Here is a 57,671-nt window from a genome sequence, read left to right on the forward strand (position 1 = left end):
ACCCAAGCCTTCGGTCTCGCCGAGTTTTTGATATACCCGCCAAGTGCCACTCTCGTCGTGCAAGCGCGACAACCGCTGGAAGGACGTCCTGAGCGTTCCGGCGCCGTTTTTCCGGGCCAGCGACTCGATGTATCGGGACATGAGAATCAGCACCAACTTCTCTGTGTCCGATGCCGGGAATCCACGGAGCTGGAAGATTGTCCCTGAAAGTTCCATGATAATGTCTGGCGGATCGACATTTTCTAAGGGTTCGGTTCCCGTCCGGTAGAAATCTCCGTTAACCATCAACAGCCCGTCTTTGAGATCCTCGAGCGGGGAGGTCTCGACAACCTCGCCGTCGCGTAACAGTAGTACAATATCGTCGTCGGTGCCTGAGAGCTGCTTCTCGCTCATGTCCGTCGAGAGTCCGTCGAACAGGTTCTGAAGCATATTACGCATCGGTTCTGGGTCGGTTCGGTTGACGACCTGAACCGACCAGCCAGAATCTGCCCGCCCCTCAAAGAATCGTGTCAGCGGTGTTACTGGCTCAGACATACTGTTTTTAATAGGCTCGGAGTCATTTATAATTCCGGTAGCGTCGATCGGTGCACCGTGTTCCGTCTGTACTGATCCGAGGGTCTCGTCCACATAATCTGTTACTACATCTGATAATTGGTGGAGGTGTTTCTTATGTTAGTCTATCTTTAACAAGGTATGGCTAATCGACAACCATCGGACGAATTCAAGGTTAACGATCAAAATAGACGGACGGTAGACGGGGGCCGGCTTACAGAGCAGATCGGCATCGACAGTCGGGAAATTGAGTGGCGGAAAGACTTTACGCGGTTCGACTCAGATGACGTTGAGCGGCTGAACAGGCTTGAACCGCTGCTCAACGACATCGCGGACGACCTCGTCGAGGACTTTTACGCACACCTCCAGAACTACTCCGAGTCGATGGCGATTATTGACTCGTCGACGAAGTCAGTCGAGGCGTTAAAACGGAGTCAAGCCGAGTATCTCAAAGACCTCGGACGCGGGCAGTACGATCAGTCGTACTTCGACAGCCGCGCTCGGATCGGAAAGATCCACGATATGCTCGATTTGGGTCCGAGAGTGTACTTCGGGGCGTATTCGATCTACTACGAAGGCATTTTTGAGGCTATCGCCGAGGACATCAAGGACCGAGCTGTCCAGACTGATGGGGGTGCTGTTGCCCGCGATGGGTCGGCAGCCCGCCCGGCTGAGGGGTCACCCTCTGAGAGTTCAGACGACGGTGCGCCGATAACGTCTGTAGAGGCGGCCGTCGACGAGACCATCGAGCAGGCGCTATCGGCACTCAAGATCATTAACCTCGACCAGCAGGTCGCGATGGATACGTACATCCAGTCGTACAGCTCGCAAATTGAGTCGGAACTGGAGCGGCAGCGATCGGTCGCTGGGAACGTGGATTCATCCGTCGAGGAACTGCGCAACTCGACGAATCAGGTCGCGGAGAGTACTCAAGAGATCACCGACATCGCGACCGAACAGGTCGAAAATATGGAACAGGTCGCAAGTGAGGTGTCTAATCTAAGTGCGACTGTCGAAGAGGTCGCCTCAACCGCCGACGAAGTGGCATCTACGAGTGCCGAAGCTGAATCCCATGCCATCGATGGGCGAGACTCGGCTGAGGAGGCGATGGATACCATGGAGGATGTCGCCGCCGCTACCAAGGCCGTCGCCGACGATGTCGACCAGCTCCAGGAGCGGATCGACGAGATCGACAACATCGTCGAGATCATCGACGATATCGCCGATCAAACCAACTTACTTGCGCTGAACGCATCTATTGAAGCCGCCCGGGCGGGCGACGCCGGATCTGGGTTCGCCGTCGTTGCCGATGAAGTAAAGTCTCTAGCAGAAGAATCGCAGGAGCAGGCCGGCCAGATCGAAAACACGGTGAGCACTATCCAAGCCGATACGAAGGAAACGGTGTCGAGCCTGAATGAGGTAACCGATCAGGTGGACGACGGCGTTGAGAGCGTTGACTCTGCGATGAACAACCTCGAAGAAATTGCCGACGCTGTCACAGATGCCGCCCAAGGAATCGATGAGGTCGCCAGAGCAACCGATGACCAAGCGGCCAGTACCGAAGAGGTTTCACAGATGGTCGATGACACACTCGTGCAGTCCCGTGAAGTCAGTACTGAGATTGCGGATGTCGCAGCAGCCAACGAACGTCAGGCAGAGCGGGTCGAAGAGATCTCTGTCACTGTGGAAGACCTCGTTGAAAACGGAATGGAAACGCGAACAGGTGCGGACCGATGAGCGGTCATCCACTGCGTGGCGAGCTCGCAGCTGCTTTTGACCGGGCGTCCTATCCACTCGTGTCTCCATTCGACCTAATTCCTGCGCTGCCAGACGGCCCAGAAACAGTGTTCGAAGCCGACGGTATCCGGGTTCCGGCGGTTGACATCGGACTTGTCCACGGCCACCACCTCGCCTTTCCTTACCGGTCAGCGGATGCACTGGTTGACGATGTCATGGCGGCGCTGCGTGCGGATAACGTTCTTCCTTCCAGGGCCTGAATACGTCTCCTATCGGCTATTTTGTGAGAAGTCGCGTGCCTATTTGAAGTAACATCTTCGCTGCGATCGATGTTTGAGCCCCCAATATCTCACTCACGTCAGCGATCCTTTGGACTGGAGGTCCAACCGGGTATATTATCAGATTGCATATTTGGGCCTATGGTTATATATATACTCGTCTATAATTATGAATGTCTACCACGTAATGTGGGACCATTTATGAATAGACTTCCTCCGACAAGGCGTAATTCGGAAGCATCCATAGCGTCTCAGTCGGATTCCGTGCAGATTGGGCTACTTCTCGCTCAGCAAGCCAATAATGCGCGCTTGACCGACTGGTTATCTTCAGTATATGATGTCGTTCAAGTAGATAGCCAGTCCCTCGTTCAGTCGAACTGTGACCTTTATATTGTAGATGAACTAATGCTGGAAAGACATTACTCCCGGCTCCGTCAACTCAAAGACAAATCGAACTCGGTCTTTCTCCCTTACCTTTTGCTTTCGACTACCTCGGATTCTCATCCGAATAATCAAGCGGTGTGGGATCTTGTGGATGAGATTATTTCTATGCCGACTCAAAAGCGGGCACTCTCCCATCGGCTTGTTAATCTCCTCCAACGACGCGACCTCTCGGTGGACCTTTCAACGGAGGCGGAACAGCAGCGTGATTTGTTCCGCAATATGTTTGAGTCTTCGAATGACGCAGTTTTTATTATTGATCCTGAATCCGAAGAGATCCGCGAATGTAATCCTCAAGCCTGTGAACTGCTTGGATATTCCAAAGACGAACTCCGTTCGTCTTCTCCGGATCTCATTCACCCTGACGTGAAATCAGAATTTTGGACGTTCGTCGACAGTGTTATTGAAAATGGTCGTGGGTATACCACAGAATTAACTTGCCGAACCAAAGGCGATAAGCAAATCAGGGCTGAAATCTCTGCCTCTGCGCTCCATGTCGATGGGCAGCCTCATTTCCTCGCCAGTGTTCGCGACGTCACGACCCGCTACGAGCAGCGACAGGTGCTCAAGCGGCTCCCTACCGTGACAGCTGACATGATGGAGGCTCCGACAAAACATGAGGTTGCGGAGGTAGCGGTAGCCGCCGCAAAACACGTCTTCGGATACAATATCGCAGGTGTCCGGCTTTTAAATACGGAGTCGACGCCAGAAACCCTCGATCTCGTGGCTGCAACCTCCGAAACATTCGAACTCTTAGAGGCCACACCAACCGTCTATGAACGTGGTGAGAGCGTAGTTGGGGGGGTCTTCGAGAGGCAAGAATCGATTTCTCTCAGTAATATTCAATCGAGTGAGACGCCATTCGGATACAAGCCTATACGGAGCGTGATGTGTTTTCCTCTCGGTGCTCACGGCGTGGTGAGTATCGGAGCAACAGAGTCTGCTGCATTCCGCGATGCGGATGTCGAATTGATGGGACTCTTGGCTGCGACCACGACCGCCGCACTCACACGAGCCGAGCGTGAAGAATCACTGAGCGAACAGACAGAGTATTTCAGGGCCCTCTTTGAGAACGCGACTGATGCTATTGCGGATGTCAAATTTGAGAATGGTGGTCCCTATATTCAAGATGTTAATCCGGAATTTGAACGGGTATTCGGCTGTGAGAGGGCTACTGTCCGTGGAAACTCACTCACTGAGCTCGTTGCCCCACCAAATGAGGAGGGGGCATCTCAGTCGCTTATCGCTCGCGCGTTTGTAGACGGGCGTACTACTGTCGACACTGAAGGGCGTCGTGAGACAGCAACCGGCCAGCGAGACTTCCTCATCCGTGTCGTTCCGATTCAACAGAACGACGAACACCTTGGTGCCTACGTCGTATATACGGATATCACTGAGCAGAAACGGCGTGACCAGCAGCTCCAGGTCCTCAATCGTGTTCTTCGACACAACATTCGGAACAAACTGAATATTGTCCGTGGAGCCGTTGAGTGGTCACTTGATCATGAGCGCAATGTGCCAACGCCTCTCGCAGAGAGCGGGTTGGACGCTATAAACGAACTCCTTGATTTAAGCGAATCAGCTCGGACCCTTTTGAGCAAGACCAATTCGGAACAGAATCTCAAACCCGTCCCGATTGTCGATCTGATCGAGCGACCGGTGAGGTCACTTCGAGAACAGTATCCAGATGCAGACATCTCGACGGCGATTGAGACCGACGAGTGGCTGTCCGGCTCCGTTCAATTAGACCGTGCGCTGAAGGAGCTATGTGAAAACGCTATCACACATTCCACTCAGGCGTCACCTGTAGTGGCCATTACAGCAGAACCAATAAAAAACAGAACAGATTGGGTGGAAATTACTGTCGAAGATAACGGTCCAGGGATCCCTGACGCACAGCAAGCTGTGCTCCAGAAAGGAGAAGAGACTCAACTCCAGCACGGAAACGGACTGGGCCTCTGGACTGTTCACTGGATCGTCACCACCGCCGGTGGGGATCTCACGCTCTCGAACCGTGACGGTCCAGGAGCAACTGTAACGCTCAGGCTGCCTACTGTCGGCCCAGACTACTGTCTACAAGACGATCATTCGGAGACACCAGTATGACAGAACTGAGTCAGACGCCGGAACGCGAACCGCCCACAATCCTTGTCGTTGAGGACGAGCGAGGATTGGCTGACCTATTTGCTCTCTATCTCGAAGATGAGTATACCACCCGAGTTGCATACGGTGGTGAAGAGGCCCTTGACCTCATCGACGGCGACGTAGATGCTGTGTTACTTGACCGGCGGATGCCGGGACTTTCTGGTGATGAGACACTCGCTACACTTCGTGAGCGTGGACATGACCAACCCATTTCGATGCTTACCGCCGTTGATCCAGAAGAGGATATCATCGGGCTAGATATTGACGAATATTTAATAAAACCGATTTCCGAGGTACAGCTTCAAGAGGCCGCCGAAGCACTCCTTGCGCGAAGACGGTACGATAAAGAGTTCCGCGAATACTTCGCCGCGATCTCAAAGAAGGCTGCTCTGGATGCCTCTATGAGCGAACAGGAACGCGCATCAAGTGACGCATATAACACATTAGAGGAGGAGGTGACGGAGGCAACAGATACAGCCGATTCTACGCTCACGGAGATGATGGCGACAGACGCGTTCGCCGGATCCCGATTCGCTGATATTTCAGACCAACACTTATGACAACTAACGCTACAACTCAGCCGAGAGCGAGCAACTCTGGGCGTACTCGACAGTGGACGACACAGTGGGACAGCGCCGTATGAACGACAGTCTCTCTATTCTTAGTAGTGATTTTGGTCCGGATTCGACGATTGACGTGCCACAGGGGAAAATTAAATACGACTCGTCACTGGAGGCGTATCGGCTCAAACACGACTGGTCGACGCACGATTCGCTCAGTGTCTCGGTATTTGCGGTCATAGAAGCCGCATCGACGGGTTCGACAGACGAACTGCCGCCGTTGCTCGAACGTATCGACCCGGATGCACTGGACTGCCTTTTTGCCCCGACCACGTCGGGGGCGTCGAGAGTGCACGGACAGATAGCATTCCCATACGCAGGCTTCCATGTGACTATTGCTGCGGACGGAACGATCACAGTCCAACAGAGTACCACAGCGGATGACACTTCATGACAGACAATTCAGAACCAGACTCAATACCAGAGACCGTACAGACCTTTGACCGTATTTCAACCGGTATTCGTGGCCTCGATACCATTCTGAATGGTGGGCTTATTCCCGAACGAAGTTATCTCGTTCGAGGGCGGCCAGGCACCGGCAAGACAATTCTGGGATTGCATTATCTCACGCAAGGAACAGAACAGAGCGAAACATCGTTGTTCATCAATCTTGAGGAAACAACGGCGGATATCGAACAGAATGCAGCCGCCCTTGGCTTCGATGTCGAGAACGTTCATTTTCTCGATCTGAGCCCAAAGTCGGAGTTTTTCGCCGCCGATCAGGGTTACGATATCTTCGAATCTAGCGAGGTCGAACGCGATCCGCTCGTGGAAAAAATCACCGAACAGGTATCGACAATTGAACCGGATCGCGTGTTTGTCGATCCGATCAGCCAGCTCCGATACCTCTCGACCGATCAGTACCAGTTCCGCAAGCAGGCACTCTCCTTTATGCGACTACTGGGCGAGGCAGGTGCGACCGTCCTGTTCACGACGCAGGCCACCGAGGATGCTCCGGACGACGATCTGCAGTTTATGAGTGACGGAATGATAGAACTCGGATACGCGTCGACTGGTCGATCGATCAGCGTACCGAAATTCCGCGGTTCAGCGACTCGGAGCGGGGACCACGCGGTGAAGATCACTGATACCGGACTCGCCGTGTATCCAGAACTCGCTCCAGGAGACTACGAACAGGAATTCGTGGATGAACCCATCTCCGCAGGTGTTCCAGAAGTCGACCAACTACTTAATGGTGGGCTGGATCGGGGTACAGTGACCGTTATCTCCGGGCCAACTGGGGTCGGGAAGACGACGACCGGCACGCAGTTCATGAAAGAAGCAGCGGGCCGAGGCGAACGTTCAGTGATGTATCTCTTCGAGGAAACGACGGGCACCTTTATGCGGCGATCTGAGGCAGTCAATATCCCCGTCGCGGAGATGCGGGACCGAGGGACACTCACTGTCGAAGAGATCGAGGCTTTAGAGATCTCACCCCAGGAGTTCGCCAATATGGTCCGCCAGGAAGTCGAAGAACAAGGGGCTGAAATTGTGATGATCGATGGGATCGCGGGCTACAAGCTTGCCTTAGAAGGCGAAGAAGGCGAGCTTGTTTCTCATCTCCACTCTCTCGGTCGGTATCTTAAAAATATGGGTGTGACTGTTATTATGATCGAAGAGATTACTAATATCACAGGAGAATTTCAGGCGACTGATGTTGGGATAAGCTACCTCGCAGACAATATTGTCTTTCTTCGGCATCTCGAAGTTCAGGGTGAGATGCGAAAAGTTATTGGCGTCCTGAAAATGCGTACCAGCGACTTCGAACGGACATTACGGGGGTTCAAAATCACCGAGCACGGAATTACAGTCGGCGAACCACTAACACAGCTCCGAGGGATTCTCAGTGGCACGCCGGAATGGACTGATGAGTCAGACACGACTGACCAATAATTCCCACCGTGATGGAATCTTCGAACAAAGACCACGATCACCGACCGACACTCCTCCTGCTGATCCAAAGCGACCGGAATCGCGAATTACTTGCTGAGCAGCTTGAGCCGGAATACACCGTTCAGACTCACACCGATACACCGTTTGCAGATTCCGACTTCGATCTGTGTCTGGTCGATACTCGCTCGTTCGAGAGATTTGAGGACGAGCTTCAAAAAGTGCAAACTGTAACTGCACCGACGTTCTTACCGGTGCTTTTGCTTACTGGTGACAGGTCACCGGATCAGTTCACCGGTACCACTTGGGATATTGTTGATGAACTGATTCAACGACCGGTCAGTAGGGCCGAATTAAACGCACGGATCGATAACCTTCTGCAACGCCGCCAGTTGTCGCTCGAACTCACACGGCAGAAAGAGCAGAGTGACAGGCGATTTGAATCGCTATTCCAGTCCACCCCGGATCCAGTTGTGGTAGTGAAACCGGATGGAACAGTCACCGAGGCAAACGATGCTTTTGTCGAGGCGTTCGGCTTCGACACCGAATCATTAGCAGATCGACCAATCTCTGACTTCGAATTCACGCCATCAGAGCTACTGGAGCGGGTTCTCGTAAAAATCGATGACGATGATACGACGACAACAGTTCAGTGGCAACGCGATGGGGAGAACCCCCAAGTGATGGAATTAAACACAGAAGCTATTTCCGGGCTTGGTAAAGCTGCCGAGCGAATCGGGATATTCAGAGACGTCACGGAGAGGGCGAAACGCGAAGAGGAACTCGCAGGACAGAACGAACGGCTTCAGGAATTCGCCGGCACGGTTGCTCACGACCTACGGAACCCGCTCAACGTCGCGACTGGCCGGCTTGAACTGGCACGAAAGACAGGGGATGTCGAACATTTCGAAGCGATCGACCAGTCTCACGAGCGCATGAAAGAAATGATCGATGAACTCCTGTCGCTCGCGAAACAAGGGCAAGCAGTTCTTGATCCGAACGCAGTCACGCTCTCTGAGATTACCACACAAGCGTGGGAGCACGTTGAAACAGCAGATGCCACGCTCGAAATTGATGTCGACACGTCGGTTGTCATACTAGCGGACGAAGGACGATTGTGTGAACTCTTCGAGAATCTCTTTCGAAATGCGATTGAACATAGTAAGGAGCGTGTCACCGTTACTTTCGGTACTCTTGACGATGACACGGGGTTCTACGTGGAAGACGACGGGCCCGGGATAGCTGCTAACGAACGTGACGAGGTGTTTGAAGTGGGATACACTGATGCCGAGGAGGGTACCGGATTCGGACTCTCGATTGTCCAACAGATTGTTGATGGACACGAATGGGAAATCGCTATCACAGAGGGGACTAGGGACGGAGCACGATTTGAGATTCGCAACGTTGATATCGACCGCATCCCGCAAGAATAGAAGTCAGCTCGACACTATATTGTGCTGATCCTTGAGAAGAGACAGTAACTGTAGTCCGCATATTTTTGAGACACCGATCAATACGCATCGGGTTCCGCTCCCCTACGTGGCAGCCGAACCTCGATAATTCTGGTCCCGAATGTTAGGTTGTCGAATCGGGGCACTACGGAAACTCAAAAAAGGCCTACGCCTTTGGAGAGGACCTTTTTGACTCTTCGTAAAATTGCCTCCACCCTTCACCATCCTTATTTGTATGCTATACCTCCACATGGGTATGTCTGTTACAGATGCCGACGGTCTCTTTCGTCGGATTCAGGATATCGCTGATATCGGTATCTGGGAGTATAATCCACAGTCTGACTCTCTCCGTTGGTCTGATGGTCTGTATCAAATACACAACGTTGAGAAAGGGTACGAGCCGACCTTGGAGGACGCAATCGGATTTTACCATCCGGATGACCGCGATGAACTCAAAAATATTGTGAATCGAGCGATTGAGCAGGGAGAACCCTATGATCGTGAACTTCAGATCGTTCGCTCAGACGGCACCGTTCGAGATGTCCGTGCCCAAGGAGAAGTTACTACCGACGAAACCGGGGAAACCACACTTCTTCGCGGCGTGTTGCGTGATATTACTGAGCGCAAACAGCGGGACCGAGAACTCCGCCAATTCAAAGAAGCAGTTGAGCAGGCCGCTCACGCCATCTATATTACTGATACCGACGGGACAATTGAATACGTCAATCCAGCATTTGAGAAGATCACGGGATACACTGCCGAAGAAACACTCGGTGAAACTCCTGCTATTCTTAATTCAGGGGCATACGACGAGAGCTTCTATGCGAACCTTTGGGAGACCATTCTTGCAGGAAACGATTGGGAACACGAAATGATAGACGAACGGAAGAACGGCGAGAAGATCATTCTTGCTCAGACAATTGCACCAATCGAGACTGACGATGGCAACGTAGAGGGATTCGTCGCAATCAATCGGGACATCACCGAGCGGAAAGAGCAGGAAAAACAACTGCAGATCTATGAGTATGCCTGTAACTCAGCATTTAGTGGGATTGCGATTGCCAGTCTGGAGGGCGAACTACGGTCGGTGAATCCTGCATTCTGTGAGATGTGGGGCTATGCCGATCGTGAGACCGTGCGTGGGAGATCAGTTACCGAGTTTTGGAATGATCCGGGAGCCGCCGCAGAGGTCGTTGCCGCGATTCGAGAAACCGGTAGCTGGGAAGGGGAACTCGAGGCCGTTCGCCAAGACGGGTCGACGTTTCTCGCTTACTGTTCGGCTAGCTATGTGAAAACTGATGGTGGCGAACCGACCGCATTAATGTCCTCGTTCGTCGACATCACCGAGCGGAAGAAACACGAACGGCAATTGAAACAGGCGAATGAAGAACTCGAGATGTTGAATCGCGTCGTTCGCCACGATATTCGCAACGACATGGCAGTGATTCTCGGGTGGGCCGAATTTCTTGAGGAGCACGTCGACGAGACTGGAACGGATCATCTCAAAAAAATTCTCAGCAGTGGTGAGCATATCGTTGAACTCACAGAAATTGCTCGTGATTATGTCGAGACAGTTACGAGTGAGGAAACGGTTGAACTCAAACCGACACCGTTACGCTCTGTTCTGGACACAGAACTCACCCTCCGACAAGAGTCCTATCCAGATGCAGATATTAGCACTATTGGCTCGATCCCGGATGTTGAACTGCAGGCCAACGAGATGCTGTCATCCGTATTCCGAAACCTGTTGAACAACGCTGTCCAGCACAACGACAAAGACCGGCCTGTTGTCGAGATAATGGCTGAAGAATACGCCGACAACGTGGAAATTACAATTAGAGACAACGGTCCGGGCGTCCCTGAGAGTCAGCAAGAGACAATTTTCGGGAAAGGAGCGCAAAGTCTTGAGAGTAGTGGGACAGGGATCGGACTCTATCTCGTTCAGATGATCGTTGCACAATATGGTGGCGACGTCGCGGTACGGAATACCGATACAGGAGGAGCAGTATTTACTCTGCGGCTCCCCAAAGTGAGTTGACCGCATAGCCTGCTGTGTGAACTACCCTACTCGCTCACGGCTGACGCCGTTCGCTCCTTGAGGGTAGGGCTTCCTGTTTCCACGACGCGCTTTACAGACACCGAATCGGTGTCCGTAGGGAGCGCAGTCTCCACAGGCGTTGATTCGGAGTGTCCCACTCCTATGTCTTCGAGACCGCGAGAAAGGATGTTCCACGCCGCGTTCGCGTCCCTGTCCGCCTCAAACCCGCAGGCGGGACAGGAGTGTTCACAGACCCACAACGGCTTCTCCGTCAAAACACCACACGACGCGCACTCTTTCGTCGTACCGCGCGGATCCACGGCGACGAAGTACGTTCCCTCTCGCTTGCACTTGTACTCGAGCAACGAGAGGAACGTCCGCCATGCTGCCGACGCGGTGTTGCGGCTGTTCGACGGCGACTCCATCATCCCCTTCACGTTCAGGTCTTCGACCGCCACGAGGTCGTACTCCCGAGCGTAGTAGTTCGAGAGTTTATGGAGAAAATCACGGCGCTTCCGTCGGAGATCGGCGTGACACTCTGCGACGCGACGCCGTTGCTTCTCGTAGTTGTTCGACCCGTGTTGCTTCCGCGAGAGTTTCCGTTGCTCACGCTCCAAGCGTTCACGCTCGTCGGAGAGATCGAGCGACTCGACCGCCGTGCCGTCGGTGTCGTGGGCGTACTTGAGAATCCCCACGTCAATTCCGACGCACTTCTCGGGATTTTCGGTGGGTTCGGACGGTTCACGGTCGATTTGGACGCCGAACGTGGCGAACCACTCGCCCGTCGGCTCCTTCTTGACCGTGACCTGCTTGAGGTTGGCGTCGTCGGGGATGTTGCGGTGGAGTCGCATCGGAATGTCCGCGAGTTTCGAGAGTGACAGCACAGTCTGACCGCCCTTCTTGTCGAGCTTGAAGCCAGACTGGTTGTACGTGAAACTCCGGAACTCCCGTGGCGGCTTCCACTTGAGTTGACCGACGCCGTAGCCGTTCTCCTTGAGCGTGGAGAGGCTGTTGAGGTTGTCGAACAGCCGTTCCACGACGGTTTGGAGCACCTTCGAGTACACGTCGGAGAGGTCGTCCCACCACTCCTTGAGGGTGGGGAGTTCTGACCGAAGCGTGGTCATGGACGGCAGTTCGGCGTGTTCATCTTGGTACTCGTTAAGCCGATAGAGCGTGTGATTGTACAGTTGCCGACAAATATCGCGGTGGCGGTCCAACTCCTCACGGTGGGCGTCGGACGGCTTGAGGCGATACTTGTAGGCGTAGTACATCAGCTCTCCCGCTGGTCTTCGACATACTGTTTCAGCACATCCAGCGACACCTGCCCCGTCGAAATGAGGCAGTAGGAGTCGTTCCAGAACGAGTCGCCCCACAGTTCGGTCTTCAGCTCATCCTCGTACTCGTTGCGGATACGGCGAGCAGTCGCGCCCTTGACTGTATTAATGAACTTCACGAGGTCCGTGGTTGGTTTCGCTCGGAACAGGATGTGTACGTGGTCGTCCTCTCCGTCGAGGTTCGTCAGTTCGACGCCGTAGTTGTCCGTGAACCCGCTGATGACCTCGTGAATGAATTGGGTTCGCTCCTCGGTTAGCACTCCGCGCCGATACTTCGTGGTGAGTATCAGGTGGTAGTGTAGGGAATACGTCGAGTGCGCTCCCGAATCGAGGTCGTACTCCATTAGGTTCATACTGTAATACAATATCCAAATGTAAAATCATTACGACGGCGTTGGCCTGCGGGCCTGTAACCGTATCGCCATATGAACAGGTGATGACGGCGTTGACGAGACGCTCCGCGTCTCGTTCGCACACCAGAAATCTTCGATTTCTGGGGACGCTGTATCCCCACCCTACTCCGCTCCCTTCAGTCGCTCCGTTGAGGGTGGGGGCTTAGCGCCTATATCAAGCTAACCGTGCGTAGTTGTGCGTAATCGTCGACAGCAAACAGCCGGTGGCGCAGCTGCGCTTTGTCGCCTACACTCCACCACTAGGATATTCACGCTGTTAGCCTTCGGATACTCAGACAGAAAAACTAGCTCTCAGGAAGCCGAATAATTACGTCCGCTCCCCCCGAGTCATTTGTGTCCAACGACAGCGTCCCATTCGAACGACGAACAACTTGCTTGACGAACCAGAGGCCGAGTCCTGTTCCGTGACTTAATGGATTGATTTCGCTGTCCGCCATCAGCACGCTCCATTCCTGCTCGGGAATTCCTGGGCCATCGTCTCGTACCGTCAGTTCTGCCATCCCATCCACGACGTGGAGTTCGATATCAACGATCGGGTGTTCTCGATCGGAATGAATGATCGCATTCACCACTAATTCTCGAATCGCTTTGTCGATCCCACGAGGGGCACTCACCCAACATTCAGCAGCCAGATCTGTCTGTACTGTTGCCGCAGGGTACTCCGCTTGGACGTCCGAGATAATCTGTTGAATTCTCTGAAATAAATTTGTATCGACAATTTCAGTACTGCCGGTGAGAAGGTCGATAATTCGCTGGTTATTCTTCGACATCTCAACGAATTTTTCACTTCTTTTGAGTATTTTTCGGGTACTTGACAATACTGTATCTGGCCCTTGCTGTTCGATGAGTTCGGCATGCCCTTGGATAATATTCATATCATTCTTTACATTATGTCGGAATACACGGCTGAGAACTTGCAGTTGCTCGTGGTTTGCTTGCTCCTCAGAAACATCAATTATGTGTACCACATATCCACCGGTGTCGCCGTTCTGGGTTGGAAGCGGCAAAACCCCTGTCTCACCGGGGAAGATTTGTCCCGACTTTTTTTGATAATCGAGAAGTAATGCTTCTTGAGAACTCTCCGTTATCTTAAACAACTGCTCCACATCTGTACTCTCGTCTGTAATCGTGCTGAGATTATTTCCCTCAATTTCGCCGCTCTCGTACCCGAACATATCGACAAAGCCCGGATTACAGGTTGTAATCGTGCCACCGAGATCTGTGACTACCACCGCACCGCGGACGTTTTCAAATAACGACTCGTACCGCTCTTTCTGTGCGCGTATCTCGCGGGTTTGCTGGACCTGTTCTGTAATGTCTCGGACGACGCCGATACCGCTCTTTGGTTCTCCGTCACACCCGAATTCAACCTCGGCCGTTTCCTGCACCCATCGTGTCTTACCATCTACCACGATCCGATGCTCGATGTCATAGCCACCTTCTTTTAATGCTTCACTCCATGCTTCATCAACTTTCTCACGATCTTCGGGATGAACCATCTCTAGGAACCATTTATACGTCATCGGCGTTCCCGGGTCCAGGCCGAATATCCGATAACATTCGTCCGACCACTGCAGGTCGTTGGTATCGATATTCAGATGCCAGCTCCCGACGTGCCCGACCTTCTGAGCTTGCTCCAGATGCGTCTGGATTTCTTCCTCTTTCTGCCTGCGCGTGGTAACGTCCCTCGAAATGACCGCGACGCCCCGTTCACCACCGTAGAGTTTCACCGGGACAAGTCGTTGCTCGACACAAACCTCCCCGACCGATTCCAAGAAGAGGTCGAATTCGAGGCTTAACGTCTCTGACCCGTCGGGCTCTTGAACCCACTCGCCGACATCAGGTTCCTCATTTTCTAAGACCGCGGTGATCGCGTCTACAAACCGTTGAGGATCTTCATCAGGGGCAGCCATTTCTTCGGTGACCGACTCAATTGGGATGCCCTTGATTGCCTCCAGAGACACATCTGCATAATCGAGTGCCGCGTCGTTGGCAAACTGGATTCGCTTGTCCTCGTTGACCAAGAATGCGACTTCATTCATCGCCTGCACAATGAGTTCGTGCGTTTGCAGGCGTCGTTCGCGTTCCTTCTGGTCGGTGATATCATCGTAGATTGCGACGAAGTGGGTCACGTCTCCAGAGTCGTCCATCACCGGCGCAATCGTATGGTTGGCGACGAACCGTGTTCCATCCTTGCGTTCGTTCACGATCTCACCGGTCCAGACGTCCCCGTCCAAAACAGTCTCCCACAGGGCGGCGAAAAACGAATCGTCGTGTTCGCCGGAACTAAGCAACTGGGGCGTTTCTCCGAGTGCATCAGCAGCGGCATATCCGGTCAACTCCTCGAATGCTGGATTCACGTACTCGATCTGCCCACTCACATCAGTAAAGAAGACAGCGTGCCCGGTGTGCTCAATCATCTGTTCGAATTTCTGTAGACGTTGTTCGCGCTCTTTTCGTTCTGTGATGTTTCGCGTTGAGCCGACGATTTGCGTCACCTCGTCATCGACGAGTACCGGTGCGAGTCTCGTTTCCCACCACGACCCACTGTCGAATGCTGAGAGGTATTCTTCGTACTCAATAGACGTTCGTCTCTGTACACACTCTTTGTATTTCTCGCGGATCGCATCACCGTCCGTTTTGTTAGTGATTTCGCGGATCGTTTTTCCCTGGAGTTCGCCAGCTGGAGTGTCTGAAAATGTCTCGTATGCCGGGTTGACCTGATTGACGCGAAACGTCTCTCCACCGTCTTCGACGTTGATAACGAACAATCCTTCCTGCGCGTTCTGGAACAACGTATCTGCACGCTCTAGGTCGTACAGTCGTTCCTTTTTTTTAGTGATATCGTTGAAGCAAACAGTAGCACCCGTGTCGTCGGGATGGACCCTGACTTCCCACCACGTTTCGAAGTTCTCGTTATACCGCTCGAAAGACGTCGTTTGTCCGGTTTCGATAGCTCGCTCGATCGCGTCCTGTGCTTTGGTTCCCTCAGTATTGGGAAAGCGATCCCAAATGTGCTCGCCGAGAAGTGACTCAGCGTCGGTATCGAGGAACTCCGTCGCTTGTCTATTAACATACGTGTACCGGAGTTCGTGGTTGAGAGACACTACGCCATCTGAGACGCGTTCTAGTGCGTTGCTTCGTGCCTGTTTTTGCTCTGGAAACCCGGTATTGGAGCGGTCTAAGGAGCTTATATCGATTTTCTTCATTTTATCACCCGGACCGTGTTGTTGATCTGTTTCACGCCCTCTGCCTGTTTTTCCTTAGCGGAATGAACATCTTTGATTTTGTCGACGACGGTGTTCGCCTGTTCGACTGACTCATCAATCATCCTGGCAACTTCTTTTCTACTGGCGGGCTGACCATCAGTCACGTCCGAAACTTCACGAATTCCCCATGATGTTTCTTGGACGGATTGAGCAATATCTTGCAGTGTGTTCTTCGCTTCGATACCCTGTGTGATACTCTTCGACTTCCTCGATAGTTTGCTCAATACTGGAGACAGTCTCTCCAGTGTCTTCTTTGACACCTGTCGCTGCTGTTCGAGCTGGGTTTCGAATTGCCGGCAGTAGCAACGGATGGCGGTGACCATAGCCACCTGCTGGTCAGGGTTCATCACCTTCAGCATCGATCGAGTGCGGTCGACAAGCGTATCCAGCGCTTCATCGGGGTCAAGGTGTCGTTGTGCCGTATTTCCACACTGCCGTCTGACTGTGCCGAGTCCGATTTTAGGTCTTCGTCTACTGGGTCAATAAGGTGCTCGTAGAAGACGCCGGAGGCACTAGGATGGATTTTTAACCCGAGATCAAGCATATTGTGGAATTTGATTACTGTTTGACTGAGACATACGTCTATGACAGCATACGAATATATAATAATAACCCTCAGCCGAGAGGACGGCTATCAAAAGTAGAGCGTAGTCTTGTGGAGAGCGCCAAAAGCTGTGAGCCACGATCCGGTTGAGCTGGCAGTGCTGTGAAAGGGAAATCGGTGGTAAAAGCGTCTGGTTCGATATTCGAAGATCCCAAACTGGGCTTCGATGAGTGACCGATTTCTCAACGTCTCACGCTCACACTCGCAGTCTAAGAATTCAAGTGGCCAGTCGTACTAGGGCTCGCGGTCAACCTGCATCAGCGGGCGACCGCTGTCATACAATCGTGCTGCTGGCTCAGCAGCGCTTCACGCGGCGACGCCGGCTGCAAAATCGCGGATTTGGTCACGGGGATGGATCGAGGGAATGGTCTGTTAGCCGCTCGCGGCCCTCGTTGTCATAGCAGGTGGTCACTATCCATCCCGCGTCTAACAGTTTGTTCCTGGGGGTCCATCTCCTCACGCTCTCACTAGTGAATCGGATTGGGTGTTTGAAATTTCGAATCGGGCTCCACCGTCAGTGCCTTCGATGATTTTAATTTCCCACCCGTGGGCCTCGACGATCCGTTTGACGATCGCGAGCCCGAACCCAGTCCCGTCTGGATTGGTCGTGTACCCGCTCTCAAAAACCTCATCGCGTTCGTCTGCCGGAATACCCGGTCCGGTATCTTCGACGTAAAACCCGCCATCGAGAGCGCCCACGCGAATCATGATCTCGTCGCCACCATGTTCGATTGCATTCCGATATAAATTTTCGAACACCTGGATGAGCCGACTTTGGTCTGCATCGATCTGGACGCTCGACTCGATTTTGAGTGAGGCAGGTTCTGTTGAGACGTTGTTCCAGGCCTGGTTAGCGACTGCACGAACCGCGACCAGCTGCGTCTCGCCGACGGCATCGCCCTCACGAGCCAGTGTCAACATATCTTCGATGAGCCGGTCTATCCGATTCAGCGACCGATCGATGGGCTCGACGTGCTCTAGTTCGCCAGTCCTCTGGATGAGCTCTAACCGACCCTGGGCGACGCTCAAAGGGTTCCGGAGGTCGTGCGAGAGGATGTTAGCGAACTCCTCGAATCGGTCGCGTTCACGTCGAATAGTCGATTCGGCCTCGACACGCTGGAGGGCTGTCGTGACGTGTGTCACGAGCATCTCGGCGACCTCTTCATCGCGGTCGGAGAACGCCGCTGGTTCGTGTGCAACCGCCTGCACCACTCCGTACTTCCCGAGCGGGATGCTCAACAGCGCTCGTGGTTCAGCTTGGTCCACGTCTGGCTGTGACCTGTCGTCTTGGAGTGGAGACTGTGTTGCCGAGCGCGTATCAGTTAGGTCATCCAATCGGAGTACGTTACCCGACTGGAAGCTCCGCCCCACACAGCCGAGAGTTGCGGATACGGGCTGACACCCCTCGAGGGAGTGGTGGTCCGAACTGGCGGTTGGGACGAGCTGGTCGCCATCCGCGATCGCGACAAGGGCCACATCTGCTGGGAAAACGTCTACAACCCCGTTCGCAGTACGTTGATACACCTGCTCGCTGGAATCTGCGCCCGTAATTTTGGTTGCGACTGCGTGTAACTGAGTGACTTTCGAGGTGTGGGAGCGGAGCTGCTCCTCTGCGGCTTTTCGGTCCGAGATGTCCTGAATGACGCCCGTAAAAAGATGGTCATCGCCAACGACATATTCGCCAAAACTGACCTCCACAGGGAATTCATCTCCGTCGGCGTGCATACCGGCCAATTCGAGGGCATCCCAGTCGACAGTTTGGCGGCCGTCGGTGAGGTTGTGCGACAGCGTCTCCCGAAATCGAGGGGGCATCAGCATGGTAAGCGGCTTGCCCACAAGTTCGGTTGTGGAATAGCCGAAGAGGTCCTCAGTCGCATCGTTCGCGTACCGAATCGTACTCGTGTCATCAATTGAAATGACCGCGAACGACGAGTTCTCTGTGAGCGCCCGGAAGCGGTTTTCCGAGAGTTCGAGCTGGTGTTCCCGTGCTTGTAGCCCCGTTGCATAGTAGCCGAGAAGCACGCCAGCGGCCATGAAGATGGCAGCGCGATTGAGATTCAACACGACCAGTTCGCCGGCTGGGAGCTGTTCCAGCGAAATAAGGAACAGAAACCAGACGTTGACGGCGACGCCGACGATGGCCCCACCCAGCGACCACATCGAAAGCTGTCTGATACGGGTTGGTGGAACCGTTCTGGCGAGCCAGAGGCCACCGAGAATGAGTCCGATGCTGACGACGAACGGGAGGATGACTTCGATGAAGTTGATAAGGTGGTCGTCAGGGTCCATAGCGGCTCGGGCAAGTGTGGTCAAAAGAAGTGCAACTCCGAGGAGTGCTACCGACCATTGATTTACCGCCCGAGACCAATCCCTCATTCACAGGAGATAGCAGGTTCTAGGCTCATAATGTTCCTGATTGAGATATGCTGTGGCTGCCTGCTCGTCGTCGTCGGGTTTTGTTCTGCAAACTAGTTTGGAAGCTGTACGTCCGACCGCCGTCGATATCCCGAACATGATCCGGGGTTCCCGGGCTTACAACTCGTAGTTACCTCACCAACGCGTTTTTTTTATCAGCGACCAGCGTATCGTTCGCGTGTCGTATACGCTCTTTGACTCTTTTTAAAAATACTCGATAGATGTGGCAAATTATTAGACTCGCAGAAATTACTTGTCGCTCCCGGATTCCAAGTCGGTAGATTCAGACACAGCGATCAGCAACCTCCCATCGTCCATCGCAGTCACCATCTTGGATTCAATAAACGTCGTATTGTCTTCCCGAAGCCCTTTACTCCGACCGGTCCACTCTCCACCACTCCGGACGACAGGGAGTACATGTGTCCGGATGTGTTTCACTTCTTCTTCGGGGTGTAGTTCGGTCCAGTGTTTCCCCTCGATCTCCTCTGCAGTATACCCATATAATGAGGCATAGGTTTCGTCAGCCTCCTTGAAGTGTTCGTCTGCTCCAACAACACCGACTCCATCAAGCTCAGTCTCTGCTTCAGGGTCAAATTGACCATCTGATTCGATAGCGTGACTGACGCGGCGAATCAACATCGTGTACTGGTCGGTTCCAAAACCCTTTCGTAAATAGTCCGTAACCCCTGCTTGGATGATCTCTGCGGCTATATCTGCGGTTTCCTCGCCAAAAAAAGGAGAACTGGCAGTTTGGGGCAAGATGAACGAACTGCACTGAGAAACTCGATGCCGTTCATTTGCGGCATATTGTAGTCGCTGATAATACAATCAAACGCAGACTCAGCGGAGGCGAGAAGTTCTAATGCCTTCTCGGGGTCGCGTTCAGCTGTAACTGAACAGTCGATACCGCTAGATTCACGCTCTAAGTATGTTTTCACGAGCGCCCCTAATTCAGGATCGTCATCGACGTGAAGGATTGATAGACGATTGAGCTCTTCCATTATTCTTGAGAAGGATATTGACGGTTATGAATATGGCGGCAGGAGTGTTTGTCGCGCATGATTTTTGCTTACAATACAAAACCGCAGAAGTAACTGGACCGGACGCGACTCAGGACCCACTCCCGGAAACTGTCCGGTCGTCTCCACCCGTATTGCCCGTGCTGTCGACTGCGGTCACGACGATCCGGTATTCGTCGACGCGGTCGCCACCGGCTGCGGTGAGTCGCTCAGCCGCGCTGTCGGACCCGCCACCCACGCTCGCTGTTACCGAATCGATGACTGTTCCTGTGTCCGGGTCCCGAAGTGCAAACTCGATGCGATCGAGGTCGTCGTCTGGGTCGATCGCGTCGACGCTTACCTGGAAGCGATCCTGTGCGCCCGCCGTGTTCGCGTCGACGTTCGTGATCGTCACCGTTGGAGCCGTCCCGTTTCCGCTGCCGTTACTTCCGGACCCATCGATATCCATCACGCGAACTGAGAAGGTGACTTCCTGTCGTGGTTGTCCCCCGCCGCCGAAGGCAAGCGTCGCGGTCACGTCTTGGCTCTCGTCGACAGTTTCGGGAGCCTCGTACACGAAGGTTGCCTGACCGCCGGTGCCGGTGGTGGCGTCAACGGGGCGAAGACTGCCATCACCGTCCACGCTTCCAGTGACCGTGACCCCGCTGACGGGGTTATCGAAGCGATCGCGAGCTTGGACGACGAGTTTCTGACTCCCGGTTTCGGGGATCGCAGTCGCGTTCCCTGCGATGTCGGTGAGATACGTCGCGGGGGGTTCGGGAACCCCGCCGGCAACAGCGACGGCAGCAAGCTGGAGTTCGTACGTCGCGCCCGGCTCGAGCGTGAGTGTGAGCCGGCCACACGGCGCCGGCGGTGCCTGTGTGCAGTCGATGCTCGTCACGTACCGATCGTTGTCCGGGTCGCCGGCCGGATCGAGTTCCGCGGCGAGGAGGTCCTCCCACTCGTCTTCGGTGAGTTCCGTCGGAATCGTTATGCGCATCGGGTCGCCGTCGGCTCGAACGGTTACCGTGCGGGCCGGCGCACTCGTCGGTTCGATCCCAATCGAGAGGCGGTCCGTTCGGGACGTGGTGCGTTCTCCACGAAGCGTCGTCAGCGTGAGGCGGCGACCATCGACGAGATCTTGCTCGGTGACTGCCAGTCGAGCGTCCTCGAAGCGGTTGTACACGACCCACGGTTCGACGACCGTGTCCGGGGCGTTGGCGTACTCGTTGTAGCTCGGCGCGTACACGACCGCCCGCGTCTCAAACGACGTCCCCGACCCGTCCCAGTAGTCGGCCGTCTCACCCGTCGCGCGGGCGTTGTCGATCTCGATGGTCGCGGTGTCGGTCGTCCGGACGGTCCCGCTGGCAGGCGGCGGATTGATGAAGAACATTCGCGGCGGGTAGCGGAGCCCGGCGCTGACCGACGCCGTTTCATCGGACCCCGTCGCCGCGACCCCCTCGATGACCGTGGCGAGGTCGGCCATCTCGTCTTGAGCCTGCTCGTTGTGCTGGAATTCGAGCTGTTCGTTGAGTGCGGGCACCGCCGTCGTCTGGAGGATGGCCAGCAACGCGAGCACTAAAGCGAACATCAGGATTGCGCCGATAACCGGTGAGACGGCACGGTCGGCAGCCCGGAGTGTCCGACGGTCGGTGCGACAATTCGTAGACCGTGGTGGCTGCGAGCGCCGAGGTGAAGTGGATGAGTCAGACATGGTTACACCAGGAGGAAGAACACCACGATCGTGAGCAGGACAAGTGCCAATCCGTATTTTAGCCCGCTAAGAGCGTCATTTTCGGCGAGTTTCCCCGCGATGAGCCCGCTCCCGAAGCCCTGGATCAGTGCCGAATGCAGGAACAACAGTCGATAGGTCTCGACCGGAATTGCCCCCAGCGACACCGCTCCCTGCCCGCCACTGCCCTCGGAGCTGGCTGCGATCTCGGCGATCGGCGCGAGGTAACTCGCACTCACCATGACGATGACCAGCAGGTAGACGAGAAACCCGACGACGACGATGGCGACGTACGAGCCGACTTCACGGCGGCGGGCCCGGGCCAACTTCTCTCGGGATCGCGTATCGGTGGCCGCGATCTCAACCAGGCCGGCGATATCGCCGCTCGACCGACTCCCCTCGGCAATCAGCGTCATCGTCCGGCTCAGCTGTGGCACGTTCAGTCGGTCGGCGAAATCCAGGAGTGCCCGTGTCAGATCGTGGTTCCAGGCGATGTCGTTTCGAACCTTCTCGAGTTCGGTGGCGAGCGTCCCGCTGGCCCACCGTGTCACCAACTCGAAGGCGTCGACGATGTCGACGCCCATCTGGTTCGCACTCGCAAGGATGTTCAACACATCGGGGAACCGCTCGGTGATTGTCTGTGTTCGGCGGCGTTCGCGCTCGTGGAGTACCATCACCGGTGCCGTCGTTGCGATCAGCGGTCCGACGACGAGCCCGACCGTCGTCCGAAGCGGCGTGGCGAGGAATCCCGAGACACTGGGTGACACAATTCCCGTCCAGATGGCGACCCCCACGACTGCGCCACCGAGCGGGATCGTGATCCCAAGCGAGAGCGAGGGTCGCCGCCGGATCGCCCGGAAGGGATCGGCCAGAAACGCCCGGAAGGGATCGGCCAGAAACGCCCGGAGTCCGGTCTCCCGTTTCGTCCGCTGGTAGGCCGGGAAGCGGGGATCGTCCGCGACTTGCTCGGTGGCAATCATCCGCTCGTCCTCGATCGATAGGTTCGCAGTCGGTTCCTCGTAGGGGCGCGAGAGCAGGTCGACGACGAGTAGGAAGCCGCCCATCGCCAGCGGGAAGACGAGATACACGAGCGCGGCGATGATGTCGACGGTGTCGGCGCCGAGAAAGCTCACGACCATCAACACGACGATGAGAAACAGCGGTGCGGCGACGAACCCGATGACGAACACCTCGCTCAGCCCGCCGAGCGTGTCGATGAACGACTCCTGTTCTTCGAGTGCGCTGTCGAGGTATTCCTCGGCTTCCTCCTCGAGGAACGTCTCGAGATCACCGCCGGATTCGAGCACCCCGAGGAGGTCGTCGAGGAACCGCCGCAGGTCGTCGCTCGGCGTCAGCTGTCGGAGGTTACTGAGCGCCTGCAAGAGGTCGTTGCCGAACAGGTCGATTTCTCGGACAACGACATCGAACTCGTTGGCAACCTCGCCGTACACTTGGTCGTTGTCGCCGAGCCGTCGACAGATCTCGTCAAAGGTCATCCCACCGCTGGAGAGGGCGTACATAAACGTGATCGCATACGGCAGGTTCAGCGAGATACTTCGCCGGCGAGCGGCGACGACGCTCCGTGGATAGTAGTAGTTGCGTCCCGCCCAGACAACTCCGGCGGTGGTGAGGGAAAACAACAATGGCACGAGGAGCGCGGCACCAATCAGCGGGTTGGCAACAACAACGCCCCGAAGCGGTCCTGTGGCACCCAAGAGTGGTTCGAGGACGTCGAGTCCCGTTGTCAGCGCGATCCCTGCCACGAGGGCGTTAGCGACGATCCCTGCGACGAACCCAGCGACCACCGCAGCTTTGATGCTATCTGTCAGGTACTCGTCGTAGGTGTCCCTGACACGCGCCTGTTTGAGGCGTCGCTGGAGGCCTCGATAGCGGGTGGGCCGGGCTTTGAAAAACGCCCTGACGTATCCGTAGGCCTCACGGAGCGTCGCCTGTTCAGCCTCGCCGAGCTCGCGCTCTTCGGTGAGTGGGTCGCTGATCGCTTCTTCCGGCTCCGGTTCTGGTTCGGACTCTGCAGTGTCATCTGTCTCCTCTTGGGCGGTGTCGGTCGCGGGTTTGGCGGCGTCGTGGCTTCCGTCGTCGAAGGCATCGTCGATAACGGCTTCAGCGGTCGCCTCGTCGAGTCCAGGCTCACGGAAGGCTGGGTCGGTGGCCTCGGGCGAGGAGTCAGTCTCCGAACGGTCGTGTCCGGTCACGGCTCAATCGTCGTCCTCCATAACCGCGATATCGTCAGGATCGAGTTCCCCAGCCCGCACCTCGTCAAGAATATACTGTCGATCTCGAATGAATCCCTGTATCACCTGGGCGACGTCCTCGTAGGCGGTGATCTCCTCTGTGAGAAGATAGTCGAGTACCTCTTCGCGTCGGTCCAGCGCGGTTTCGATTCGCCCCGGCGTCCAGCCCCGCTCGTCGGCAATCTGCCCGAGGACGTTCGAGCTGTTCTCCTGGCTGAACGTGTCCGTGCTCGGGTCTCGACGGAACACGTCGTGTGTTTTGACGCTGGTCGGGTCGTCGGGATCACGGGCTAACTCAACGAGTCCCCGGTTCCGTCGGACGCGCGTCCCGTCTTGGGTCGTCTGTTGCTGGATCGAGACGATATCGAGATTGCTCAGCATCTGTGCCGGGACGTTCAACGGTTCGTTCTCCAGTCGGCTCAACAGCCCTTGGACCGAGTCAGCGTGGAATGTGGTGTAGGCTGTGTGCCCGGTCGCAATCGACTGGAAGAACGTGAGTGCAACTTCGGGTTCCGTGCGGATTTCACCGACGACGAGGTATTCGGGACGCTGGCGCAGCGCCGATTGCAGGAGATCGAACATCCCGACCGAGCCGCGGCCGCCGGCCGTCACGCCTTCGCGAGTCACGTTCTGGATCCAGTTGTCGTGCGGGAGCGTGATCTCGGGGGTGTCCTCGATGGAGACGACCTTGCTCTCCGGCGGGACGAACATCGAGACTGCGTTGAGACTCGTCGTCTTGCCCGATCCGGTGCCGCCAGCGAACAACAGCGAGGCGTTGTTTTCGACGGCGACCCAGAGATACGCCATCTGTTCGAGCGAGAACGTCCCCCAGTTGATGAGGTCGATAGGCGTGAACGGCACCTCCGCGAACTTCCGCACCGTGAAGTTCGATCCCTTTGTCGTGACTTCCCCGCCGAGCGTTAACTGCACGCGGGATCCGTCTGGGAGCGACGCGTCGACGAGCGGGTCGGCGACTGAGAGGTGTTTGCCAGCCCGCTGGGCTAGTCGGACGACGTACGCACTCAGGCGCTCTTCGCTGAAGGTGAGGTTCGTCCGCAGGTCGCGGTAGCCGTGATGGTAGACGAACACCGGCATCCCCGTGCCGTCACAGGAGATGTCCTCGATGTGGCGATCGCGCATAATCGGGTCGATCTTGCCGTAGTTCACGAAGTCGCGTCGCAGATAGTAGAGCAACTGCTGGAGAGAGCCGTCCGCGATCGTCGCGGCGTGCTCCTCCATCACGCGGGGCACCTCCGCGTCAAAGACGGCTGCGCGATCGCTGGTGTCCTCGAACTCCTTGTACATCAGATCGCTTCGGAGGGCCCGGATGAGATCCTCGCGGACGTACTCCTCGAACTCGTCGAGGTCGGGTTCGATCACATGGTAGCGGTTCGTGTTGGTGTCCTCGTCGTAGAGAATCGTGGCGTACGCAAACGGTCGGTTCACCCAGTACCGCTCGACCTCCTCGTACTCGTCGAGATAGCTAAAATCGAAAAATTCCTGATCGATGAATTCCTCGGATGGGCGCCCCGGATAGGCGTCCTCGGCAAGCTGCTCAAACGAGGTTTTGACCGCCTCAAGAATCGCATCGCGAATCTCCCCTTTCGAGTCGGGTTCGGTCGGGGCGATTGCTGACGACTGTTCGGTCGCGTCGTCCGCCTCAACTGGCTCGACACTACTCTCCTGAGCAGTCGCCGTCTTCGGGTCAGTCGAGAGCGAGGTAGTTTCGTCGTCGGCATCAGGGACGATGGACTCCATTGCCTCGCCTTGATGTCCCGGATCCTGACTGTCACGCATCGGATAGTTATTGGGGTTAATACTGCCGTTGGTAAAGTAGCTTGGTCCGTGTCTCGTCAGATTGGGTCCTAGATGAGCTAAGAGATCCGCCAGCTCCTGTTTTGTCAGGGGTATGTCTCCTAGTACTGGCTAGAATCACTGCTGAGACCCCCGAGCTGGTGTCAATTTATCGACAGACAAGGCGGATACCCCGAGGCTTGACCCTGAGACGGTTTACCGGGACATGTGTTCTGGAAGCTTGCTTTTCGGTTTAAAATTGCTTGAGACGTACTAGATCGCGCTTAGAGTACTGGTCGTCTCGTGATGCGATTGAACGTAGCCCATCCCTGTTCAAATCTGTTATCGTCGCCCGCTGTTGTACACTCAGTGGCGATAGCAGCCACTGGTTATCGCCGCCGACGCGGAAGCCGACGTACTCTATCAGTACATACAACCTGAGTTATCACATATAATATCTTGAACTTAACGTTCATATGTATGTCTTATTATTTGACGTATGAGCATGCTTGACAACGTTCGCATACGCAGCGTAGATCTCCGACCGAAAATCATACTTGCTTTTGTCATTATCTCCGTTCTAGTTGCCGCTACCGGGGCGATCGGCTACACTTCGGTTGCCGCCGTTGACGAGGAAGCACACCTCATAGCGGAAGATGGACAGAAAATGGACGCGAGTGCGGAGATGATTGTTGCTATCGAACAGCAGCGTGGTGCGATACAGGCCGCCCAACTTGGTGATGCAAACGCGCAGCAGCAGTTTGAGGAAGCTAGTCAACAGTTCAACGAAGAGGCACAACATCTCGAAGAAGCGGAGTTGAGCCCTCAACAGGAAGAGCGGTTCTCAACCCTCATATCTCAACATGAGGAGTATAATGCGCTCGGAAATGAGTTCTTTGAAGCGCAACAAGAAGGTGACACTGAATTAGCCACTCAGACGGCCGACGAAATGGAGTCGTTGAGAACCCCGATGGAAGACCAGGCACACGCAATCGAGGAATCAGCTCAGGCTGATCTGGAATCTCAAGTAGCGATTGCTGATAGCACGACCCAAACGGCACAGATGGGGATTCTCGGACTCACAATCGGGGCGTTTGTCGTAGCAATTACAATCGGATTATTCGTCGCTAAGCGGATCACATCTCCAGTCTCTCAACTCACTGAGGCCACCGTTGCCGCCAGCAACGGCGATTTCAGTACCGACATCGACGACCACGTCGAAAACGACGAGCTCGGTCGTATGATCGATTCTTTCCGAGAAATGCAGGCGAACCTCAAAAAGGTGTTCGAAGAAGTCGATACGTTCAGTACTGATCTGGCAACCGGCGACGATGGACTTCGCACCCGCGAGCGGAAGACGAACTTTCCGGGGCTGTACGGCGAGATTATGACTAATCTGGATCGCGGTGCCAATCAAGTCGTCGCCGGATTCGAAGAAATAAGGATCGCCAGCGAGAACCTGCAGGAAGGTCACCTCAATCAGGACATCGACACGGATCTGCCCGGCTACTATGGCCAAATCCTCGTGTCACTCGACGCTGGAATCGGCCAACTCAACGAGAGTCTTGTGGCTGTCCAGCGGATCACCGACGAGGTCGCAGCGGCCAGCGAGGAGACAGCATCGACCGCGGCAGAGCTTGACGAGGCGAGTGCCGAAGTCGCGACTTCCGTCGATGAACTCCAGCAAGCAAGCGAAGATGTCGCACGATCGGTTCAGGAGATCAGCGCCGGAGCCAACGAACAAAGTGACGACCTCCAAAGTGTGGCTAACGAAATGAGCGATCTGTCGGCAGCTGTCGAGGAAGTCGCTTCGTCGGCTGAAGAAGTAAGTATGACCGCACAGAACGCTGTCGAGCGCGGTCTCGAGGGGCAAGCGGCGGCCTCCGAGGCAACTGAAGAGATCACTGCGATCGAATCGCAGGCGGCTGAAGCTGCTACGCAGGTCAGAACGCTCGATGACAAAATCGCCGAAATAAACGAAATTGTCGACCTCATCACGGATATCGCCGAACAGACGAACCTGCTTGCGCTGAACGCCTCGATTGAGGCAGCCCGCGCCGGTGAAGCTGGCGAAGGGTTCGCCGTTGTCGCAGACGAAATCAAAACACTCGCCGAGGAAGTGGGAGAGGCCACGACCGAAATCGAAACCCAGATTGAAGACATCCAATCGACGACGACCGAGACCGTTGAGGGGATGGAGCAGATGACCGAACGCGTCGATCGAGGCGCGGAAACGATTGAGGACGCGATCGAGATGTTCGACGAAATCGCACAGGCAGTCGACGAAGCCGAATCTGGTGTCCAAGAGATCAGCAGTGCGACCGACGATCAAGCTGCTTCGACCGAGGAGGTAGTGTCGACAGTCGAAGAGGTAGCGAGCGTGAGCGATCAAACGGCAAGCGAGGCGAGTACAGTTTCGGCGGCGACCGAAGAGCAAACATCGTCTCTGTCGGAGGTGGCGGAAACGGCCGATCATCTATCGACTCTCTCGGACACGTCAACTGCGGAGCAGCTCTCCGTGGCGTCAGAGACGCTCCGCAAGCAGGTTGCGAAGTTCGAACTCGACACTACAGTAACAACCGACGCGGCAACAACCGGGACACCAAGCGCGACGCGGACGGTCAGTGCGACAGATGGAGGTGAGGATCAGGAAGTAACACAGAGTGACGGTCAATAATAGCGAATATAAACACGGTGGTAATTAAAATAAACAGTAATAATATACGTCTCTGGTCACAAAAATAAAAATGACAGATATTGGTCCAACACCACCCAACACAAAAACCGAAAATCAGGCACTACAAGACGAATCCGAATTACAGACGGGTGTACTCAATAGGGCTAATCAGGTCCATGTGCTTTGTGTAGATGACAACGAAAATCTACTCGATCTGGCTGAAATCTTTCTCGAACAGGAGCATGATTTACTGTCTGTCCATACTGAGAGACATGTTGAGGGCGCAGTTGAGTACCTCGCGGCTCATGGTACCGATTGTATCGTTTCCGACTACGATATGCCCGAGTACAACGGTATCGAATTTCTCGAGCAGGTACGTGAAATGCATCCGGACCTCCCATTTATCCTCTATACGGCGAGAGGGTCGGAGGAAGTCGCGAGCAAAGCAATCTCTGCCGGTGTAACCGATTACCTCCAGAAAGAAAGCGGGACGGATCAGTATACTATCTTGGCAAATCGAATCACGAACGTGGTCGAGCAAAATCGGACTCAGCGTGCCCTCGAAGCGAGCCAAAAACGGCTCTCATTACTAATCGACCAGTCACCGCTCGGCATCTTAGAATTTAATAGTGATCTGAATATCGTCCGTCTGAATGAGACGGGCGAAGAAATCCTCGGCTACACGGAGGCAGACCTCGAGGGGGAAACGTGGGAGAAGATTGTCAGTAAAAATAGCTATGAGGATGTGGACAAGGTTACTGACGCGCTGGCAGCCGCCGAAGGTGGCTATCACAGCGTTGATCAAAACGTCCGCAAAGACGGAGAGCGCATCGTCTGTGAGTTTCATAACAGAATTATCACCGACGAAAGCGGTGATGTCGTCTCTGTCCTTTCGCTGTTTAGAGAGATTACCGATCATAAAGAATGCGAACAGCAGCTTCACAAGCCCCAGCGTGCCGACGAATCGCCGGTTGACTCGATCTAAACTGCAAATCGCAACGGTATCATCGAATACACCAAACGAACAACAAAAAAGTAGTAAAATGCTCAGCGGAGGAAGCGGTTGGCAGATACGCACACATCAATTAGCGCGCGGCGACGTACACGATGCGCGATGGGGCTTCGTACCCACAGTCCGGACAGTCGTACCAGCGCTGTACCTTTGCTCCATCAGCTGTCTTCTCGCCGACGAGGACGTCGTCGGTCGGACACTCCGGACAGTTCAGTTCGGGCGCTGGCCCTCCCGAAGTGCATCCCGGAACGTCGTCGCCTCCTTCGTCTCGAAGCCTCGCGACCAGATTGGGTAGCCGTCGACGAGGATCGCCCCGCGCCACTTGTACCGGTATGAATTTGGTGCCCGGTGTAGAACGGCTCGTGCTCCAGTCTCGGTGTTTCGATACGCGAGTGTTGGTGTACGACTCTCCCGGGACCAGTTGGTGATTCTGGGTATTGTCAGTCAGAAGTGGACGTCTGCGGGGACAATCCAGAGTGTCTGGCTGTCTTCCTCTTCCTCGAGGACACGATCGAGCTGATCGCGATGGCGAATCCCCATCGCGTGCTGGTCGTACATCGGGATTGATGGCCCCTCGTAGGCACCGACCTGGTGGAACGCGTGGCGAGCGAGGTCCTCGTCGCGCATGATCGCCTCGTCGCTGAGCTCGTCGAGCGCCTCCTTCACGCGGTCGAGATTTCGCTGGAACTCTTCCTTTGTGGCGTTCCAGGCTCGATCGAGCAGTTCACTGCCCTCCTCTGAGTTGACGGGTGCTGCCGTCGGTAGGTCTCCCCAGCGGGCCTTCCCGGCGACCGTCGTATCCTCTTCGTCAAAGGTTACGAAGTAATCGAAGACGGCACAGGAATGCGACTCAACCCCGACTAAGTGATTGAATACCGTCTTCCCAGTAGCCAAAGCTTCGTCTTTTGTCGATGCCTCTACGAGCGCGTAGATGACCATATGCATCTGCATCACTCCGACGCTCGTCGGAGCTGACGACCAGTTCCGACGCGCGCCAGTCTCTCGCCGGCGCGAATAGACAACTAATGGAGACAACAGCAGTTCAATAAATCTCACGTAGCTGGCCTCACATTCTATGACCGCGGATTCAATTCATACAATACAGAAATATTTGATAGATAATGAAGCGTACTGACCGAATACTTGACTGACCGGCTAGTGAATGATTACGATGTACTGTCTTCTCGAATCTCGAATCGAGCACCACCAGTATCGCTCTCGGTGACCCGGATCGTCCACCCGTGGGCATCAACGATCTCAGAAACAATTGCAAGCCCGAATCCAGTGCCGTCCGTCGCAGTCGAATACCCGGACTCGAAGACCTGGTCGCGCTCAGTCTCGGCGATTCCGTCACCGTCATCGGCAACATAGAATCCCGGTCCGTCCTCGAGCGGGCCGAGACGAATCGCAACGGCGTCGCCACCGTGTTCGACCGCGTTCCGAAGGAGATTCTCTAGGAGCTGCTGGAGCCGATCTGGATCTGCCGCTACCGTCACATCATCTTCAATACTGAGGGTTGCATCGGCTGTGTCCACCAGTTCCCAACACTCGCGGGCGATTGCTGACAGCTGGACTGGTTCTGTCTCCCCGATGGGCTGGCCTTGGCGTGCGAGCGTGAGGATCTCCTCGATCAGCTCTTCGATCCGGGCATGTGCGTCGGCTATCTTGTCCAGGTGTTCGTTGTCGACTTCCTCCTGGACGAGTTTGAGTCGACCGTCCGCGACGTTGAGAGGGTTCCGGAGGTCGTGTGACACGGTGTTCGCGAACTGTTCGAGCCGTTCGTTCTGGCGCTCCAGCTCCGCCCGGTACTCCTCTCGGTCCGTGATATCCGTCAGTGTGATCATTTGTCCCAGCCGAGTTAGATCGGCCGTAAATGGGGTGGATGAGAGCTGATAATACCGCAGCCCGCCGACGCGGTCGACTTCGACGACCCCGTCATCGGCCGCGAGCCGTTCGGTGAGCTTGGGTACAGCAGTGTCGATCTGCCCGCCCTTTTCCAACGCGGGAAACAGGTCACTCGCGGCCGCGTTATATTCGCGGATGCGGTCGTCGTCGTCAAGCATGATTACCGGATCCTCGCGTCCTCGAGTCAACTGGACGGCTTGGAACTCCTCCAAGTAGAGATAGAGCACCCCAAGCGCAAACAGCGCCACACCCAGGGGTTCGTAGGTGATGTCCGGAAGTCGAGGACTCACCGTCCCGACGAGATCGGGGATGATCGGCAGGCCGGTGAGGCCGACCAACACGACCAACGGTGTCGCGTCGCTGCCGACCTGCCAGAACAACTCCAAGAGCATAAAGTAGCCGACGGCGGCGAGGACGTACGCGAACCCTACCACAACCCAATGGAGCAGTCCGTTCTGGACGGCGAGGTGCGGGAACGGTGTGGCGACGACCGTTGCCGTGAAGTAGAGCCCGTGGAGCGGATTCGTGACTTTGACCAGAGCGACAGTGACGAAAAGGGCTACGGCGACACGCTGGATCGTCCGGTCTCGATGGAGTGACCGGCCGGTGTACGCCGAACAAAAATACAGCCATGGGCCGATCGTACTGAACCCAACAATAAGCCCGACGACGTAGGTCGCGGTTTTAAGCTCCTGAGACGGGACGACTAGGAAGACGGCCTGGATGAACGCCCACCCGCCGCTCGTCACGAGGAGCGCCACGAGTCCCCAACGCGTGTCCGGGTCTTCGATGTGGCGGGCACGGCGGACGCTCACAAAGCAAGCGACCGACGCAGCGATGAAGACGGAGACGAGCCCAGCAAAAAGTGGTGTCATCGTCGCGAAAGGAGCCGACATCATGTGGTCCTCGGTGGGGCAGTCCACAGTTTTTCGGCGATGATTGTCCTCCTCGTGGGGCGAGCATATCGCGTCGCTTCGCGCCCGCTCGGTCGCTCGCCGTCGCACGGATCGTGGTCGCTCATTCCGTGTGTGCCTCCGACCGGTGATCGCGGTCCGTCGCATCGTAGGCGAGGCCTACAGTCCCGAGGAATCTCTCGTCGTCGCCCCGAACCGGCTGGAACCATATCTCGAACACAGCGTCGCCGACGGTGTTGGTCGCGGTCACCGCGGCCCCGTCGAGTGCCCGCCGAGCCTGCGCTTTGATGTCGGGATGGTCGTCGAAGACATCGAACAGCGAGTCACCGACTACCTCACCCGCTTCCAGCCCGAGTTTTGCGAGCGCACCCCCCTGCGAGCGGGTGAACACGCCTTCGTCGTCGGTCGTCCAGAAGACCACCGGTACATTCGCAAGAACAGTCTCTAACGCGGTATCGAGTCGCGACAGTTCCTCGATACGCTTGCGGCGTGCCGTGACATCCCGCATCGCCCCGACCAACTTCACGACCGCACCGTCGTCGATGACGGGGGTGAGCTTCGTCTCCCAATATCGCTGGTCACCGTCGACTGGAATCTCCTCGGCGTACTGGATCGTCTCCTGGCGGTCGACGCACCGGCGGTACTGCGACTCAATAGTGGCACCGATCTCCTCGCCGACGATCTCCTGGGGCGTCTTTCCCTGGATCTTGGTACCCGTGAGTCCCGTCAGTTCCTCGTAGGCGCTGTTGACGCGCTGGACGCGAAACTCCTCCGGTTCGATGACGTCGATCAGGAAGATCGCGTCTTGAGTGTTCTGGAAGACGGTTTCGGCCAGTTCGATCTCTTCTTTTCGCTTTTCGCGCTCGGTGACGTCCCGGAGAATCGAGAGGTGTTGCCTGGGGACGACGTTCGGCTTCGCGCTGTACTCGACGATCCGCTCGGTTCCGTTTGCGGTGACGATCGGAAACGTCCCACGGTCCCGGTCAGTCGCTTGGAACTCCACCCAGGTCTCGTTAAAGTCGAGATCATCGGGGACGAACTCACGGATCGACCGGCCGAGCAGGGACGGTTTCGGGAGTTCGAACAGGTCGGCTGGGCGTTCGTTTACCTCGATATAGCGGCCGTCATCGTCGGCAATCAAGATCGCGTCGGACGCTTCGTCGAACACCGCTCGGAATTTATTTTGAACGCGCGAGAGAGTTGGCTCGTCGCGTTCGTGCACGTCCTGTGCGGTGGTAGTCGTGGTTCGGGGCAACTCGATACTCATACAAGTGCCATCGTCGGTAACGGTCGCCTCGATTGTCCCGTCGTGGCTTGTCACGATCCAGTAGGCCAGCCAGAGACCAAGCCCACTTCCATGTTCGAGCGGCGTCTCAGTCCCCTCGGTCAGCACCTGTTGTTCGATTTCGGCAAGGCCGGCCCCGTTGTCGTCGATCCGGATCCGCACGGCATTCGGGACCGCTTCCACCGAGACGGTCACAGTGGGGGCCGCTCCCGTATGTTTGGCAGCGTTTTCGATGAGTTCGTACAGGGCTCGCTCCAGATCGGGCCGCACGGCGAGCGTCACGTCGTCCGCCTCCTTGAGAGTGATCGATGCGTCCGGAAACTCGGGGCTGACGTCGTGAATCACGCGGTCAAGGAGCGACCGGAGACTGGTTTCTTCCCGGTCGAACTCCTCGACGATAACCGATTCGAGCACGCGCGCCTTCTCGCTGAGGTTGAGGAGTCGGTCGGTTTGGTCGATAAGCGATTGTGTCTCCGGACTGGCCGGAAACTGTTCGGCGATGCGTTCGGCTCGTCCGCGAATCACGGTGAGGCTGTTCCGGAAATTGTGGCGAAGGACGCGGTTGAGAACCGTCGCAAGATTCGATTGCCGGGTCAGTTCGTTCTTCTGTTGTCGTCGTTGCAGGTCGTGTTCGAGCGAGCGGGCGATGAGTGCGGTGAACATCGTTTCAGCCGCTGTGAACGGCTCGCGTGCCGTATCAGAGACGAAACATACCGTCCCGTACGTATCGTTGTCGATGGTGATTTCCGTCCCGTGATAGCAGTCGAGCCCGTGGGTCTCGTAGGCGGGGTCATCGCTCCACCCTTGCGCTGGGACGTTATGGAGTGCGATCGACGTGTCCTGCTGGAGCGTGCGCCGGCAGTATGTGTTCCGGAGATCATATATCTGACCGGCCGCAAGCGGCCCCTCCGCGTCTGTACTGCTGACCGATTCCCAGTAGTTTGTGTGGGGGTCAATCTTCGTGATGTGCCCGTTATCGACGCCTAAATACGCCTTCCCGAGTTCGAGCGCCTGTTCTGCCTTTTCGACGAATGGCAGCTCACGATCCATAATCTCGGAGAGTCGCTGGCGCGCCTCGTCGGGAGTCAAATCACCACCTGTCATTGCCTCACCCTTGAACCCTGCTGTTGGCAGTACGATCGTGACTCTCACCCACTGCTGGAAACGACCTTGGGGTCGAATACGACCAGTAACACCAACTGTTATCGAGTAAGGTACAATCTCGAATGGGGGTGATTGGTCGATCCGGAGACATAACATAATATTAAAACGCTCACAAACAGAAGTATGTTCGGCTGAAGAATTCGGGACAGATGTTAACACATCATAATATACTAGATTAATTCTATATCACAACCATCTAGGAAAACCAACTCACCGGGCGCTGCTTGGCTCTGTCTGCTCGGTGCGCCGGCACCCTTCGCCGGCGCTCGAAAAACTCGCTTCGCGGGATCGCGGTCAGGAATCGTCTGTCCGCTCGACGGTGATCGTCAGATTGCCCGACTCGTAGTCGGCCTCGAAGTCGACGACGAATGCGTCCGCCTCGTAGGCGGCGTGGTAGGCACGGTGGCGTTCGAGAGAGCATGTCGCCTTGAAGTGGAAGAACGCAGCTGAGGTGTAGGGCTTGCTCTGGGTTTCGACTTGCGTCTCGAGGGATGCGGGGAGCGCGATTTGCAGCGTGTTCGTGTCGATACTCGCAACGAACGCCGTCGCTTCCTTGACAGTCATTCGCGAATGTGCGAGCGTCTCACCGGTGAGCACGTTCACCGGGGTTTCCGTCTCGTCGGTGAACAGGACGTCTTCGAAGGTGTGTGTCCCAAGGACCGCCTCGGGATCCAACTCGCAGTCGTGGAACGGGAGTCGTCTGAGGCCATCGAATCACGAGCCTACAGCGGGACTCACCCATTCTGGCTCATAAAAATGGCAGCTGCCACAAAACAGATCGAATTAGCCATATTGGAGTCCTCTACCGATGATAGGATTTAGCAACCGTGCTGTATAGAGGGCGCGAGTCGGTCAGGAGTGAGCGGTGTCGGTCGAGACGGTTGGTCGTCGACAATTTACAACCGAGTGACCGCAAACAGACCTCTGCCACCGTCGCGGGGGCGTCCACCTCCACGGCTCGGTCGCGGTCGAGGAGGGCGCGCGGGTCCGATCGGCAGCCTACGTCGAGGTGCCGGCACTGATCCACGAGGGCGCCGACGTCGGTCCGAACGCCTAAGTCCGCGGGGCGACCGTGGTGGGCCCCGTTGCTCACGTCGGCCACTCGATCGAGGTGAAGAACTCGGTACTGACGGCCAGCGCCTCGGTGGGCTCGATCTCGTACGTCGGCGACTCGGTGCTCGGCCGCGCGGTCAACTTCGGCGCGGGGACGAACGTCGCCAACCTCCGCCACAACGACAAGAACGTCCGGCGGGCATAAAAAGCGGCTGCGTCGACACCGGGCGCCGCAAACTGGGGTGATCGTCGTCGATGAGGCGAAGACGGGGATCAACGCCGCGCTGAACGCGGGTGACGTACTGCGCGCCGGCGAAACGACGGGGCCCGGCGAGGCGCTGACGCGCGACCGACGCTCGGAGTAGCGCACGCTCGACGCGGGGTCGGGATCACTCGTCTCGCCGCGCGTACCGCTCGAAGACGTCGCCGACCGCGTCCGCCGACTCTTTGAGCCGTTCGCTGTACGCCGGGCGCTCCCACGTCGGCGGCTTGAACCCGAGAGAGGATAGCGCGCCGTCCGCGACGCCCGGAACCGCGTGCGTGAGATTCGTCGGCGCGTCGAGCGGCCGCGCCGTCCCGTCGGCGTCGGCCGGGACGTACGACGCGGCGGCGACATCGATCGACTCGAACGTCTCGTAGCCGTCGAGTCCCGCTGACCAGAAGTCGCCAAGCCGCCGCCGGCGGCTCGGGTCGGCAACGTTGAGCAGCTGCCACGGGATCCGGAGCTCGATCGCGTCGCTCGACGGGGCGACGTGGACATCCGCGAGCGAGTCGTAGTCCGACGTCTTGGGATTGCCGTTACCGTAGCGGAGCCGCCCCGTCTCGACCGACTCGAAGGGGACGCGCTCGTTTGCTACCGGTACAGTGTAGCCGCGGTTAATCACCAGCCAGAGCGGCGCGAACGCGCCGGGCTCGGGGTCGCGATACCGGTCGAGATCGAAGCCAGCTGCCGTGCCGTACTCGTATGCGAAGGCGTCATAACGGGGGTATACCGTCACCCTTGAGTGGTCAGGGCCGCCAAGCCGGACGACGAAGTCGGCGGGCGCCGCTGCGCCGACCTCGTACGGGAGCGCCCGCGCGCCGGGGTCGGTGGTCCCGACCGTGAGGAGGTAGTTGGTCGCGTTCCAGTCCAGTTCGCCGTCAAGTCCCGCGAGTTCAAGCCGGACGTTAAGGTACGCCGCGTCGCTCGTGACCCGGACCGCCGTCAGCTCGCGCGCCGCGTCGGCGCCGTCGCTGAGGCGGACCGGATCGCGTTGAGGCATCGCGGCGGTTGCGTCCCTCCACGTGCCGGGCGACCCGTCGAGCGGGACGGCGTTCGCCGGGTCGAAGGCGAGCAGTCCGAACCGCTGTTCCGGCGTCTGGACGTTCGACCAGAACGGCCGACGGTTCGGGTCCGAGAACGGCGCGAGGTTCCACGTCCGCTTGAACCACTCGTCGTGCCAGCTGAACACGACCCCGCCCGCGGTTCCAGCCTCCTGGATGTCTTCGTACATCGCGGCGAGGATCTCGCCCTGTTCGGTCTCGGTGTGCCGGCCCTGATCACGGCCGTGAACGTCGCGCTGAGCGATGCCACGCGAGGACGGCACGCCAAACTCAGCAACGAGCAGCGGGTGGTCGGTCGCGTCGACGAGGTCGTTCAGGTAGCCGGCGTAGCTGTTCGGCTCGCCGCGGTGGTCAACGTAGTTCACGTACGCGGGTGTCTCGTTCAACAGCGGCGGATAGTACGGGTAGACGTGGTAAGCGGCGAACGTCCCGGCATCGTACGCGTCGGTCGCGATGACCGCGTCTGGGTCGACGGAGACCGCGTCCTCGTTCAGGAACGGCTCGTAGGGGTGTTTGAGGGGGTCGGTCGTCACCCAGTTCGTGAACGCCGCGGGGCGTTGTGCGTTGTACTCGCTCGTCTCGTATGTGACCGCGGCGTCGAGGCGGGCCGCGAGCCACGCCTCGAACGGAGATCCGTCCGGCGCGGTGAGGAACTCGCCGTCGTAGCCGTCCGGCGCGTTCACCCGGTTCGTCTCGCGGACGACCGCCGGCGGCCACTCGATGCCGATGACGTAGCCGAGGACGGCGTCGTTCACGTCCGCATCGTAGGTCCCGCTCGCGTACCCCGGTTCCGGTTCGATCGTCGTCGCGCCGTGGACGGCGTCGACGACCTGTCGCATCGAGCGGTCGAAGGCGGCCGACAGCGTGGTCGCGTCGCCGGCATCGCGGAGCGTCTCTTCGCCGATCCAGTTGCCGTGGAGGACGTAGATGGGCTCAGCGTGCGCGCGGTTGTACGCCGCAAGCGCCCGGTAGAATGCGGGCGGGTGGACGGTGTACACGCGGACGACGTTGACGTTCAACTCGCCCATCAGCCCCAGCCAGCGGTCGTACTCTGCCCGAGTGATCGCTGCCTCGCCGGGGAACCGGCCGGGCTTGGCCATCCCGAGGTTCACGCCGCGGACATTAATGTCGGTGAACGGGTCGTCACCGACCGCGACTTCGAACCCCGATTCACCGATCCGAACGCGACGAGGTCGGTCGTCAACCTCTGAGGACGCCGCGTCACCGCGGAATCCACAGCCGGCAGTCCCGACCGCGCCCGCCGCTCCGACACGGCTGAGAAATCGACGTCTGCGCACACCGAGTCTCACTCGTCGAACGGATATAATGCTGGCCCAGCCGCCTCCACTCGGCTCCATCCCGACTGCGGTACACGGGAGTCACAGAGGAATAACAGGGAACCTCCGACTTCTGTCGGGGGAGGTTGTCAAAAGACCGCTCTACTCTTGTTCGAGTCCCACGCGCGTCATTTCTCCCCACGAGGTGTCACCCCGGAGAAACTGGACGAGTCCCTTCCACGCGATGAACGCCTTCCATTGTCTGAACAATACGTTTTCGACCACGCCGTAGAACAAAATTCCGAGGATATCACGCGGGTGGACGTATTGCCGGAATCCATACACCTCGCTGAACGCGCTGAGCCACGACATAAGCGTCCCGAGACCGACGGCGACGGCGACAAACAACAAAAAGAAGGGGCCATTAAGCAGCCCGAGCAGAAACGCGATCGGGACGAGCAGATATCCGAGTCCCTCGATCAGCGGGCCGAAAAACTCGACGAGGACAAAAAAGGGGAGCGCGACGAGTCCGATGACACCGTACTTTGGCCGGCCGATCATCCTACGATGTAACAGGAGGGATTCGATCAATCCCCGGTACCATCGGCTCCGCTGGCGGCCGAGCACTTGTCGGGATTCCGGCACCTCAGTCCAGACAACGGCATCAGGGACGAACTCCACTCGGTACGCCTCGTTGAGGTCGCCAAAATGACGGTGGAGCCGGACGACAAGTTCCATATCCTCAGTGATCGTGTCAGTCGAGTAGCCGCCGATTTCGCGGACTGCGTTCGTTCGAAACAGTCCGAATGCGCCCGAAACGATTAGCAGGCTCTTCATTACACTCAGTCCGATCCGACCGGCAAGGAACGCTCGGAGATACTCCATCGTCTGAAGATTGACCAGCGCTGACCCTGACAGACGGACGCGTTCGACAACGCCGTCACGGATCGTACAGCCGTTCGCGACCCTGACCGTGCCGCCGGTTGCGATCATCTGCTCAGGATCACGGAGGAATGGCCGGACAATCTCGATGAGGCCGCTCCGTTCGATCACCGTATCGGCATCGATCGCACAGAACAACGGTTGGTCAGTGAAAAACACGCCAGCGTTGAGCGCGTCTGCCTTCCCACCGTTTTCCTTGTCGACGACGACGAGATCGGCGTCAGACGCGCGGTAGACATCTCGGATCGGCTCACAGGGGATCTCAACGGGGTACTCAGCGTCGACCCGTTCGAGATCGAATGCGTTTCGGAGCTGATCGAGCGTGTCGTCGGTCGACCCATCGTTGACAGCGACGATCTCAAAGTCTGGATACTCAACGCTCAACAGCGACCGAACGCTGGACGCGACAACCGGCCCCTCGTTGTACGCCGGCAAGACAATCGCGATCCCCGGAATCACCGGACTTTCGTGGATGTCGTAGGCCGGGGTGACGCGCTGCTCGCGGCGGTTCTGCCGGATCCCAACGAGCGCCGCGAGGTGTATCAACAAGTAGCTGCCGTTGATCAGGACAAAATAGCTGACGAAGAACCAGGTGCTCGCCGTGAGGAGCGTGTCTACGACCATGCAGCGGAAACACCCCACATCCGTCGACGTCGTCCAACCGCCTCGTCGGCGAGCACCCAATCAACGAACGGGGCTAACCACGCCGGCGAGTTCGTGACGTCGGTTCGCGGGTGCGACATGTGAGCCCTCGCGAGTGCAAGGCCATCAGTCTCGTCGGCCGTTGCGATCGCCCAGCGGAGCCACGCCGCGGACCGATCCGTGTTCCACGACGAGAGCAGCAAATAAACGTCGCGGCGGACGGCGACTTCGGAGTCTTCAAGCAGCGTACCGATATCAATCTGCGACTGATACGCGCCTCGCCAGCCGTGGCGTTCGACAACGCCAACAGCAGCTGCCCTGACCCGCGGTGAGGTGTGAGTGAGAAGCGGTGGCAGCCAGTCAAGACGGCCGTGTACATCCCCAATATTACAGTATCGAAGGACGATGAGCACTTGGACGAGCAACCCCTCATCCCAGCTGTCTGCCTCCTCGGCGAGTCTCGTCAGAAGCGGCGTCTCGATCCCGTTGTTGAGTCGATAGAGCGTGTCCAACCCGAACGCTGTAAGCGACTCGCTGTCAACGATCAGGTTGGTTCCGATCGCACTCGCGTCCGGATGATCGCTCTCGTAAAGCACCCGCGCGGCGCCAGCTCGGAGTTGAGGCGTCGTCATCCCCGACGAGGTGAGCCGGTCGGGGTCGACCGGTTCCTTCAGTAGTGCAAGCCACGTGAGCGCGCGGAATGGGTGACGGCCTCGATCGACGTTGCGCATGGCCTGGTCTAAGATCCCAATCGCTGATGCGAGTTCGCGAAGCCGGCTGTGTTCGGTTCCGCGCAACTTCCGGAGATACTCGTCGAGCAGAACTCTGAGGCGGTCGCGCTCCACCCGTGAGAGCGTCACTATCCAGCCATTCCAGTCCGGATCGTCCGCGAACAGCCGCTCAAATAGCTCCAACCGAAGGTCGGTCTGAACGCGTTCGCTACGCCCCTGGATGTAGTATATCCAGACGGACGCTCCCAGCGTCAGGACACCGACGCCAATTGCAAGGAGCGCGATCGCTCCGGCGGTCCAAATAAGTACTGTGTTGGCGATCATCGGGGCTGCCTCATTTGGGTCATTTGTGCGTTCGTCGGGGTCATCGGAACCGACTCATCGGAGTCGGCTGCTGACGCGAGCAACCAATTCATTCGGACTGAACGGTTTCGTCATGTAATCGGTCGCACCGCGTTCGAATCCCTCGACGACGTGCTCTTCCCGTCCGCGAGAGGTCAACATAATCACCGGGACTGACGAAAGGCTGTCGGCCTCACGGACCCGCTCGAGTACCTGCAGTCCCGTGAGTCCGGGCATCATGATATCGAGGACAATCAAGTCCGGGGGGTCGCTCGATTCAAGATACTCCCAACACTCTCGGCCGTTCTCGAACGCGGTCACAGACCGGTCACCGCCGCTCAGTTTGAACTCAACGATATCCCGGATTGTATCATCGTCGTCAGCGATGACGATTTCGTGTGTCATATCGTTCTCACGACGTATTCGTGAGTATCCGCGTCCACACAATTCATTAACCTTCCGTCTCCGGCATGGAGGTAGTCGTTCCCGTCGCTCCGTCGGTTCGGATTTCGAATCGGGCACCGCCTGCCGTGTTCGGGATCGCAAGCTCCCACCCGTGCGCCTCGATGATGTCGGTCACGCTGCTTAGGCCGATTCCGGTTCCCTTCGCCGAACGGGTTTTTCCGAGCTTGAGCACGTCGTCGCGCGCACCCTCAGGAAGTCCGGGACCGTCATCGACGACATAGAACCCACCAGCATCTAGTGGGCCAACCTCCACGTCGACCTCCGACCCGGCGTGTTCGACGCTGTTGCGGAACAGGTTTCCGAACAGTTGGAGCAGCCGCGTCTCATCGGCGTCTATTTGTCCGAGGTCGCCGGCGATCGAGAGCGTCGCCTCCGGTGCGTCGACGTACGACCATGCCTCTGTGACAACACTTGCTACAGAGAGGGTGCGAGGCTCAACGGCTGTGCGCTGGCCGCGGGCGATATCAAGCAGTTCGTTGATAAGTCCTTGCATCCGGTTGTGGGAGTTCTTCACCCGGTCAAAATGAGCGCTCTCGTGCGTTTCGCGAGCGATTTCGAGGAATCCGACCGCCCCAGCGAGGGGGTTCCGCAGGTCGTGGGCTACCAGGTGGGCGAACTCCTCGAGCTGTTTGTTCTGTCGTTGGAGTGCTTCGCCACGCCTCGCGAGCGATTCTTGCTGGTCAACATTAATGAGAGCGTTTGTGACGAGCTCGCCAAGGAGTGTGAGACTCTCGATGTCGATGCCTTCGAACGTGCGGGGCTCCGTTGCCCCGTTCACGATCACTCCACGATGGCCAAGCGGGATGTGGATCTCTGACCGTAACGGCGTGTCCGGGTTATGTGGGTCCGTCTCATCGGCGAGGTCCTCATACCACCGAACCTCCTTTGTGTCAAAGCTTTCCCACACGAGTGCCTCGCCCCGCTCGAAGACAGGCGTCTCCTCGATAAGCTCGCGGGCGTTCTCCGTCGCTGCCAGCGGCTGGAGTGAGTCCGTCGCCTCATCATACTGCCAGCAGGCCGTTATTGGCAGGTCAAATAGTTCGGCAGCGGCATCAACCGCAATCTGGGCGACTGCTAGCTTTGACTCGGCCAGCATCAGATTCTCGCTCACCTCGTGAAGTCGACGAAGCACCCGTTCGGTCCGCTGCCGTTCGAGGTTGTGGCCGGCCCAGAGCCCGAGCAACCGAACGAACTCACGTTCATTCGGTGAAAACGACCGGTCACGGGCATCTGCCGCGGCGAAACAGAACGTTCCATGTAATGCTCCGTTGACCGGGACCTTTGTGCCGATGTAACAGCTGATTCCGGACTCCACGTACGTTGGGTCATCTGCCCCGAGGTCCGTTTCAGCATCTTGGATCGCCACTGGGTCGTCGCTTGTGACCGTCAGCCGACAGTACGACGATTTTAGTGGCATCGATGTATTTTCGAGCCCGTCAAACCCGACAACCCGGTCAAAACGCTGGGTCTCTCCGTCGACAGACGACAAGTAGCCGATCGGGAGATCGAGAAACTCACAGCCAACCTCGAGCGCTTGCTCGATTTTCTCTTCGGCACTCAGTTCGGTGTTGACATCAGCTTGGTACAGCCGGTAGAGAGCCACCTGCTGTCGTTCGAGGGTTTCGAGCGCACGCTCGCGGTCCGTCACGTCACGAACAGTGCCGACAACCCCGTTACCACCACCCGATCCCTGCCGCCCGCAGAGCCGCAGTTCTAGTTTTGACCCGCTCGTCGTCTCGACTGTCATTCGATACTCGCGTTGTGTGCCCTCGCGGAGGATCTCTAGTGCCTCGACAAATCGATCATACTCTCCCGCGTCGATCGCCCGGACATCAACGAGCCGGTCGAATGTCGCGCCAACTAATGTTTCGCGATCGATCCCGACGAACGACTCGATCGCGGCGTTAACGTACGTGATCGTATCGTCGTCGTTAAGCACGAACACGCCATCGGTCATCGTCTCGACGACCGATTTGAAGCGATCCGATGGAGCTCCGTCCGAGGGTCCAGCTGCGTCGGCAGACTCTTCGGATGTCATCGGGCTTGTCTTCCGGCTCTCATCCGCTCGGCGCTCGAAACGTTGGGGAATCGACCTTGATGATTGTTCACTATGGGCGTGATCACGGACTCTTGGTATAAAATGTGTTGACATATTGACTGACACCTCTTCCGCGTGTATGCGGAGGAGAAGGTCAATCAGAGTGTCCTACTTCCACATCTTCGAGGTCGTGAGAACGAATGTTTCACCACGACCAGATTAGGCGTTCACATTAAACGTGTATATTGGTCAATCAGTAGCTTGAGATATCTGGTTGCGACACTCGCGTATGAATCGGGTGAAGTTGCGACCAACATCCTGTTCCATAGAAATAAAGATCAGGCCCTCAGAGGGATAGTGTAACTGGACAATAAGGCCTGCCTCCAGCAAGTGGAGACTGGCCTCCGGTTCGCCCATCCCTTCGTCGATTAGCTGGAAGTTGTGTTTAATTTCTTGTGGAGTGCTAATGAAGTTATTAAGTATATCACCAGAATACTTTTCATTCAAATCATCGCGGACAAATATCATCTCAATATTGTTGGCTGAGTAGACTCCCACGGCACGTAACGAATTACCCAGACGGGTCTGGCAGAACTCAGTCAACCGGGATGCTTGTTTCTTCATACGACATTATCCCGGAGTAACGTGGTAAATCTGTGGTCGGTATTGACTGTATTCTGGTCAGATTAGCTGCTCTGGGTTCTACCAGAACCAGTTGAACGCGTTGTTCAGAACTCGAATCGTGCGCCACCTTCGGTGCTCTCTGTCAGGGGAAGTCAAGCGTGTGGGAGCTGCATCCGGACAATCGTCCCGGTTGGCTCGTTTGCCTCGAATGACACCGTCCCATCCGAGGCATCGACCACCCATTTGATGAACCACAGACCGACGCCCTGTCCGTGGGTGAGCGAGTCCTCCGCGGCTCGCTCGAGCGCTCTGAGTTCAATCTCGGGAATCCCCGGCCCGGTATCAGCAACCTCGACGGTGACCCGGTCGGCCGCCGCGTGGACGTTGACACGTACTGTCAATTCGGGGTCGGCGGCGTGGACAAACGCATTATGGAGCACTTCGACGATAGCCGACCCGATGAGTGGATGTGCCGCGACAGGAGCTGTGTCTGGCATCTCAAGCGTCACCTGATCGGGCGTGGAGACCACGGCGTCGGTGGTAAGAAACATCCGGATCAAGGCGGCAACGTCGATGGTTGTTGTTTCGGACCCGAACAGCCCCTCCGAATCGAGCTGAATCAGTTTCTCGGTGTGGGTTCGAAGCCGATCGAGGGCTGCTGTCGCTCGACGGTACCAGTCGCGACTCTGGTCGGTGTCGAGATCTGCTTCGACGAACTCTAGCCCGCCGAGCGCGATGTTCAACTCGTTGCGGACGTTGTGCCGTAACACCCGATTGAGGACGCGCAGCCGTTGGTTGAGCTGTCTGGACTGTCGATACTCTGCTTCGAGCGACTGCTGATAGGTAGCTAATGAATCGAACCCGAAGCCGATCGGGACTCCCACGATCGCCCCGGCACTCATCGCAGCGGAGAACCCGAACAGCCAATCGAAAGTAACCTGCAGTTCGCCAGCCTCTAAGACCAGCACCAAGGCGACCGTCCCCGTCGCAATAGCCATTAACAAAACCGCCATCAGTACGCCAGCCGCCTGCTTCGCCGCCGGCCGGGACGCGAGGGTCGTCCAATAGCCACATACTGCAAGGAACACCGCTGTGACCCCTGGAATCACCGCTTGCAGGATCTCAACCCGCGGAGCTCCTGTGATTGGAAACTGGATCACAGCCAGCACACCGAACCCGAGTGACAGCGCATACAGGACGACCGGCGCCGGAGCAGGAATCAAGTCGTAGCCAGCGACAAACTCCTCCAACAGCCGACGTGCGAGGCGCTCCCGGCGTGGCAGGGCTTTATACGATTGCCCTGACTCGGGGCGCGATTGGTCGGACCCCGCAGCCGGATCGTCTGACCCCATACTGTCTTGTCACCAACCCACCCATAAAAGGATGGGCTTGTCGGTGGACTCCCGTTCTAACCGACGTTAGTCGTCGGTGGGCGAATAGCCACCATTCACGTTCAGCGTCCCCGACTTCAGAGCGAGGTGACTGATCGCCCCTTCGTGTGGAGACTTTTGCCCCGTACGGAGTAGCCGAAATCCGATATTCTTCGCCGTATTGTAGTCCGCGTTGACCTCGTAGCCGCATTTCACACAACAGAACGTCGCTTGCGACTGGCGGTTCTCGTCCAGCGTCGTCCCGCGCTTTGAACACCACGTGGACGTGTACGTTGGGTCTACCACTCGGCTTCGATACGTCCGTTTACCGTGGAGAGTGACACCCGGTCGGCGTGGAACGTCGCACTCCGGTTGTCGTACCGGACGGAGGGCGTCGACGCTGGCGGCATCGCGGTCCTCGGTGAGTAGCGCTTGCTCGGACTGTGCGTAGTGGGCGTTCGGATCGTTGTCAGGTCGGCAGCGACTGTAAATTAAGAATACTGGTAGTGGTAGTTTACAGCCCTCACACGAACAATCTGTTCTATTGGAACTATAGGTGTGGCAGACAACAATAATACAAGGATATGGTGGCGGAATTTACTGGCTGTGTATATTTCATGCAGATAGGATACAAGTCCCATACTATGAGATCGGTGGGGAATACAGTTTCAGATTTTACCGCGGAGGGGGTGCAGAACGGAGAAATAACTGACATAACGCTATCAGAGTACGGAGATGGACGGTTTATTGTACTGGTGTTTTATGTCCACGATTTCAGCCCAGTGTGTGAGACGCAAATGTGCGAGATTAATGACTCAGAGTTTCTCACATTCAACGATAATGTAGCTGTTCTCGGCATCTCAACCGACGGTCCATACAGCCATAAGAAGTTCAGTGAAGCGAACAGCCTCTCGTATCCACTCGTATACGACGATGATAAAGCGATTTACGAAATGTTCGGGATGATTGAGGAGACCGAAGAAGGAAAACGGAAACCAAAACGCGGGATCGTTCTGATTGATGAGGAACGTACCATCCGATACTGGTGGCAAGCAGAAGACAACTGGGATGCGTGGCGGATAGACCCGATCTCAGAGCTTATAGATGTGCTCACCGAGATTATAGCACTCTAATCACTATAGACAGAGTCATGGATCTTAATCACAAAATTATCGATAGCGAGGGTGAGAAATGAAAAGTGAACTTGATATAATCTTGTCTCCTCCTATAAGTTCAGAACACCTCGATCAGCAGTAGATGGTGTAATTCAAATGCCTACATCACCCCCCGGATTCGTGTTTTTAAACGTTATTCGAAGTATAACAGCAACGACCTCGGTTGCCGCTGCAATCTTTTTGGCAGGATGGTATCCGTATGGTGAGGCCATCGTTTCCCAAGACCAATTCATAATTGTTTATTTTCTATTTGGGTTTGCTTTCATAGCTGGGTACAGGCCATTATACTTTGCTTATAAAATTCGGTCCCAACGGGGGTAGTGTCTATCCACCCTGTTGAATCCGTAGATAGCACGGGGATCAGAGCTGACTATATGGTCAGCAGACGCCGGTGCGAACGTATTCTCACACGCGGACTTCGAACGAGCGGATGGTTTTGGAGAGCGAAAGCCGGTTCCAACCGTCCATCAGCTGATAACTCCTGTTCAAACAGCGGATGCGAATCTGCCGATCCGTCCGCAGTCATCGGAGTCAAAGAGCTCACAGATGGATTTCGACTTTGCTGGTTCTGTTGAAATCCTTAACAGGAGACATACTCTGCCGCGGCTGTTGTCTATACACGAGACTTCCAAATCGTCAGTACAGGGGTGCACATACGACTCCCAGAACGATAGTGGGGTGAGCATTATTGGGTTTCGAACGATACTCCATCGGGATAGAGAGTGGCGTGGATAGCAGCGGATTCATCGACAAAGACGGTCGTTTCTCCACCAATATTCGCCTCCTGAGCGGTAATTTGGATTCGATACTCAGCAGGTTCGTCAAGCGGATACAAGAGCGTCGCCGTTTCCTCGGCTCCAAGCGAGCGGTCTGTACGCATCACCACACGCATATCCGACATTCTAGTAATATCGATATTGACCGTTACCCTCTGGTTCAACTCGTTGTTGATCACCAAGTTCGGATCTCCCAACCCCAGACATCCGGCAACTCCCAAGAGAGACGCTCCAACGGGGACGAGCATCTGTCGCCTAGTAGAGGGCATACAGGCTAATCCAAAACGCATCACTAATCCATTTTGCTTCACACCTCACTAAACAGTACTCCGGTGGCGCACAACCATCGTAACCGCTCCGTTCGCAAGCGCTTCACCTCGGCTGATCCGTGATTTAGATTGCGAAAATAATGCAGTTTTCGTGCTGATTAGATCCTCTGTAGTTGGCACGGTTCCGAGAACATTTCACTGGTTGCGGATTTCAACAGAGCCCCACAACCATTCTTTGCCACGCTCAGCAGCCACAAATATATGAAAATGGAGAGTGAATCATTTCGAAGAAGGTGGTGACAATGTCCGGATCGTCACGCAATCGGGAGCGGTCGTGGACCGAGTCAATGAGCGCCCGGGAACGGATCCAAGCCGTCGCGGCCGCACTTCGTGAACCTCGATCGATCGAGTGGATCAGCGACCAGGCCGATACGGACTGGAAAACAACCGACGACGAGATCCGCGGGCTCGCTAGACAGGGCCATCTCGGCCGTATTGAGACCGGCGAGACAACGCGCTTTCATCCAGACTACACGCAGCTGCTTTTCGCAGAGATCCGCACGCTCATCGCGGAGAACACCCGCGAGGAGCTGCGGACTGAATTGGTCGAAATCGCCGAGGAGATCGAGGAGTGGCAAGCGACCTACGATGTTGAGACGTGGAACGAACTTGAGCAGTCACTCACTGATGCCGATCTTGCGAGTGAGGAACTCCGCGAACGGCGTGACATCATCGCGTGCTGGCAGGAAAACGAGGAAGATCGTCGACTCATCAAACACGCACTCGAACTCTACACTGATGTCGAAGCCGCTCGGAGTCAGGAGACCGGCGTGGCTGAGCGGGCCAAGCGCTACTCCCCCTCACGGCGGGTTTGAGACGCTATTCAGCAGGTCAACGTCGTCGTCCTCGTATGCTCCTCGCCACATTCCATGGACAGCCCGGGCCACGAGTGACACCTCGGCCACGTCGATACAGGACGGTTCGGTGGCCCTCGTGGCAGCCTCGGGTGGCGGGTGGAAATGGGTCTCGGGCGAGTGTGTGTTCGGGTGGCGATCGAAACGCCAGTTGACGTCGTCGCTATCGACGTAGTGGAACGAATACATCCCCAGTTCGCTCCACTGGATATCGAGCCGAGCGCTCTCGGCATCGGCGAGCCCATCGCTGAGACTGATCTGCAGTTCCGTGGGAGCGACGACATCGTCGTACGCTGTGGCGTCAACGAGTGGTTCGAGGTCGAGCCAGAGGTCACGAATCCGCTGGAGTGCCGGAAGATAGATCGGCCCGAACTCGCCGGCGCGGTCGTCGTCGCTCATACAGCGAGCTGGTGGCTGGCCTCGTCGTACGCGAGTGCTGCTTGCGCGACGGCGAGATTCTGTCGCGTCGTGCGCCACGCGGTGAGGTCATCCCAGCCCTTCGTCTCGCCGGCGTCAAGCTGCTGGGCGAGTTCTTCCGGGGACACCACATCGTACTGGTCCTCGTAGCGCCGGATCTCGGCCTTCATCTCCTGGATACTGTCCAGCAACTCCGGTCGCGTGACTTCCTCACGTAGCTCGCGGATCCGGGACATCAACACCCGGTCACTGTTGCGCTTGTACAGCGTCGTTTGACCGTCCGGTTCTGTCTCGGCGAAGCCCGTGTTCACGAGCGACTTGCAGTGGCGACGCGCTGTCGGCTCGCTCACGAGCGCTCGATCGGCGATCTCGGCCGCCGACTGTCCGTCGTGGGTCTGTTCGACGATTTCGTACACCCGCTCGAATGGCGTCGTGTCGTCTTTCCAGTCTGCCTTGACCTGCTCGTTGACGTCGTCCCATGTCTCGCTCATACTGGGAGCTACGGACTCTAACAACAAATAATTTCTCTAGAAAATCATTCTTTTTCAAACCGACCGGATCAGACTATCTGCTCCTCTAAGGTATCTCCATGCGACCGGATGGTCGTTGCAGTGACGCTCGCCACCTCCGCCACTTCCGCCTGCGTCAGCCACCGTCCCTCTTCGCGACCCGCCTTGTACAAACAGGCCGCTGCGAATCCTGACGGTTTGACACCCGACGCGGCTCCTGACGATTCTGACTGTTCAGCCAACCTCCGAGCCCGCTGTCGGGTGTCCGCTGGAACATCGAGTTCTGACGCGAGACGGGGGATGAACTCACTCGGGCGAACTGGCTGAGTCGGGAGCCCAAGTTCTGTATTCAGCGTCTTGTACGCATTTGCGACTCTCGATTGTTCGACGCGTGCTGCGTCGACGACGTCGTCGAGTAACCGTGTGTGGCCGTTACAGCGACAGGCCCCGTGGACGCTTGCTGACGCAATCGCCTCGATTGATCGGCCTCGAAGTAGGTCTTCGTTCTGAGCGCTCCGGAACAGCTGACACGCTTGGTCACGGACCGAATCTGAAAGCTCGAGGACGCTAGCAATTCTTTGTACTTCACCCAGCCCGTGTGCGAGGTTTCGCTCGGCTTTCGACTGGAACCGACCACGATTCTGTTCCCGGCGCATTCGGGACAGTCGCTGGCGCTTTTGCCCAGAGAGTTCGTTCCCGTTCGCATCTTTCCTGCGACCGATCTCCGTCGACAGCCCTCGGTCGTGACGCGCTGCAGTCAGTGGAGCGCCCGTTCGCTTTCGCTGGTCCTGGTCGTGAGTTCTCCATTCCGGACCGCGGTCGATTCGTTGTTCATCGATGACCAGGCCACAGTCCTCACAGATTGTTTCAACGCTATTTGTTCTCACCTCGCCCTTACACTCTGGACACGGCGTGGTTCCGTCGTTCGATACGTCCTTGTCGAAATCAGTTTCGTAGATGTCTCTCGTCGCTATTGGTAGTTCGCGAGGTGCCTTGTCTTGCATCCCGCACCCCTCTCAGGGAGAATAAACAACTGCGAGCAGGCTGGTTTGGGCCGGTTGTTAAGTTGAATCCTCGACGACATCCACACTGGGATCCTCAAATGCTGTTCGGGAATGCACCCTCGAGCAGTTACCATGGATATAGGGAATTCTGTGCCTTCGGCAGGTCGTAATAAGTATTGAGAACTTTGTGGAAATGGTTAAAGAACTGTAGTCTGATTCAGTCTGTATAATGCAGCATAGTTTCAATCCGGATCCGGTGAAGTGCCGGGATCTGTTTGATGGAGAGGAGGACCTATACCAAATTCCTCGATATCAGCGACCGTATAGCTGGGAGAAATCGCATATTGAGCAGTTGATTGATGACCTCTACGACTCGTGGAGTGCGGACCGAAACAGTCCCTACTACTTGGGCTCGGTTATTTTGGTGAAGGAGGACGGTGATTCTCGTTTTGACATATTGGATGGACAGCAGAGGATGACTTCTCTCATCATTCTCTATGCAATCTTCAACGACCATTTTCACGATCACTTGAGCGATATGAACAAGAGAAGGGTCGAGGAAAGAGTCCATGAACAGGCGTTGGAGAGGCCTCGGTTGAGAACCAGTAAGCAAACTGATCTTGAACAGTCAGTACTCAAATCGATAGACCTAGACGAGAAAAACAGGTACACTGAGGCTGCTGAAATCCTGATAGATTGTCTGGAGACCAAGTTCGGAGATCGACATGACGAACTCAACGACTTCTTTGAGTTCATCGATCAGAATATCGAACTGATTAGAATCATCAGCGATGATCTTGCACATGCCGTCAGGCTTTTCCAGACCATCAATACTCGTGGGAAAGATTTGACGGTCTCTGACCTCACCAAGAGCTATCTGCTTAGCAATTTGGAAAATGATGAAGACAAGGACGATGTAATTGAGGTCTGGCAGGAAATCACTACGAAGGTTGATGATGACTATGATACCTTGGACAGCATCCTTGGAATGTATCGGCTGTATCTTCAACAGTCAAAAGCACAGGAAACGAGGTATCAGGAGCTAAAATCCGAGTTTGAAGGACAGAACCCTAAGAAGATTGTCAAAGACATTCGGGACTTCGTGGACAACTACAAACAGATCGAAAACTCAGGCTCGAAAGAAATCTTCATCCTGGAAAACTTGTCACATACTCTGTATTGGAAGACGATTCTTATCGGCGCCAAGAAAGACGGTGTTGACTACTTCGACGAGTTGCGTGACGAGCTTATCGGGTTCTACTATTCGTACTGGATTGGAGACTATACCAGTGAAAAAATCAAGATACCCTCGATCAAGATTCTGACTCTGCTGCGTGATGAGGCCAGTTTGGAGGTGATCCAGGAGTATATCGAGAGTAAGAGGAAGCGTGATAATATTCCGGAACGGGTTCGAGACGGACTGTATTCTGATAATGTATATGGAGATGAAAAGTGGCACAAGAGCCTGCTGATTGCTATTGAATACAGCCTGAGTGACTCACAGAAAGTTGAGCGGATTAAGAAGAGAGGCGGTGGAATGCACATAGAACACGTACTTCCCAAGTCGTACGGTTCTGCAATGGAAAAATACGATTACTGGGAAGACAATTTCAGTAGAGAGGAGGCAAGTCAGCTGAGAAACACGCTTGGGAATTTGATTCCTCTACAGTACGATCTCAATGCAAAGGCGGCCCAGAAGCCATTCGATGAGAAAGCTGCTATCTATCAGGGGAAGCGGGGTAAACCGCGTTCAAGTTTCGACCTAGCACTGCGAGTAGCTCGCGGAGACTATGGTGATTGGTCTCCAGAAGCAATTGAGGCACACCGCGATTACTTGATTAAGAAGTCTGCTTACTTGTTGAACCTGCCTGCCGATTCAATCCTAGTTGAGGATAATTCAGGGGATTCAGAGTAGGTTTCCACTCCCGTCTCTACGAGAAAAACGCGAAGACCTGAATCGAATTAGCCATCGTCCTCATCGTACGTTTGCTACCCTGGTCCCTGATCGATCGATTTTCCTCGATGACCCAGCACAGGCCTCACAGATGGTTTCGACGCTGTTCGTACCCACCTATACCTTACACTCGGGACACGGTGTTTTGTCGTTCGATACGTAACATCAGGCGAACCGATGAAGACAAAACGAAGAGGGACCTCAACTGGTCCGCCACCGAAGCCGAACTTCATTAATTGAATACCGGTTCTCGGATTAGTTCTGTTCTTCTATCAGATCAATAATTTCTCGTAACGACGCCGCAGTATCTCTTAATGTGTCTCGGTAAATTTCCCTAAATCCAGTTGAGTCCTCTGGGTATCCTATTGCTTGGACTGCTCGGCTCCAACCGCCAGTTACTCTCCGATGGCTATCTTCCTGTCTAAAATCATGTACCGAATTAATTGGAGTTAGTATTTCATTGGCTTTGTCGGTGTCCGATAATTCTCTTACGAACTCCCACAAAGCCGATTTTTCTCCTTCTATATCATCTTCGTCTACGTCATCCGGTAATTGAGCTTCCAAATTCCCTTTATCAAGGTTCTCCACTACAACCTCATCGACTTTCGACATTACATCCAACAACGCTTCACGCTCATTTCGCGGCAAAGTCATCAACCGCTCAGCGTCGAGCTCCTCACCAGTTTCTCTGTAAAGACGTTGGCCGTAGGCTTCTTGGAAAGCAGTATCAAGCTCAGTTACCGCGTTAATCACCGCTTGTGCAGGAGACTCTGAGTCAACGAATTCTGCCTTGATATAATTAGTAATCATCTCCTCGGGGATTTCACCTCGGGGAGATGTGTTGTGCTGGTACCAGTGAGGGATCTCCTCGTCGGGTATCTTTGCTAGATCATCGACAATAATCACAATCAGGTCTTCGTCATTCCGATACGCTCGGAGCGACATCTTGTCCAACCACTCGATTTGTAGACCTTGTCTGGACCATTCGGAAACCGAGCCCCGGCTATCGGACCTGTACTTTTCCAGTACTTCCGGATCAAAGAATGTCCAACCGAAGTAGTTCAGAGCCTCATCCACGTCTTCAGCGCCGATCGCGGGTCTTCGATATCCTGCTTCCTCAAACCCGTCTTCCCTCATCGCCTCCTGCTTTGAGAACCGGTATCCTTGCTTCGTTTCAAATTTCAGGTTCTCTCTTGATTCCCGAAGCGTTTCTTCATGACTATAAGGAATATCGGAGGGATGAATAGGGCAAAACCAGTGTAGTTCGTAGCCCGGCATCGTTCTTCGGACACCACGGGTTGCTTTACCGCCCAGTATTCCGAAACTTTCTCTATCTTCATCAGGGAGCTGGATATCTTCCTCTGTAGATTTCACATCCCTTGATTGGAAGTATGCAAGTACCAAGGCACTGCCTCGCTCCTGCAGATAATCCTTGAGGAAGGAAGCTCGCACTTCCAAACTCAGAATTGTATCATCGAGCCCCCAGTGGTCAGACTGCGAGGAAAGGTAATTCCACTTGTCCGCGGGAAAACGGACCACTTTCTCGTCTGTATCGTACCTCTCGAAGTTCCGTTTCTCCCTTTCAACGAGTTTATGATATTCGACGAAACCGGTATCTACCAGAGGAGCGTCCTTTGTGAACTTCATCACGAAACGCTTGGCTTCTCTACCGTCTATACACTGCGTGAGATCCTCTTCCCAGTACTCCTCTCCTCTACGCGAGCCATACGCCATCGGGTAGAAATCGAATTTAGGAATCTCTCCATACGGTTCGATACCTGAAAACGCGTCTAAATCCTCCTGATCAACTAAGAAACAGTGAACCCTGAACCCCTGATCGACCACTTCTGATCCCACATCTGTAGTTTTATGGCCGGTTCTGTATACCGTGATCCACCCATCGTCAATGGGGTCAAATTGGTCTCTGTCTTCGAAGGCCAGCCACGGGTTTATTTCTAGGATGTCTCTCGAATCCTCAACCAGGTCGTACATTCTTCACATAGATGGTGTCAAAATAGCATCTTAAACGTTTTCAGCAGTTACGTGGTGAGATTGAAGATCCACAACAAACACCCGCTTCTCAAGCACACAGATATCGAGTTCAATTGGAGAAGTAGACAGCACCAATATCGGGGACTGGAATTAAGCAGCGTTGGCTACTTCATTTATTTCAGCCTGTATCGAAAAGTGGTGGCATGGCTTCCGTACGCGCAACCACGACGTTGAAGGGCCACCACGCGATACATGCGGAGCTGTTCCGTGATGAAGCGAGACGTATTGAAGCACTATACGACTCCGTTGACCCCAACACCGGTTCATCCTCCATTCCCAACGACGACAAGACGAAGCATCGCGCCTTCTGCATGAACTCAATCGTGAGCACAGCTTGCTTCCTAGAGGCCACAGTCAATAGTCTGTACTGGGAGATCTGGGACGACATCCGCCTCATCAATGATGGAAAAGACCCGATACACTACCCAGACAAAACGGAATTCCGTCAGAACATCGAGGAAGCAGAACTCAACCCTGAGCAGGGACAAAAGAAACTCACGAACCGATTAGATAATGCTGGGATTTTTGCGAAGTACAATATCTTCTTAGACGCCAACAGATTCGACGAATTCGAAAAAGACAGTACTCCCGCTGAACCTGTCGCTCGCGTTCTAGACATCCGGAATGAACTCGTACATTTTGAGCCGAGACGGATTGAAGGTGGTGAGAAGGACTACACCGAGAACGAGTACGGGATAGAAGAACAACTTGACGGTCGGTTCGACCTGAACCCGCTCATACCGAGTGGGAACGCATTCTTCCCCAGCCAGTGTATGAGCTACGGCTGCGCCGAATGGGCGCTTCGCGTATCAAAAGGATTCGTCCGGCAGTTTTCGATCAGGATCGATCTCCAGATTCACCCCGATCTTCCACTGCCATCCTGAACCCGCGGGACACGAATATCGTATTCCGGGTTCCTCCAAACCACAGTGGTCTATGTGAGGATTAACTGAGACGCCTGCAACTCCTCCAGTTTGTCCAGCATTCCCTCCTCATCAACTTCACATAACCGCTCCTACGCGGAGAGCTGTTCTTCCTGTTCGCTCTGCTGTTCCAGGTTCATCGGCCGACCGCAATTCCGGCATTCGCTGTGTCTCCTCTGGTTGATGATGCCGTAGAATGGACAACCCACCGAGTTATCCCTCCTTCTCTGGTTTTGAGGCTACATTCCTCGCGGATCGCTTGGTTCATACCGTCGATTAGTAGACTTCAATAGAAACAATCCTTCGTAGCTACCGCCGTATCGGTGGTAGCACAGTCTTGAAGACAAATAGGTCACTTCCCCTACTATGGGCAATTCGGGAAGCGGATTGAAGGAGCGGGTCAGAGGGTGTGTGGATGATTTCGTTGAAACCGTTCGTGAGGAGCAAGATTTCGTCCCTAAACTTCGAATTGCCGCAGGAGATCGGATGGACAGGAAAGAGAAGATCATTAATGAACCTTCCCGGATTATTACGTTCTATTCTTCACGCCAGCAGGAGTTCTTCGAAGAGACTGCAGAGTGGATGTATGAGACCGGAAACGGATTTGGTCTTAACGAGCCTGCTGACCCTGATGACGAAGACGTTCTATTTCTCGGCGCACCGGAGGACTACGAGCCCCCTGAGGAGCCTAATCTATTCTCCTACGTTAACGCGCTTTTCAACTTCGCTGGCACAGTGATGGATTATTCGGGAGGCTACGTGGTCACGGATGGAGGGTTCGATCGAGCATACGAGGAACACTGGCTTCCGAAGTACGAGACTGGGCTGGAAACCTTCGAGATTATTATTCCACTTCACCTATTCAATATTCCACAAGACGACGAGGCAGTTATCGATTTATCGCCAGAATTTGAACTCCGTCGAAGACGTCACAATTACTATCGAGTTGAATCACTTCGGATCTGCCCTATCACTGATTCAGAAAGGCGGGGTGTCCATACATCCTCCGCAGGTGGAGGAGAACGGTTCAATCTCAACCCTGTTGACGCCTGTGAGTATAAAATCCATGCGGAGATAGCGGCTCGAGAACCTGAAGCCACTCTCTATGATCCGGGGGAAGAAATTGGAGAGCGGTTAGCGACCGCACTGCGGCTTTTTGACCCCGACCCAGAAACAGGAGACTTGATCGTTGGCACATCCTTCCGGCAAGAACCCAATTGGCTTGAATTCAGAGAGGGAATCCCCGACTTCACAGTAATCGGAGACGCACACAAAGACCGAACGCAACCGCAAGAAGCATACCTACTGTATCCAGATTCCTCTGATGAATTCACTGATTTTTGGGGGCGCCACTGTCGACGAATCCGTCTTGATAGGGACGGTCAGTTCACGCGTTCAATTCAGCGTTTTAACGAGATCTGGTCGAAGCGATTTTACGAAGATCAGCTCCTTGACTGTCTGATCGGGCTTGAGGGACTTCTTCTTCAAGGAGTTGGATCCGGAGGCTCGATTACTTTCCGACTCAAACTACGTGGTGGCCAGATATTGTACGATAGGTTACCCTACAGACGGGAGTACATCCAGAAGTTCCTACAGGATATCTACTCACTCAGGGGAGATATTGTGCACGAGAATCAGTATCTTGCCGATGTTCTAGAGCAAAATAGCCGTTTGAAGGTGTTAGACGAGAAGTTCGACCATCCGAAGGACGTAGTGGCTGAAGCGCGCCGTTTTATGGGTGCTTCTGTCGTCGCTTATATGGACGTGACTGAGCAGACAGGACTGAGTATCGACGAGATAGGCGAGCTGATGGATGAAGCGGCCCTTGGTGTGGACTCGTCTGAGTTATTCGGCTAACTTTTGGAATTATATGGCGGGAGTTGAGTCACCACGCCGTATTAGAACTCGATATTCTCATCACTTTGATCTTGGATTTTACATCTGTGTTGCT

At 55.8% G+C, this 57,671-nt stretch carries 41 protein-coding genes and 5 pseudogenes (1 of these 46 running past the window's edge); 16 read left to right on the top strand and 30 right to left on the bottom strand.

Features of this window, described 5'->3' with window-relative positions:
- Window positions 1–534 (bottom strand): annotated as a pseudogene (locus NO930_RS13385) (DICT sensory domain-containing protein); the annotation flags it as partial.
- A gap of 159 nt (window positions 535–693) precedes the next feature.
- Between NO930_RS13385 and NO930_RS13390 the strand changes: the two are divergent.
- The 8 genes from NO930_RS13390 to NO930_RS13425 all read left to right on the top strand — a co-directional run bounded on the left by NO930_RS13390 (window position 694) and on the right by NO930_RS13425 (window position 11,152).
- Window positions 694–2,289 carry a globin-coupled sensor protein gene (locus tag NO930_RS13390; protein ID WP_256403797.1) on the top strand — a complete coding sequence of 532 codons (1,596 nt, stop codon included), beginning with the start codon at window positions 694–696 and terminating at the stop codon, window positions 2,287–2,289.
- Window positions 2,286–2,549 carry an MTH865 family protein gene (locus NO930_RS13395; protein ID WP_256403798.1) on the top strand — a complete coding sequence of 88 codons (264 nt, stop codon included), beginning with the start codon at window positions 2,286–2,288 and terminating at the stop codon, window positions 2,547–2,549. The genes NO930_RS13390 and NO930_RS13395 overlap by 4 nt, the downstream gene beginning before the upstream one ends.
- Window positions 2,550–2,831: 282 nt before the next feature.
- Complete coding sequence (locus NO930_RS13400) at window positions 2,832–5,114, top strand: PAS domain S-box protein (RefSeq protein WP_256403799.1); 2,283 nt, start codon at window positions 2,832–2,834, stop codon at window positions 5,112–5,114.
- Entirely contained in the window at window positions 5,111–5,713 is a 603-nt protein-coding gene (locus NO930_RS13405; RefSeq protein WP_256403800.1) for a response regulator, read from the top strand. Before NO930_RS13400 ends, NO930_RS13405 begins: the two co-directional genes overlap by 4 nt.
- A 79-nt stretch (window positions 5,714–5,792) precedes the next feature.
- Window positions 5,793–6,167, top strand: coding sequence for a HalOD1 output domain-containing protein (locus NO930_RS13410; RefSeq protein ID WP_256403801.1), 375 nt, complete (start codon window positions 5,793–5,795; stop codon window positions 6,165–6,167).
- Window positions 6,164–7,666: an ATPase domain-containing protein gene (locus NO930_RS13415; RefSeq protein ID WP_256403802.1), complete on the top strand. Its 1,503-nt coding sequence runs from the start codon at window positions 6,164–6,166 to the stop codon at window positions 7,664–7,666. The genes NO930_RS13410 and NO930_RS13415 overlap by 4 nt, the downstream gene beginning before the upstream one ends.
- An 11-nt stretch (window positions 7,667–7,677) precedes the next feature.
- A complete protein-coding gene (locus NO930_RS13420; RefSeq protein ID WP_256403803.1) occupies window positions 7,678–9,096 on the top strand; it encodes an ATP-binding protein in 1,419 nt (472 codons plus the stop codon).
- Between the two features lie 274 nt (window positions 9,097–9,370).
- Window positions 9,371–11,152 carry a PAS domain S-box protein gene (locus NO930_RS13425; protein ID WP_256403804.1) on the top strand — a complete coding sequence of 594 codons (1,782 nt, stop codon included), beginning with the start codon at window positions 9,371–9,373 and terminating at the stop codon, window positions 11,150–11,152.
- A gap of 26 nt (window positions 11,153–11,178) precedes the next feature.
- Here NO930_RS13425 and NO930_RS13430 read toward each other — a convergent pair whose 3' ends face one another.
- The 10 genes from NO930_RS13430 to NO930_RS13475 form a co-directional block, all read right to left on the bottom strand.
- Entirely contained in the window at window positions 11,179–12,423 is a 1,245-nt protein-coding gene (locus NO930_RS13430) for an RNA-guided endonuclease InsQ/TnpB family protein (protein ID WP_256403805.1), read from the bottom strand.
- Entirely contained in the window at window positions 12,423–12,830 is a 408-nt protein-coding gene (gene tnpA, locus NO930_RS13435) for an IS200/IS605-like element ISHmu6 family transposase (protein ID WP_256403908.1), read from the bottom strand. Before tnpA ends, NO930_RS13430 begins: the two co-directional genes overlap by 1 nt.
- A 353-nt stretch (window positions 12,831–13,183) precedes the next feature.
- Window positions 13,184–16,108 (bottom strand): PAS domain S-box protein, encoded by a 2,925-nt coding sequence (locus tag NO930_RS13440; RefSeq protein WP_256403806.1) that lies wholly within the window; start codon window positions 16,106–16,108, stop codon window positions 13,184–13,186.
- Complete coding sequence (locus NO930_RS13445; RefSeq protein ID WP_256403807.1) at window positions 16,105–16,527, bottom strand: methyl-accepting chemotaxis domain-containing protein; 423 nt, start codon at window positions 16,525–16,527, stop codon at window positions 16,105–16,107. Before NO930_RS13445 ends, NO930_RS13440 begins: the two co-directional genes overlap by 4 nt.
- 701 nt (window positions 16,528–17,228) lie before the next feature.
- Entirely contained in the window at window positions 17,229–19,061 is a 1,833-nt protein-coding gene (locus tag NO930_RS13450; RefSeq protein WP_256403808.1) for a PAS domain-containing sensor histidine kinase, read from the bottom strand.
- Window positions 19,062–19,436: 375 nt separating this feature from the next.
- Window positions 19,437–19,826: a PAS domain-containing protein gene (locus tag NO930_RS13455; RefSeq protein WP_256403809.1), complete on the bottom strand. Its 390-nt coding sequence runs from the start codon at window positions 19,824–19,826 to the stop codon at window positions 19,437–19,439.
- Between the two features lie 68 nt (window positions 19,827–19,894).
- Window positions 19,895–20,188: a response regulator gene (locus tag NO930_RS13460; protein WP_256403810.1), complete on the bottom strand. Its 294-nt coding sequence runs from the start codon at window positions 20,186–20,188 to the stop codon at window positions 19,895–19,897.
- A 109-nt stretch (window positions 20,189–20,297) separates the two neighbouring features.
- The gene (locus NO930_RS13465) at window positions 20,298–21,899 is read right to left on the bottom strand and encodes a DUF7289 family protein (protein ID WP_425601452.1); all 1,602 of its coding nucleotides are present in this window, start codon (window positions 21,897–21,899) and stop codon (window positions 20,298–20,300) included.
- 2 nt (window positions 21,900–21,901) lie between these two features.
- A complete protein-coding gene (locus tag NO930_RS13470) occupies window positions 21,902–24,130 on the bottom strand; it encodes a type II secretion system F family protein (protein WP_256403812.1) in 2,229 nt (742 codons plus the stop codon).
- Window positions 24,131–24,133: 3 nt separating this feature from the next.
- Entirely contained in the window at window positions 24,134–25,927 is a 1,794-nt protein-coding gene (locus tag NO930_RS13475; protein WP_256403813.1) for a type II/IV secretion system ATPase subunit, read from the bottom strand.
- 535 nt (window positions 25,928–26,462) lie between these two features.
- On the opposite strand from NO930_RS13475, the gene NO930_RS13480 reads away from it, so the two are divergent.
- Window positions 26,463–28,640, top strand: coding sequence for a methyl-accepting chemotaxis protein (locus NO930_RS13480; protein WP_256403814.1), 2,178 nt, complete (start codon window positions 26,463–26,465; stop codon window positions 28,638–28,640).
- Between the two features lie 178 nt (window positions 28,641–28,818).
- Window positions 28,819–29,586, top strand: a pseudogene (locus tag NO930_RS13485) (PAS domain-containing protein); the annotation flags it as partial.
- Window positions 29,587–29,725: 139 nt separating this feature from the next.
- Here the strand turns inward: NO930_RS13485 and NO930_RS13490 are convergent.
- The 5 genes and pseudogenes from NO930_RS13490 to NO930_RS13510 form a co-directional block, all read right to left on the bottom strand.
- Window positions 29,726–30,090: pseudogene (locus NO930_RS13490) on the bottom strand (DUF7568 family protein).
- Window positions 30,091–30,096: 6 nt separating this feature from the next.
- Window positions 30,097–30,597 (bottom strand): DUF7995 family protein, encoded by a 501-nt coding sequence (locus tag NO930_RS13495; RefSeq protein ID WP_256403816.1) that lies wholly within the window; start codon window positions 30,595–30,597, stop codon window positions 30,097–30,099.
- A gap of 221 nt (window positions 30,598–30,818) precedes the next feature.
- A complete protein-coding gene (locus tag NO930_RS13500; protein ID WP_256403817.1) occupies window positions 30,819–32,480 on the bottom strand; it encodes a sensor histidine kinase in 1,662 nt (553 codons plus the stop codon).
- 94 nt (window positions 32,481–32,574) lie between these two features.
- Window positions 32,575–34,845, bottom strand: a complete 2,271-nt coding sequence (locus tag NO930_RS13505; protein WP_256403818.1) for a PAS domain-containing protein — start codon at window positions 34,843–34,845, stop codon at window positions 32,575–32,577.
- Between the two features lie 369 nt (window positions 34,846–35,214).
- Window positions 35,215–35,595 carry a DUF8025 family protein gene (locus NO930_RS13510; protein WP_256403819.1) on the bottom strand — a complete coding sequence of 127 codons (381 nt, stop codon included), beginning with the start codon at window positions 35,593–35,595 and terminating at the stop codon, window positions 35,215–35,217.
- A 268-nt stretch (window positions 35,596–35,863) separates the two neighbouring features.
- On the opposite strand from NO930_RS13510, the pseudogene NO930_RS13515 reads away from it, so the two are divergent.
- Window positions 35,864–36,338, top strand: a pseudogene (locus NO930_RS13515) (bifunctional sugar-1-phosphate nucleotidylyltransferase/acetyltransferase); the annotation flags it as partial.
- A gap of 24 nt (window positions 36,339–36,362) precedes the next feature.
- On the opposite strand, the gene NO930_RS13520 reads toward NO930_RS13515, so the two are convergent.
- The 8 genes and pseudogenes from NO930_RS13520 to NO930_RS13555 all read right to left on the bottom strand — a co-directional run.
- Window positions 36,363–38,594, bottom strand: coding sequence for a glycoside hydrolase family 113 protein (locus NO930_RS13520; protein ID WP_256403820.1), 2,232 nt, complete (start codon window positions 38,592–38,594; stop codon window positions 36,363–36,365).
- A 141-nt stretch (window positions 38,595–38,735) separates the two neighbouring features.
- Window positions 38,736–40,139 (bottom strand): glycosyltransferase family 2 protein, encoded by a 1,404-nt coding sequence (locus tag NO930_RS13525; protein WP_256403821.1) that lies wholly within the window; start codon window positions 40,137–40,139, stop codon window positions 38,736–38,738.
- On the bottom strand, window positions 40,130–41,212 hold the full coding sequence (locus NO930_RS13530) for a hypothetical protein (RefSeq protein ID WP_256403822.1): 1,083 nt from the start codon (window positions 41,210–41,212) through the stop codon (window positions 40,130–40,132). The genes NO930_RS13525 and NO930_RS13530 overlap by 10 nt, the downstream gene beginning before the upstream one ends.
- A 54-nt stretch (window positions 41,213–41,266) precedes the next feature.
- The gene (locus NO930_RS13535; RefSeq protein ID WP_256403823.1) at window positions 41,267–41,635 is read right to left on the bottom strand and encodes a response regulator transcription factor; all 369 of its coding nucleotides are present in this window, start codon (window positions 41,633–41,635) and stop codon (window positions 41,267–41,269) included.
- Window positions 41,636–41,681: 46 nt separating this feature from the next.
- Entirely contained in the window at window positions 41,682–43,733 is a 2,052-nt protein-coding gene (locus NO930_RS13540; RefSeq protein ID WP_256403824.1) for a GAF domain-containing sensor histidine kinase, read from the bottom strand.
- Between the two features lie 249 nt (window positions 43,734–43,982).
- Window positions 43,983–44,357, bottom strand: a complete 375-nt coding sequence (locus tag NO930_RS13545; protein WP_256403825.1) for a DUF7522 family protein — start codon at window positions 44,355–44,357, stop codon at window positions 43,983–43,985.
- Window positions 44,358–44,509: 152 nt separating this feature from the next.
- On the bottom strand, window positions 44,510–45,709 hold the full coding sequence (locus NO930_RS13550; RefSeq protein WP_256403826.1) for a sensor histidine kinase: 1,200 nt from the start codon (window positions 45,707–45,709) through the stop codon (window positions 44,510–44,512).
- Between the two features lie 66 nt (window positions 45,710–45,775).
- A pseudogene (locus tag NO930_RS13555) lies at window positions 45,776–46,030 on the bottom strand (zinc ribbon domain-containing protein); the annotation flags it as partial.
- Between the two features lie 281 nt (window positions 46,031–46,311).
- On the opposite strand from NO930_RS13555, the gene NO930_RS13560 reads away from it, so the two are divergent.
- The gene (locus tag NO930_RS13560; RefSeq protein WP_256403828.1) at window positions 46,312–46,860 is read left to right on the top strand and encodes a redoxin domain-containing protein; all 549 of its coding nucleotides are present in this window, start codon (window positions 46,312–46,314) and stop codon (window positions 46,858–46,860) included.
- 727 nt (window positions 46,861–47,587) lie between these two features.
- Here NO930_RS13560 and NO930_RS13565 read toward each other — a convergent pair.
- The gene (locus tag NO930_RS13565) at window positions 47,588–47,857 is read right to left on the bottom strand and encodes a hypothetical protein (RefSeq protein WP_256403829.1); all 270 of its coding nucleotides are present in this window, start codon (window positions 47,855–47,857) and stop codon (window positions 47,588–47,590) included.
- 392 nt (window positions 47,858–48,249) lie between these two features.
- Here NO930_RS13565 and NO930_RS13570 point away from each other — a divergent pair, with 392 nt between their 5' ends.
- Entirely contained in the window at window positions 48,250–48,822 is a 573-nt protein-coding gene (locus NO930_RS13570; RefSeq protein WP_321169344.1) for a DUF7342 family protein, read from the top strand.
- On the opposite strand, the gene NO930_RS13575 is transcribed toward NO930_RS13570, so the two are convergent.
- The 3 genes from NO930_RS13575 to NO930_RS13585 form a co-directional block, all read right to left on the bottom strand.
- Window positions 48,808–49,260, bottom strand: coding sequence for a toxin-antitoxin system TumE family protein (locus NO930_RS13575; protein ID WP_256403831.1), 453 nt, complete (start codon window positions 49,258–49,260; stop codon window positions 48,808–48,810). The genes NO930_RS13570 and NO930_RS13575 overlap by 15 nt on opposite strands.
- On the bottom strand, window positions 49,257–49,769 hold the full coding sequence (locus NO930_RS13580) for a winged helix-turn-helix domain-containing protein (protein WP_256403832.1): 513 nt from the start codon (window positions 49,767–49,769) through the stop codon (window positions 49,257–49,259). The genes NO930_RS13575 and NO930_RS13580 overlap by 4 nt, the downstream gene beginning before the upstream one ends.
- A 68-nt stretch (window positions 49,770–49,837) precedes the next feature.
- Window positions 49,838–50,761, bottom strand: a complete 924-nt coding sequence (locus NO930_RS13585; RefSeq protein ID WP_256403909.1) for a transcription initiation factor IIB — start codon at window positions 50,759–50,761, stop codon at window positions 49,838–49,840.
- Between the two features lie 259 nt (window positions 50,762–51,020).
- Here NO930_RS13585 and NO930_RS13590 point away from each other — a divergent pair, with 259 nt between their 5' ends.
- Window positions 51,021–52,706 (top strand): DUF262 domain-containing protein, encoded by a 1,686-nt coding sequence (locus NO930_RS13590; protein WP_256403833.1) that lies wholly within the window; start codon window positions 51,021–51,023, stop codon window positions 52,704–52,706.
- Window positions 52,707–53,000: 294 nt separating this feature from the next.
- Here the strand turns inward: NO930_RS13590 and NO930_RS13595 are convergent, their stop codons facing one another.
- Window positions 53,001–54,737 carry a hypothetical protein gene (locus NO930_RS13595; protein ID WP_256403834.1) on the bottom strand — a complete coding sequence of 579 codons (1,737 nt, stop codon included), beginning with the start codon at window positions 54,735–54,737 and terminating at the stop codon, window positions 53,001–53,003.
- A 203-nt stretch (window positions 54,738–54,940) separates the two neighbouring features.
- Between NO930_RS13595 and NO930_RS13600 the strand changes: the two genes are divergently transcribed.
- Window positions 54,941–55,681 (top strand): hypothetical protein, encoded by a 741-nt coding sequence (locus tag NO930_RS13600; protein ID WP_256403835.1) that lies wholly within the window; start codon window positions 54,941–54,943, stop codon window positions 55,679–55,681.
- Window positions 55,682–56,086: 405 nt separating this feature from the next.
- Entirely contained in the window at window positions 56,087–57,577 is a 1,491-nt protein-coding gene (locus NO930_RS13605; RefSeq protein ID WP_256403836.1) for a HEPN domain-containing protein, read from the top strand.
- A 41-nt stretch (window positions 57,578–57,618) separates the two neighbouring features.
- On the opposite strand, the gene NO930_RS13610 is transcribed toward NO930_RS13605, so the two are convergent.
- Window positions 57,619–57,671 carry the final stretch of a hypothetical protein gene (locus tag NO930_RS13610; RefSeq protein ID WP_256403837.1) on the bottom strand. It continues 190 nt past the right edge of the window, so only the last 53 of its 243 coding nucleotides appear in the window; its start codon lies beyond the right edge, outside the window; the stop codon is at window positions 57,619–57,621.

The organism is Halorubrum salinum, assembly GCF_024494575.1.
Classification (GTDB): domain Archaea; phylum Halobacteriota; class Halobacteria; order Halobacteriales; family Haloferacaceae; genus Halorubrum; species Halorubrum salinum.

Coding starts and splice junctions, on each gene's coding strand:
- NO930_RS13390 (WP_256403797.1), top strand. CDS start 694: ATGGCTAATCGACAACCATCGGACGAATTCAAGGTTAACGATCAAAAT.
- NO930_RS13395 (WP_256403798.1), top strand. CDS start 2,286: ATGAGCGGTCATCCACTGCGTGGCGAGCTCGCAGCTGCTTTTGACCGG.
- NO930_RS13405 (WP_256403800.1), top strand. CDS start 5,111: ATGACAGAACTGAGTCAGACGCCGGAACGCGAACCGCCCACAATCCTT.
- NO930_RS13410 (WP_256403801.1), top strand. CDS start 5,793: ATGAACGACAGTCTCTCTATTCTTAGTAGTGATTTTGGTCCGGATTCG.
- NO930_RS13415 (WP_256403802.1), top strand. CDS start 6,164: ATGACAGACAATTCAGAACCAGACTCAATACCAGAGACCGTACAGACC.
- NO930_RS13420 (WP_256403803.1), top strand. CDS start 7,678: ATGGAATCTTCGAACAAAGACCACGATCACCGACCGACACTCCTCCTG.
- NO930_RS13425 (WP_256403804.1), top strand. CDS start 9,371: ATGTCTGTTACAGATGCCGACGGTCTCTTTCGTCGGATTCAGGATATC.
- NO930_RS13430 (WP_256403805.1), bottom strand. CDS start 12,423: ATGTACTACGCCTACAAGTATCGCCTCAAGCCGTCCGACGCCCACCGT.
- tnpA (WP_256403908.1), bottom strand. CDS start 12,830: ATGGAGTACGACCTCGATTCGGGAGCGCACTCGACGTATTCCCTACAC.
- NO930_RS13440 (WP_256403806.1), bottom strand. CDS start 16,108: ATGAAGAAAATCGATATAAGCTCCTTAGACCGCTCCAATACCGGGTTT.
- NO930_RS13445 (WP_256403807.1), bottom strand. CDS start 16,527: ATGCTGAAGGTGATGAACCCTGACCAGCAGGTGGCTATGGTCACCGCC.
- NO930_RS13450 (WP_256403808.1), bottom strand. CDS start 19,061: ATGGACCCTGACGACCACCTTATCAACTTCATCGAAGTCATCCTCCCG.
- NO930_RS13455 (WP_256403809.1), bottom strand. CDS start 19,826: ATGTTGATTCGCCGCGTCAGTCACGCTATCGAATCAGATGGTCAATTT.
- NO930_RS13460 (WP_256403810.1), bottom strand. CDS start 20,188: ATGGAAGAGCTCAATCGTCTATCAATCCTTCACGTCGATGACGATCCT.
- NO930_RS13465 (WP_425601452.1), bottom strand. CDS start 21,899: ATGTCTGACTCATCCACTTCACCTCGGCGCTCGCAGCCACCACGGTCT.
- NO930_RS13475 (WP_256403813.1), bottom strand. CDS start 25,927: ATGGAGTCCATCGTCCCTGATGCCGACGACGAAACTACCTCGCTCTCG.
- NO930_RS13480 (WP_256403814.1), top strand. CDS start 26,463: ATGAGCATGCTTGACAACGTTCGCATACGCAGCGTAGATCTCCGACCG.
- NO930_RS13495 (WP_256403816.1), bottom strand. CDS start 30,597: ATGCATATGGTCATCTACGCGCTCGTAGAGGCATCGACAAAAGACGAA.
- NO930_RS13525 (WP_256403821.1), bottom strand. CDS start 40,139: ATGGTCGTAGACACGCTCCTCACGGCGAGCACCTGGTTCTTCGTCAGC.
- NO930_RS13530 (WP_256403822.1), bottom strand. CDS start 41,212: ATGATCGCCAACACAGTACTTATTTGGACCGCCGGAGCGATCGCGCTC.
- NO930_RS13535 (WP_256403823.1), bottom strand. CDS start 41,635: ATGACACACGAAATCGTCATCGCTGACGACGATGATACAATCCGGGAT.
- NO930_RS13540 (WP_256403824.1), bottom strand. CDS start 43,733: ATGACATCCGAAGAGTCTGCCGACGCAGCTGGACCCTCGGACGGAGCT.
- NO930_RS13545 (WP_256403825.1), bottom strand. CDS start 44,357: ATGAAGAAACAAGCATCCCGGTTGACTGAGTTCTGCCAGACCCGTCTG.
- NO930_RS13550 (WP_256403826.1), bottom strand. CDS start 45,709: ATGGGGTCAGACGATCCGGCTGCGGGGTCCGACCAATCGCGCCCCGAG.
- NO930_RS13560 (WP_256403828.1), top strand. CDS start 46,312: ATGGTGGCGGAATTTACTGGCTGTGTATATTTCATGCAGATAGGATAC.
- NO930_RS13570 (WP_321169344.1), top strand. CDS start 48,250: ATGTCCGGATCGTCACGCAATCGGGAGCGGTCGTGGACCGAGTCAATG.
- NO930_RS13575 (WP_256403831.1), bottom strand. CDS start 49,260: ATGAGCGACGACGACCGCGCCGGCGAGTTCGGGCCGATCTATCTTCCG.
- NO930_RS13580 (WP_256403832.1), bottom strand. CDS start 49,769: ATGAGCGAGACATGGGACGACGTCAACGAGCAGGTCAAGGCAGACTGG.
- NO930_RS13590 (WP_256403833.1), top strand. CDS start 51,021: ATGCAGCATAGTTTCAATCCGGATCCGGTGAAGTGCCGGGATCTGTTT.
- NO930_RS13595 (WP_256403834.1), bottom strand. CDS start 54,737: ATGTACGACCTGGTTGAGGATTCGAGAGACATCCTAGAAATAAACCCG.
- NO930_RS13600 (WP_256403835.1), top strand. CDS start 54,941: ATGGCTTCCGTACGCGCAACCACGACGTTGAAGGGCCACCACGCGATA.
- NO930_RS13605 (WP_256403836.1), top strand. CDS start 56,087: ATGGGCAATTCGGGAAGCGGATTGAAGGAGCGGGTCAGAGGGTGTGTG.